The organism is Afipia sp. OHSU_II-C1, assembly GCF_000497575.1.
In the GTDB taxonomy this organism is placed as follows: Bacteria; Pseudomonadota; Alphaproteobacteria; order Rhizobiales; family Xanthobacteraceae; genus Afipia.
Genome location: NZ_APJI01000010.1, coordinates 57672 through 113072 on the forward strand (window position 1 = coordinate 57672; position 55401 = coordinate 113072).

At 61.7% G+C, this 55401-nt stretch carries 58 protein-coding genes and 2 tRNA genes (2 of these 60 running past the window's edge); 32 read left to right on the forward strand and 28 right to left on the reverse strand.

Annotated elements, in window-relative coordinates; all coding sequences use genetic code 11:
- From mdh to I554_RS0109785, 4 genes are all read right to left on the reverse strand, one after another.
- Window positions 1–764, reverse strand: partial view of a malate dehydrogenase gene (gene mdh, locus I554_RS0109770; protein WP_024576687.1) — the 5' portion only. It extends 205 nt beyond the left edge of the window; only the first 764 of its 969 coding nucleotides appear in the window; the start codon lies at window positions 762–764; its stop codon lies off the left edge, out of view.
- Window positions 765–953: 189 nt separating this feature from the next.
- Complete coding sequence (zapE, locus tag I554_RS0109775) at window positions 954–2135, reverse strand: cell division protein ZapE (protein ID WP_024576688.1); 1182 nt, start codon at window positions 2133–2135, stop codon at window positions 954–956.
- A gap of 60 nt (window positions 2136–2195) precedes the next feature.
- Window positions 2196–2732, reverse strand: coding sequence for an RNA 2',3'-cyclic phosphodiesterase (thpR, locus tag I554_RS0109780; protein ID WP_024576689.1), 537 nt, complete (start codon window positions 2730–2732; stop codon window positions 2196–2198).
- Between the two features lie 106 nt (window positions 2733–2838).
- Window positions 2839–3558, reverse strand: coding sequence for an arylesterase (locus I554_RS0109785; protein ID WP_024576690.1), 720 nt, complete (start codon window positions 3556–3558; stop codon window positions 2839–2841).
- On the opposite strand from I554_RS0109785, the gene I554_RS0109790 reads away from it, so the two are divergent.
- The 4 genes from I554_RS0109790 to I554_RS0109805 all read left to right on the forward strand — a co-directional run bounded on the left by I554_RS0109790 (window position 3557) and on the right by I554_RS0109805 (window position 8520).
- Window positions 3557–4303 carry an ABC transporter ATP-binding protein gene (locus I554_RS0109790; RefSeq protein WP_024576691.1) on the forward strand — a complete coding sequence of 249 codons (747 nt, stop codon included), beginning with the start codon at window positions 3557–3559 and terminating at the stop codon, window positions 4301–4303. The two genes, I554_RS0109785 and I554_RS0109790, sit on opposite strands and share 2 nt — an antisense overlap.
- A complete protein-coding gene (locus I554_RS0109795; RefSeq protein ID WP_024576692.1) occupies window positions 4300–6864 on the forward strand; it encodes an FtsX-like permease family protein in 2565 nt (854 codons plus the stop codon). Before I554_RS0109790 ends, I554_RS0109795 begins: the two co-directional genes overlap by 4 nt.
- A 208-nt stretch (window positions 6865–7072) precedes the next feature.
- Window positions 7073–7864, forward strand: a complete 792-nt coding sequence (locus tag I554_RS0109800; protein WP_024576693.1) for a Bax inhibitor-1/YccA family protein — start codon at window positions 7073–7075, stop codon at window positions 7862–7864.
- Between the two features lie 125 nt (window positions 7865–7989).
- Window positions 7990–8520 (forward strand): GNAT family N-acetyltransferase, encoded by a 531-nt coding sequence (locus I554_RS0109805; protein ID WP_024576694.1) that lies wholly within the window; start codon window positions 7990–7992, stop codon window positions 8518–8520.
- Here the strand turns inward: I554_RS0109805 and I554_RS0109810 are convergent, their stop codons facing one another.
- The 3 genes from I554_RS0109810 to acnA form a co-directional block, all read right to left on the reverse strand.
- Window positions 8521–8889 (reverse strand): DUF2794 domain-containing protein, encoded by a 369-nt coding sequence (locus I554_RS0109810; protein WP_006023234.1) that lies wholly within the window; start codon window positions 8887–8889, stop codon window positions 8521–8523.
- Between the two features lie 390 nt (window positions 8890–9279).
- The gene (locus I554_RS0109815; RefSeq protein ID WP_024576695.1) at window positions 9280–10050 is read right to left on the reverse strand and encodes a DUF1223 domain-containing protein; all 771 of its coding nucleotides are present in this window, start codon (window positions 10048–10050) and stop codon (window positions 9280–9282) included.
- Between the two features lie 131 nt (window positions 10051–10181).
- Window positions 10182–12902, reverse strand: a complete 2721-nt coding sequence (acnA, locus tag I554_RS0109820) for an aconitate hydratase AcnA (RefSeq protein ID WP_024576696.1) — start codon at window positions 12900–12902, stop codon at window positions 10182–10184.
- Window positions 12903–13141: 239 nt separating this feature from the next.
- Here acnA and ccmA point away from each other — a divergent pair, with 239 nt between their 5' ends.
- From ccmA to I554_RS0109855, 7 genes are all read left to right on the forward strand, one after another.
- Window positions 13142–13744, forward strand: coding sequence for a heme ABC exporter ATP-binding protein CcmA (ccmA, locus tag I554_RS0109825; RefSeq protein WP_024576697.1), 603 nt, complete (start codon window positions 13142–13144; stop codon window positions 13742–13744).
- Window positions 13741–14409 (forward strand): heme exporter protein CcmB, encoded by a 669-nt coding sequence (gene ccmB / locus I554_RS0109830; protein WP_024576698.1) that lies wholly within the window; start codon window positions 13741–13743, stop codon window positions 14407–14409. Before ccmA ends, ccmB begins: the two co-directional genes overlap by 4 nt.
- Window positions 14410–14503: 94 nt before the next feature.
- The gene (locus I554_RS0109835; protein ID WP_024576699.1) at window positions 14504–15235 is read left to right on the forward strand and encodes a heme ABC transporter permease; all 732 of its coding nucleotides are present in this window, start codon (window positions 14504–14506) and stop codon (window positions 15233–15235) included.
- Between the two features lie 4 nt (window positions 15236–15239).
- On the forward strand, window positions 15240–15419 hold the full coding sequence (ccmD, locus tag I554_RS0109840; RefSeq protein ID WP_024576700.1) for a heme exporter protein CcmD: 180 nt from the start codon (window positions 15240–15242) through the stop codon (window positions 15417–15419).
- On the forward strand, window positions 15416–16006 hold the full coding sequence (locus I554_RS0109845; protein WP_024576701.1) for a DsbE family thiol:disulfide interchange protein: 591 nt from the start codon (window positions 15416–15418) through the stop codon (window positions 16004–16006). The genes ccmD and I554_RS0109845 overlap by 4 nt, the downstream gene beginning before the upstream one ends.
- Before the next feature lie 23 nt (window positions 16007–16029).
- A complete protein-coding gene (locus I554_RS0109850; protein ID WP_024576702.1) occupies window positions 16030–17034 on the forward strand; it encodes an MBL fold metallo-hydrolase in 1005 nt (334 codons plus the stop codon).
- Window positions 17035–17179: 145 nt separating this feature from the next.
- Window positions 17180–17575: a helix-hairpin-helix domain-containing protein gene (locus tag I554_RS0109855; RefSeq protein ID WP_024576703.1), complete on the forward strand. Its 396-nt coding sequence runs from the start codon at window positions 17180–17182 to the stop codon at window positions 17573–17575.
- A 152-nt stretch (window positions 17576–17727) separates the two neighbouring features.
- Here I554_RS0109855 and I554_RS0109860 read toward each other — a convergent pair whose 3' ends face one another.
- A complete protein-coding gene (locus tag I554_RS0109860; RefSeq protein ID WP_024576704.1) occupies window positions 17728–18339 on the reverse strand; it encodes a septation protein A in 612 nt (203 codons plus the stop codon).
- Window positions 18340–18341: 2 nt separating this feature from the next.
- Window positions 18342–19289 (reverse strand): signal recognition particle-docking protein FtsY, encoded by a 948-nt coding sequence (ftsY, locus tag I554_RS0109865; protein WP_024576705.1) that lies wholly within the window; start codon window positions 19287–19289, stop codon window positions 18342–18344.
- A gap of 52 nt (window positions 19290–19341) precedes the next feature.
- Between ftsY and I554_RS0109870 the strand changes: the two genes are divergently transcribed.
- On the forward strand, window positions 19342–20091 hold the full coding sequence (locus I554_RS0109870; RefSeq protein ID WP_024576706.1) for an RNA pseudouridine synthase: 750 nt from the start codon (window positions 19342–19344) through the stop codon (window positions 20089–20091).
- Between the two features lie 244 nt (window positions 20092–20335).
- Here the strand turns inward: I554_RS0109870 and rpsA are convergent, their stop codons facing one another.
- The 3 genes from rpsA to aroA all read right to left on the reverse strand — a co-directional run bounded on the left by rpsA (window position 20336) and on the right by aroA (window position 24261).
- Entirely contained in the window at window positions 20336–22036 is a 1701-nt protein-coding gene (gene rpsA / locus I554_RS0109875; protein WP_024576707.1) for a 30S ribosomal protein S1, read from the reverse strand.
- Window positions 22037–22288: 252 nt separating this feature from the next.
- Window positions 22289–22927 carry a (d)CMP kinase gene (gene cmk / locus I554_RS0109880; protein WP_024576708.1) on the reverse strand — a complete coding sequence of 213 codons (639 nt, stop codon included), beginning with the start codon at window positions 22925–22927 and terminating at the stop codon, window positions 22289–22291.
- On the reverse strand, window positions 22924–24261 hold the full coding sequence (gene aroA / locus I554_RS0109885) for a 3-phosphoshikimate 1-carboxyvinyltransferase (protein ID WP_024576709.1): 1338 nt from the start codon (window positions 24259–24261) through the stop codon (window positions 22924–22926). The genes cmk and aroA overlap by 4 nt, the downstream gene beginning before the upstream one ends.
- 152 nt (window positions 24262–24413) lie before the next feature.
- Here aroA and I554_RS0109890 point away from each other — a divergent pair, with 152 nt between their 5' ends.
- From I554_RS0109890 to I554_RS0109935, 10 genes are all read left to right on the forward strand, one after another.
- On the forward strand, window positions 24414–24830 hold the full coding sequence (locus tag I554_RS0109890) for a TIGR02300 family protein (protein ID WP_024576710.1): 417 nt from the start codon (window positions 24414–24416) through the stop codon (window positions 24828–24830).
- 132 nt (window positions 24831–24962) lie between these two features.
- A tRNA-Ala gene (locus I554_RS0109895) sits at window positions 24963–25038 on the forward strand.
- A 204-nt stretch (window positions 25039–25242) separates the two neighbouring features.
- On the forward strand, window positions 25243–26448 hold the full coding sequence (locus I554_RS0109900; protein ID WP_024576711.1) for a CaiB/BaiF CoA-transferase family protein: 1206 nt from the start codon (window positions 25243–25245) through the stop codon (window positions 26446–26448).
- Between the two features lie 86 nt (window positions 26449–26534).
- Window positions 26535–28097 carry a caspase family protein gene (locus I554_RS25975; RefSeq protein WP_051358589.1) on the forward strand — a complete coding sequence of 521 codons (1563 nt, stop codon included), beginning with the start codon at window positions 26535–26537 and terminating at the stop codon, window positions 28095–28097.
- A 130-nt stretch (window positions 28098–28227) separates the two neighbouring features.
- Complete coding sequence (gene ugpB / locus I554_RS0109910; RefSeq protein WP_024576713.1) at window positions 28228–29541, forward strand: sn-glycerol-3-phosphate ABC transporter substrate-binding protein UgpB; 1314 nt, start codon at window positions 28228–28230, stop codon at window positions 29539–29541.
- A gap of 75 nt (window positions 29542–29616) precedes the next feature.
- Window positions 29617–30498 (forward strand): sn-glycerol-3-phosphate ABC transporter permease UgpA, encoded by an 882-nt coding sequence (gene ugpA / locus I554_RS0109915; RefSeq protein ID WP_024576714.1) that lies wholly within the window; start codon window positions 29617–29619, stop codon window positions 30496–30498.
- Complete coding sequence (gene ugpE, locus I554_RS0109920; protein WP_024576715.1) at window positions 30498–31346, forward strand: sn-glycerol-3-phosphate ABC transporter permease UgpE; 849 nt, start codon at window positions 30498–30500, stop codon at window positions 31344–31346. Before ugpA ends, ugpE begins: the two co-directional genes overlap by 1 nt.
- 10 nt (window positions 31347–31356) lie before the next feature.
- Complete coding sequence (locus I554_RS0109925; RefSeq protein ID WP_024576716.1) at window positions 31357–32454, forward strand: sn-glycerol-3-phosphate import ATP-binding protein UgpC; 1098 nt, start codon at window positions 31357–31359, stop codon at window positions 32452–32454.
- A 157-nt stretch (window positions 32455–32611) separates the two neighbouring features.
- On the forward strand, window positions 32612–33037 hold the full coding sequence (locus tag I554_RS0109930; protein ID WP_024576717.1) for an Hsp20 family protein: 426 nt from the start codon (window positions 32612–32614) through the stop codon (window positions 33035–33037).
- A gap of 50 nt (window positions 33038–33087) precedes the next feature.
- The gene (locus I554_RS0109935) at window positions 33088–33351 is read left to right on the forward strand and encodes a DUF1150 domain-containing protein (RefSeq protein WP_024576718.1); all 264 of its coding nucleotides are present in this window, start codon (window positions 33088–33090) and stop codon (window positions 33349–33351) included.
- 375 nt (window positions 33352–33726) lie between these two features.
- On the opposite strand, the gene I554_RS0109945 is transcribed toward I554_RS0109935, so the two are convergent.
- A complete protein-coding gene (locus I554_RS0109945) occupies window positions 33727–33945 on the reverse strand; it encodes a hypothetical protein (RefSeq protein ID WP_051358588.1) in 219 nt (72 codons plus the stop codon).
- A 102-nt stretch (window positions 33946–34047) separates the two neighbouring features.
- Window positions 34048–34500, reverse strand: coding sequence for an Hsp20 family protein (locus I554_RS0109950; RefSeq protein WP_024576721.1), 453 nt, complete (start codon window positions 34498–34500; stop codon window positions 34048–34050).
- A gap of 239 nt (window positions 34501–34739) precedes the next feature.
- On the opposite strand from I554_RS0109950, the gene I554_RS26325 reads away from it, so the two are divergent.
- Window positions 34740–35069 (forward strand): hypothetical protein, encoded by a 330-nt coding sequence (locus I554_RS26325; RefSeq protein ID WP_034473668.1) that lies wholly within the window; start codon window positions 34740–34742, stop codon window positions 35067–35069.
- 437 nt (window positions 35070–35506) lie between these two features.
- On the opposite strand, the gene I554_RS0109955 is transcribed toward I554_RS26325, so the two are convergent.
- The 8 genes from I554_RS0109955 to I554_RS0109990 all read right to left on the reverse strand — a co-directional run bounded on the left by I554_RS0109955 (window position 35507) and on the right by I554_RS0109990 (window position 44057).
- Window positions 35507–37432 carry a tetratricopeptide repeat protein gene (locus I554_RS0109955; protein ID WP_051373162.1) on the reverse strand — a complete coding sequence of 642 codons (1926 nt, stop codon included), beginning with the start codon at window positions 37430–37432 and terminating at the stop codon, window positions 35507–35509.
- Window positions 37433–37585: 153 nt separating this feature from the next.
- Window positions 37586–38047, reverse strand: coding sequence for a PTS IIA-like nitrogen regulatory protein PtsN (gene ptsN / locus I554_RS0109960; RefSeq protein ID WP_024576723.1), 462 nt, complete (start codon window positions 38045–38047; stop codon window positions 37586–37588).
- A 139-nt stretch (window positions 38048–38186) separates the two neighbouring features.
- The gene (gene raiA / locus I554_RS0109965; RefSeq protein WP_024576724.1) at window positions 38187–38810 is read right to left on the reverse strand and encodes a ribosome-associated translation inhibitor RaiA; all 624 of its coding nucleotides are present in this window, start codon (window positions 38808–38810) and stop codon (window positions 38187–38189) included.
- Window positions 38811–38874: 64 nt separating this feature from the next.
- Window positions 38875–40509, reverse strand: a complete 1635-nt coding sequence (gene rpoN / locus I554_RS0109970; protein ID WP_024576725.1) for an RNA polymerase factor sigma-54 — start codon at window positions 40507–40509, stop codon at window positions 38875–38877.
- 129 nt (window positions 40510–40638) lie between these two features.
- On the reverse strand, window positions 40639–41733 hold the full coding sequence (gene lptB, locus I554_RS0109975) for an LPS export ABC transporter ATP-binding protein (RefSeq protein WP_024576726.1): 1095 nt from the start codon (window positions 41731–41733) through the stop codon (window positions 40639–40641).
- A gap of 109 nt (window positions 41734–41842) precedes the next feature.
- Window positions 41843–42583, reverse strand: coding sequence for an LptA/OstA family protein (locus I554_RS0109980; RefSeq protein WP_024576727.1), 741 nt, complete (start codon window positions 42581–42583; stop codon window positions 41843–41845).
- Window positions 42580–43275 (reverse strand): LPS export ABC transporter periplasmic protein LptC, encoded by a 696-nt coding sequence (gene lptC / locus I554_RS0109985; protein WP_024576728.1) that lies wholly within the window; start codon window positions 43273–43275, stop codon window positions 42580–42582. The genes I554_RS0109980 and lptC overlap by 4 nt, the downstream gene beginning before the upstream one ends.
- A 167-nt stretch (window positions 43276–43442) precedes the next feature.
- The gene (locus tag I554_RS0109990) at window positions 43443–44057 is read right to left on the reverse strand and encodes a ribonuclease D (RefSeq protein ID WP_024576729.1); all 615 of its coding nucleotides are present in this window, start codon (window positions 44055–44057) and stop codon (window positions 43443–43445) included.
- A gap of 253 nt (window positions 44058–44310) precedes the next feature.
- Between I554_RS0109990 and I554_RS0109995 the strand changes: the two genes are divergently transcribed.
- Window positions 44311–44556: a hypothetical protein gene (locus tag I554_RS0109995; RefSeq protein WP_024576730.1), complete on the forward strand. Its 246-nt coding sequence runs from the start codon at window positions 44311–44313 to the stop codon at window positions 44554–44556.
- 42 nt (window positions 44557–44598) lie between these two features.
- On the opposite strand, the gene I554_RS0110000 is transcribed toward I554_RS0109995, so the two are convergent.
- Complete coding sequence (locus I554_RS0110000; RefSeq protein WP_024576731.1) at window positions 44599–44988, reverse strand: DUF930 domain-containing protein; 390 nt, start codon at window positions 44986–44988, stop codon at window positions 44599–44601.
- Between the two features lie 80 nt (window positions 44989–45068).
- A tRNA-Leu gene (locus I554_RS0110005) sits at window positions 45069–45155 on the reverse strand.
- A gap of 188 nt (window positions 45156–45343) precedes the next feature.
- On the opposite strand from I554_RS0110005, the gene I554_RS0110010 reads away from it, so the two are divergent.
- On the forward strand, window positions 45344–46312 hold the full coding sequence (locus I554_RS0110010; protein WP_024576732.1) for a complex I NDUFA9 subunit family protein: 969 nt from the start codon (window positions 45344–45346) through the stop codon (window positions 46310–46312).
- 148 nt (window positions 46313–46460) lie between these two features.
- Here the strand turns inward: I554_RS0110010 and I554_RS0110015 are convergent, their stop codons facing one another.
- On the reverse strand, window positions 46461–47267 hold the full coding sequence (locus tag I554_RS0110015; protein WP_024576733.1) for an undecaprenyl-diphosphate phosphatase: 807 nt from the start codon (window positions 47265–47267) through the stop codon (window positions 46461–46463).
- A gap of 360 nt (window positions 47268–47627) precedes the next feature.
- On the opposite strand from I554_RS0110015, the gene I554_RS0110020 reads away from it, so the two are divergent.
- Window positions 47628–48320, forward strand: coding sequence for a glutathione S-transferase family protein (locus tag I554_RS0110020; protein WP_024576734.1), 693 nt, complete (start codon window positions 47628–47630; stop codon window positions 48318–48320).
- Window positions 48269–49453 carry a tRNA epoxyqueuosine(34) reductase QueG gene (gene queG, locus I554_RS0110025; protein WP_024576735.1) on the forward strand — a complete coding sequence of 395 codons (1185 nt, stop codon included), beginning with the start codon at window positions 48269–48271 and terminating at the stop codon, window positions 49451–49453. Before I554_RS0110020 ends, queG begins: the two co-directional genes overlap by 52 nt.
- Window positions 49454–49461: 8 nt before the next feature.
- On the opposite strand, the gene I554_RS0110030 is transcribed toward queG, so the two are convergent.
- Window positions 49462–50268, reverse strand: coding sequence for an alpha/beta hydrolase (locus tag I554_RS0110030; RefSeq protein WP_024576736.1), 807 nt, complete (start codon window positions 50266–50268; stop codon window positions 49462–49464).
- 279 nt (window positions 50269–50547) lie between these two features.
- Here I554_RS0110030 and infC point away from each other — a divergent pair, with 279 nt between their 5' ends.
- On the forward strand, window positions 50548–51087 hold the full coding sequence (gene infC, locus I554_RS0110035; protein ID WP_192817742.1) for a translation initiation factor IF-3: 540 nt from the start codon (window positions 50548–50550) through the stop codon (window positions 51085–51087).
- Window positions 51088–51218: 131 nt separating this feature from the next.
- Here the strand turns inward: infC and I554_RS0110040 are convergent, their stop codons facing one another.
- Entirely contained in the window at window positions 51219–51641 is a 423-nt protein-coding gene (locus I554_RS0110040; RefSeq protein ID WP_024576738.1) for a hypothetical protein, read from the reverse strand.
- 121 nt (window positions 51642–51762) lie between these two features.
- Window positions 51763–52128, reverse strand: coding sequence for a hypothetical protein (locus I554_RS0110045; RefSeq protein ID WP_024576739.1), 366 nt, complete (start codon window positions 52126–52128; stop codon window positions 51763–51765).
- 279 nt (window positions 52129–52407) lie between these two features.
- Here I554_RS0110045 and rpmI point away from each other — a divergent pair, with 279 nt between their 5' ends.
- The 4 genes from rpmI to pheT form a co-directional block, all read left to right on the forward strand.
- On the forward strand, window positions 52408–52608 hold the full coding sequence (gene rpmI / locus I554_RS0110050; protein ID WP_002713838.1) for a 50S ribosomal protein L35: 201 nt from the start codon (window positions 52408–52410) through the stop codon (window positions 52606–52608).
- A gap of 65 nt (window positions 52609–52673) precedes the next feature.
- Window positions 52674–53033 (forward strand): 50S ribosomal protein L20, encoded by a 360-nt coding sequence (rplT, locus tag I554_RS0110055; protein ID WP_024576740.1) that lies wholly within the window; start codon window positions 52674–52676, stop codon window positions 53031–53033.
- Between the two features lie 123 nt (window positions 53034–53156).
- Window positions 53157–54239, forward strand: coding sequence for a phenylalanine--tRNA ligase subunit alpha (pheS, locus tag I554_RS0110060; protein WP_024576741.1), 1083 nt, complete (start codon window positions 53157–53159; stop codon window positions 54237–54239).
- Window positions 54236–55401, forward strand: the start of a protein-coding gene (gene pheT, locus I554_RS0110065; protein WP_024576742.1) for a phenylalanine--tRNA ligase subunit beta. 1267 nt of this gene lie beyond the right edge of the window; only the first 1166 of its 2433 coding nucleotides appear in the window; the start codon lies at window positions 54236–54238; its stop codon lies off the right edge, out of view. The genes pheS and pheT overlap by 4 nt, the downstream gene beginning before the upstream one ends.

Consider the following 55401-nt stretch of genomic DNA (forward strand, 5'->3'; position numbering starts at 1 on the left):
GGCAGCACACGCTTCTTGTCGCGCAGATAGCTTTCCGCCATCGCGATTGCGGACGCAGCCGGCGCGTAGAACGCCGACCCGGTCTTGAGCAGGTTGACGATCTCCGCGCCGCCGTTGCGGGTGCGGTCGACGATCTCGTCGATACGGGCCTGCGAGGTCCAGCCCATCTTCACGAGATCAGGCAACGGAATGCCGGCGACGGTGGAGTACTTGGTCAGCGGCACCATGGTGTCGCCGTGACCGCCGAGCACGAAGGCGGTGACGTCTTCGACAGAGACGTTGAACTCATCGGCAAGGAAGTAACGGAAGCGCGCGGAGTCCAGCACGCCGGCCATGCCGACAACCTTCTTCTGCGGCAGGCCGCAGGCCTTCTGCAGCGCCCAGACCATCGCGTCGAGCGGGTTGGTGATGCAGATGACGAAAGCGTCGGGGGCATACTTCTTGATGCCGGCGCCGACCTGCTCCATCACCTTGAGATTGATGCTGAGAAGGTCATCGCGGCTCATGCCGGGCTTGCGCGGCACGCCTGCGGTGACGATCACCACGCTGGCGCCTTCGATGGCCTCGTAGGAATTCGCGCCGGTGAAGTTGGCGTCGAAGCCGTCGACCGGCGAGGACTGCGCGATGTCGAGCGACTTGCCCTGCGGAATGCCTTCGGCGATGTCGAACATCACCACGTCGCCCAGCTCTTTCAGCCCGACGAGGTGGGCGAGCGTGCCGCCGATCTGACCTGAACCAATCAAAGCAATCTTGTCACGCGCCATGGGAAATCTGTCCTTTGATGTCGACGAAGAGAGGGTGGGAAAACTCTGGAGGGCTGGTTAGACCTTTCGCGGCACGCGTTCAAGTCGCCGTTCGCTCAATGATGCGGCGGTGCTCACCGTGGAGGCACCGGGCAGCGCTTTCGTATCGGGCTTTCGCCGGGGCCGGAGATGAAACATAAAGCGAACCCGTCAGGTCTCGACCAGGCCGGTCGTCGCGCCGCTCGCGGACGAGTCGCTGCGGCCGTGAGGCAGCGCCAGATAGGATTCCGAGCCCATCTCAATTAGCCGCGACGAGGTACGTTTGAATTCGTTGGCCTCGACCCCCTCGGTCGCGGTGTAAAGCGACAGGGGATCGGTCTCCGCCGACGCCATCAGTTTCACGGCATTGTCGTAAAGCGTGTCGATCAGCGTGATAAAGCGCTTGGCGTAATTGCGCTGCGGGGACTGCATCGCCGGAATCCGGTCGATGATCAGCGTGTGATAATCATGCGCAAGGCGCAGATAATCCGATGCGCCAAGCGGCTTCTCGCACAGGTCGGCGAATGTAAAGCGCGCGACGCCGTGCGCCGAATGCGGAACATGCAGCACATGGCCCTTGATCATGACGTCGCGCGGATGGTCCGCAGCGCCGCCGGTGAGCTTGGTCCACGCCTTGTCGAGCGCGGCATCCGCGCTCGCATCCGCGGGCACCAGCCACATCTTGATGCCGGCGAGTTTTTCCAGGCGGAAATCGGTGCGCGCGTCGAGCCGCAGCACCTCCATCCGATCCGTCAGTTGTCCGATGAACGGCAGAAACAATGCGCGGTTCAATCCGCCCTTGTAGAGATCGCCGGGCGCGACGTTCGACGTTGCCACGACCACAGTCCCCAGTTCGAACAGCCGGCTGAACAGGCGTCCAAGGATCATCGCGTCCGCGATATCGGTGACGTGAAATTCGTCGAAGCATAGCAGCCACGCTTCCTCGAAAATCGATTGCGCGGTCAGCCGCACCGGATCGGTATCGCCAATTTCCTGGCGCGCAATCTTCTGGCGGAAACCGTGAATCCGCTCATGAACGTCGGCCATGAATTCGTGAAAGTGCGCGCGGCGCTTGTGCGCAACCGGACTTTCGTTGAAGAACAGATCCATCAGCATGGTCTTGCCGCGTCCGACCTCGCCGTGGATGTAGAGACCGCGCAGCGGGGCGGCGTCCTTGTCGGCGAACAGGCGTTGCAGCAGTCCGCCGCGGCCGGGACGATAGCCCGCAAGCCTCGTCTCAAGTGCGGAAAAAGCCTCAACAGCCTGCGCCTGTGCGGGATCGGCTTCGATGGTGCCAGCGGCAACCAGAGCCTGGTAGTGCCGACGGAACGAGGCGCGGGACGGAGCGTTCATGGCCCGCTACCCGCCAGAATGACGCGCAAAATGCAAGACTACAAAGGTGCCGAAAGCTCTCTATGCGCTCAGCGCATAGGCGTCTTCGACAACATAGGGCCCACCGCCCACCGACGCCCGCGACGAGAACAGGACGAAGCGGGAGGCCATGAAGCTGCGGGTCGGGAAATAGCCGCGCACCGACAGATAGTCCGCCACATCCTGATTGGAGGCGTCCCGCAACCGCGCGAGCGTGACGTGGGGGATGAATTTGCGGCCCTCCGGATCGAAACCGAACCGCTGCATCAGCCGTTCCAGTTCCGCCTGCAATTCCATCAGGGGACGGCTTGGTACAACCGATGCCACGACCGCCCGCGGTTTCTTGCCGCCAAAGCTGGACAGGCCCTGCAACGCGACTTCGAACGGCTTGCGGTTGATCCGCTCGAGCGTCGAGGCGATTTCACTGGCCGCCGCGCCGTCGATGTCGCCGATGAAGCGCAATGTAACGTGGTAATTTTCGGGGTCGATCCAGCGGGCGCCTGGCAGGCCCCCGCGCAAGTTCGAGAGCGTCTGGCCGATATCCGGGGGAATTTCCAGCCCGGTGAACAAGCGAGGCATCACGAAACTCCTCGATGCTGGAGAGGATCACGAATCACCTGATGTCTTTTGTACCGCAGCACGATGACAGAGCGAAGCGACCATCGCGTGATCGGCCGATAAATCCTTACGGCTTGCCCAGTTGCGATGCACGGTCGCGCAGAAACGCCTCGACCGTCGGCAGAATCCGCTCAACCACAACATCGACGCCGGCCGCCGTCGGGTGCAGCCCATCGGGCTGGGTCAGCTTTGCCTCTGTGGCCACGCCATCGAGAAAGAATGGATAGAGCGGGACTTTGTGGCTCCTGGCGAGTTCGGGATAGATGCTGTTGAACTGCGCCGTGTACTCCGCGCCGTAGTTCGGCGGCGCGTACATGCCGCACAACAGGACCGCAATGTTGCGCGCCTTGAGTTTAGTCAGGATGTCGTCGAGCGCGCCGCGCGCCACTTTCGGATCGACGCCGCGCAGCGCGTCGTTGGCGCCGAGTTCGACGATCACCGCTTCCGTGCCGGGCGGGATCGACCAGTCGAGCCGGGCAAGCCCGCCCGTCGTGGTGTCGCCGGACACGCCCGCATTGTGAATGTCGGTGGCAATGCCCTTCTCGCCCAGGGCTTTCTGCAACCGCACCGGAAACGCCGCCGAGGCCGGAAGGCCGTAGCCTGCGGTCAGGGAATCGCCCAGCACGGCGAGTTTGATCGGCTTCACATCTTTGACATCTGACTGGACAGAAGCCGTTTGAGCCGAGGCCGGCCCCGACATCGCCATCATTGCCCCCGCTGCTGCGACGATGAATGCCCTCAAGAGCCCCTCGACCGCGCGGCCGGAACCCCCATATGAAAGATCCATGGACAGTCTCATTGAACCCTCAAAGCGCGCCGGTCTCGAACCGGACACCATTTCCATTTCCAACGTCAATCTCTCATTAGGCAGCGGGGCCGCACGCGTTCACATCCTTAAGGATGTCGGCTTGCGGGTCGCGCCCGGCGAAGCTGTCGGGCTGATCGGACCGTCGGGATCGGGCAAATCCACGCTCCTCATGGTGATGGCGGGGCTTGAACGTCCTGACAGCGGAGAGGTGGTGGTCAACGGCGTCTCCTTCAATGCCCTTGATGAAGACGGCCTTGCACGATTCCGTGGCCGCCATGTGGGCATCGTGTTCCAGTCGTTTCATCTGATCCCGACCATGACCGCACTTGAGAACGTCGCGGTGCCGCTTGAACTCGCGGGCCGTGCGGATGCGAATGCGCGCGCCGCGCAGGAACTTGCCGGCGTCGGTCTGGGCGAAAGACTGCATCACTATCCTTCGCAGCTCTCGGGCGGCGAGCAGCAGCGCGTCGCATTGGCACGTGCAATGGCGCCCGACCCCGCCATCCTTGTGGCGGATGAACCCACCGGAAATCTCGACGAGTCCACCGGCAAGCAGATTGTCGATCTTCTGTTCGCCAAGCATCTCGAGCGCGGCATGACCCTTGTTCTCGTGACGCACGATGCCGCGCTGGCGCAGCGCTGCGACCGTGTGGTGCGCCTGCGTTCGGGCCGCATCGATGGACCGGCGACAGACCGGCACTGGATCGAGACGGCATCCCGATGAGCGAGATTGCGGACACCTCGCGCCGCGGCACGTCATCCCTTGCGATCCGCTACGCGTTGCGCGAGCTGCGAAGCGGCCTGCGCGGCTTCTACGTTTTCGTGGCCTGCATTGCGCTCGGCGTCATGGCGATTGCCGGCGTTGGATCGGTGGCCGGAAGCCTCAGCGAAGGACTGGACCATCAGGGCCGCACGCTGCTCGGCGGCGACGTATCCTTCGCACTGATCCAGCGCGAGGCCTCGAAGGAAGAGCGCGCTTTCCTTGATGCGCGCGGCAAAATTTCGGTCGCGGCGATCATGCGCGGCATGGCGCGCTCGGCCAAGGGCGAGTTCGCGCTGGTCGACCTGAAAGCGGTCGACGGCAACTATCCGATGCTCGGCGACGTCACCCTCGCACCGAAGCTCCCGATGGCCGAATTGCTGGCGCAGCGTGACGGCGCATTCGGTGCCGGCGCCGACGCCATCATGGCGCGGCTGGGCCTTCAGGTCGGCGACCGGGTGACTGTCGGCAACGCCACGTTCGACATTCGCAGCGTCGTGGAAGCCGAGCCGGACAAACTCTCGGGCGGCGTCGGCCTCGGTCCCCGATTCCTGATCAGCGAAGAGGCGCTACGCGCCACCGGCCTCTTGCAACCCGGCACGCTGGTGCGCTGGACCTATCGCCTGAAGCTCCCGGATACCTCGCTCGACGATCGCGCAACGCAATCCGTGATCGACGAAGCACAGAAGGCCCTGCCGGAAGCCGGCTGGGAGGTGCGCAGCCGCGGCAATGCCTCGCCGCAGCTTGAGCGCAGCATCACGCGTTTCACGCAGTTCCTCACGCTGGTTGGGCTCGCAGCGCTGCTGGTCGGCGGCGTTGGCGTCGCCAATGCGATCAAGAGCCATCTCGATGAGCGGCGCGACGTGATCGCGACCTTCAAAGCCCTCGGCGCTACCGGCCGCGAGGTGTTCACGATTTACCTGACCCAGGTGATGGTGCTGGCGATCCTTGGATCGCTGATCGGCCTCGCCATCGGCGCGACGCTTCCCTTCATCATCGTCGGCGTGTTCGGAAAGATCCTGCCGCTTCCGGTGGAAGCGACATTCCATATCGGCGAACTGGCATTGTCGTTTCTCTACGGCCTCCTGACCGCGCTCGCATTCGGACTATGGCCGCTCGGCCGCGTCCATGACGTACCGGTCGCCGCGCTGTTCCGCGAAGGCGTGACATCGGAATTCCATTGGCCGCGGCGGCGCTATCTCGTGCTGATGGCTGCCGTCATCGCGACACTGGTGTCGGTCGCGATCGGCCTCGCCTACGACAAGCGTGTTGCCACCGTGTTCGTCGTCTCGTCGGTCGCCGTGTTCGCCGTGCTGCGCGTCATCGCCTCGTTGCTGATGGCGCTGGCGAGAAACCTGCCGCGTCCGCGCCTCACCATGCTGCGGCTTGCCATCGCCAACATTCATCGCCCTGGCGCGCTGACACCGTCGGTCGTGATGTCGCTCGGACTTGGCCTCGCCGTGCTGGTCACGATCACCCAGATCGACGGCAACCTGCGACGGCAGTTCATGGCGGCGCTGCCCGAGCACGCGCCCTCGTTCTATTTCATCGACATCCCCACCGCAGAGGCGGCACGGTTTGGCGATTTCCTGAAACAGGCAGCGCCGCAAGCCAACGTGGAAACCGTGCCGATGCTGCGCGGACGCATCGTCGCCGCCAAGGGCATCAAAGCCGAAGACCTCAAGCCCTCGAACGATGCCGCCTGGGTGCTGCAAAGCGATCGCGGCCTGACTTATACGGGCGAAGTTCCGCGCGGCTCGAAAGTCGTCGAGGGCACCTGGTGGGATGCAAACTACAGCGGGCCACCGCTGGTCTCGCTCGAAAAGAAGATCGCCGACGGCCTCGGCATCAAGGTCGGCGACGATATCACCGTGAACGTGCTCGGACGCGATATCACTGCGAAGATCAGCAACCTGCGCACGGTGGACTGGCAGAGCCTCGGCATCAACTTCGTATTGGTTTATTCGCCCAAGGCTTTCGCCGGCGCACCCCATACCGATATCGCAACCCTGACGGAGGCCAGTTCCACAGCCGCAGGCGATGCCAAGCTCATCAAGGAGGTCGCTGCCGCGTTTCCGATGGTGACCAGCGTCCGGGTGCGCGAGGCACTCGATTCAATCGGCAAGGTCGTGACCAATCTCGTGCTGGCGATCCGGGGGGCCAGTTCAGTGACCCTCATCTCGGCCATCCTTGTGCTGGGCGGCGCACTCGCCGCGGGTCACCGGCACCGGGTCTATGATGCCGTGATCCTCAAGACCCTCGGCGCGACCCGGGCGCGGCTGCTGGGCGCCTATGCGCTGGAATATCTGCTGATCGGCCTCGCAACGGCCGTGTTCGGAGTGGCGGCCGGATCGATCGCAGCCTGGCAGATCGTGACCCGGCTGATGACCCTGAGCTTTGTCTGGCAGGCCGGCAGCGCCGCCCTCGTCGTGCTGGCCGCGCTGGCCGTCACGGTCGGGCTCGGGCTGGCGGGAACATTACTCGCGCTTAACCAAAAACCGGCTAGCGTGCTCCGTAACTTATGACAATTTGTAGCAGCGAAATAGCGGGTTTTGCGACATTCAGCCGCGCGCCCCTGCTTGCGTCGAGTGTGTTAGTTTCCCACATACCGAGCGGGTTCAGAATCCGAATTGATACCGTCCAGGGATGGACACTCAATCGGGGTTCTGGGACAAACTTATAGCTGGCGGCGCAGACCCTTCGCTTTCGCCAGACAACCACGGGGTTTCGACCATGTCGGACTTGGACCGCAACTATACGTCACCTTTCGGCCGGGCCGCCGGGCGCGTTGACGCCGCGACCGTCGATGCCGGTCTGCGCTCGTACATGCTTAGGATCTACAACTACATGGCGATCGGCCTGGCCATTACCGGCCTCGCGGCGCTCGGCGTCTACATGGGCGCTGTGACACCTGACGCGTCAGCCGCTGCCGGCCGTATCGGCAAGCAGTATCTGACCTCGTTCGGCGTCGCGATGTTTGTCAGCCCGCTGAAGTGGGTGTTCATCCTCGCACCGCTCGTGATGGTGTTCGCCATTTCGTTCGGCATCAACCGCCTGAAGCCCGCAACCGCCCAGCTTCTGTTCTGGGTGTTTGCAGCGCTGATGGGCATCTCGCTGTCGTCGATCTTCCTGGTGTACACGCACACCTCGATCGTGCGGGTGTTCTTCATCACGGCTGCCTCGTTCGGTGCGTTGAGCCTCTACGGCTACACCACCAAGCGTGACCTGACCGGGATGGGATCGTTCCTGATGATGGGCCTGTTCGGCATCATCCTCGCCAGCCTGGTGAACCTGTTCATCGCTAGCACGATGTTGCAGTTCATTGTCTCGGTGATCGGCGTGCTGGTGTTCGCCGGCCTCACCGCCTGGGACACTCAGCGCCTGAAGAACGATTATATCTACGGCTACGCCAGCCAGGGTGGCGACGTGGCGGAGCGCGCGGCAATCACCGGCGCACTGTCGCTCTACCTCAACTTCATCAACCTGTTCACGCTGCTGCTGCAGCTCCTTGGACAGCGCGACTAGATCTGATCGTGGCTGATCAGTGAACTCTTGAAAGCCCCGGCCAAAAGCCGGGGCTTTTGTTTTGCAGTCCTTCGCTGATAGGACTGCGGGGCTTCACCGCTCCGGCACCATTCTCTGCGATCGACATGCCCCAGCTTCATATCCGGCCCGCTGCCGTCACCGACCTCCCCGCAATCACGGCGATCTATCGGCATGCGGTTCTGCACGGCACCGCGACGTTCGAACTCGACCCGCCTGATCTTGCCGAAATGACACGACGCTACGAAGCACTGGCGGCGGCCGGCTTCCCGTATCTGGTGGCGGTCATGGAAGATATCGCCGTCGGCTATGCCTATGCCGGACCCTACCGGCCCCGTCCGGCCTATCGGTTCACGGTCGAAAACTCCGTGTATCTCGATCCTGCGGCGCAGGGACGTCGCATCGGCACGCGGCTGATGCAGGACCTGATTGCCGCGTGCGAAGATCGCGGCTACCGGCAGATGATCGCCGTGATCGGGGATTCCGCCAACGCCGCCTCGATTGGCGTCCATGCCCGCGCCGGATTCGACATGATCGGCACGCACCCCAGCGTCGGGTTCAAGTTCGGCCGCTGGCTCGACACGGTGATGATGCAGCGCGCCCTGGGCGAGGGCAGCGAGACGACGCCAAAAGACTAATCAAACCAGCGCGAGCTTGCGATCGATCACCAGCAGAACGCGATCAAGCTCATGGCCGCGGCGCAGGATCTGTCCGCTGGCGGCAATCACGCTGTACGCGCCCTGCTTGCGGGCGAGCCGCGGGTCCTTTTCGATCCGGTAGATCGGGACTTCCGACGCGCGGCGAAAAATCGAAAACACCGCGCGGTCTTTCAGAAAATCAATCGCATAGTCGCGCCACTCACCGTCGGCGACCATGCGTCCGTAGAGATTGAGAATGCGATTAAGTTCGACGCGATTGAACGTTACGGTCTGGGGCGGGAGCGGCGCAGTGCTGCGCTCCAGCCCCCTGCTCTCGCTCGGATCGATATCGCCCGACATTGAACTCATCGGCGCCTCCTGTCACGCAGGTGACATGATTGCCCCGTCTGGCCACGCCTGCAAGTCTGATTTCAGGCGTATCCGCTGTCCGTTTCAGGAGCAAAGGCATCACGCGGACGTCAGGCAAAATCATAATGCCGCCCGAATTCGGCCCATCCCCCGCCGTGCTGGGCTGCGATCAAAAGGAAACTGCGTTGACCCGGTCCTTTCGGCACCGGATTCCTCAGCCCCCAGCCCCCCGGGGTCGTCAGGATCGGGTCTAACTCTTCGCAGTAAACTGGATCCCCAATCCTTCGGCCGGCGCGAGCTGGCCGTTTTTGTTTTGGCAATCTCATTGAGAGACGACCGTGCAGCCGCGAGCAATCGCTGCCGACAGCGCATCATCCAAAATTTTTTGAATCAGTTCAGCGACGTAAAGGCCGCACCGAGCATCGGGCCGGGCTTGTCGCGATTGCCGTCCTGAATGTAGACCGCTGCGGCATCGACGCCATCGCGCGTGATGTTTTCGAGCGGCACGGACCAACTGCCCGCCTTGCCGTTCCAGTCACCGACCTTCAGCACGTTACGCACCACGTTGTGATACGTAATCTGCTGACCGCGATTCTCGCCGCGTGAGATGGTGATCGGAACCGCTTTCGACACGGCGCAAATCCAGATCTCGCCGCTCCTGCCGTTACCTTCCGCCACCGATACCTTGATCTGGCCGCCGGACTGCGTCATCGTGACCGGCACCGACATCACGCCGTCGTTGTTCTGCGTCCGCTTCGCCGCGTTCTCGATTCCCGCGCGATCACTGCCAAGAACGTTCGTCGTGCCGTTGACGACGGCCTGCGGTGTGTAGACGCCGCGGTCGCCTCGCGCATGCGAGTACGCCTTCTGACGCGCGCTGAAACGCGAATCCGCCAGCGTGTCCTTCCAGCCGAGATAATCCCAATAGTCGATCGGCAGACTCAGCGCGATCACGGTAGGGTCCTGCGCCAGTTCGCCGAGAACCTTGTCCGCGGGCGGACACGACGAGCAGCCTTGCGATGTGAACAGTTCGACCACGGCGCGCGGATCGGCGCAAACCGGCGTCACCACGGTGAAGATTGCACAGACACCAAGCGTCCGCGACAGGCGCGACACCATCGCGCCGGCTGCCGCCGTTTTCGGTTCTGGCAAATCAGACATGCCGTCAATCCCTCGAATGCATGATGCCCCATCAGCCGGAAGGGCGGCCTATTGATAGGCCGCCCCCTGGATGGTCGCTAGTCACGTCGCGGTGAGCCTGTTCACGGATGCGTTTTCGTGACTGGCACGCGTTAAGCGGCCAGGTTGCGCAGCACGTACTGGAGAATACCGCCATTGCGGTAGTACTCGAGTTCGTCGAGGGTATCGATGCGGCACAGCAACGAGACGTCCCGCTTCGAACCGTCGCTCGAAACGATTTCCGCCGTCAGCTTCTGGCGCGGCTTCAGGTCGCCCTGCAGCCCGCGAATCGTGACCTTCTCGTCGCCCTTGAGGCCGAGCGACTGCCACGATGCACCGTCCTCGAAGGTCAACGGCAGCACGCCCATGCCGACGAGGTTCGAGCGATGAATGCGCTCGAAGCTCTGCGTGACCACTGCACGCACGCCGAGCAAGCGCGTGCCCTTCGCGGCCCAGTCGCGCGACGAGCCGTTGCCGTATTCAGCGCCCGCAAACACCACGAGCGGGACCTGCTCCTGCTGATACTTCATCGCAGCGTCGTAGATCGACATCTGTTCGCCGTCGGGCCAGTGCTTGGTGTTGCCGCCTTCCGGAATGTTGCCGTCGGCGCCCTTGAGCATGAAGTTCTTGATGCGGATGTTGGCGAAGGTGCCGCGCATCATGACTTCGTGGTTGCCGCGGCGCGTGCCGTACTGGTTGAAGTCGGCGGGCCGCACCTGATGCTCGGACAGATACTTGCCCGCAGGCGAGGTTAGCTTGATCGAGCCGGCCGGCGAGATGTGGTCGGTGGTGATCTTGTCGCCAAACAGCGCCAGGATGCGTGCATCCACGATATCGGTCGTGGGCTCCGGCTCCATCTTCATGCCTTCGAAGTACGGCGGATTCTGCACGTAGGTCGAGCTCATGTTCCACTTGTAGGTGTCGCTCGCCACCGTCTTGATCTTGCGCCAGTTGGTGTCGCCCTTGAACACGTCGGCGTACTTTTTCTTGAAAATCGTCGAAGTGACGTACTTTTTGATAAAGGCATTGATCTCAGTGGACGTCGGCCAGATGTCCTTCAGATAGACCGGCTTGCCGTCCTTGCCCGTGCCAATCGGCTCGACGTCAAGATTCTTCGTTACGGTGCCGGCGAGCGCATGCGCGACGACCAGCGGCGGCGAGGCGAGATAATTCGCCTGCACGTCCGGCGAAACGCGGCCCTCGAAGTTGCGGTTGCCCGACAGCACCGCCGCGGCGACGATGCCGTTATCGTTGATCGACTTGGAAATCTCCTCCGGCAGCGGACCGGAATTGCCGATGCAGGTCGTGCAGCCGAAGCCGACGAGGTTAAAACCAACCTTGTCGAGATCCTTCTGCAGGCCGGAATCCGCGAGATACCCGGCAACCACCTGGCTACCCGGCGCGAGCGACGTCTTCACCCACGGTTTCGCCTTCAAACCCTTCGCGGCAGCCTTGCGCGCAAGCAGGCCCGCAGCGATCAGCACGCTTGGATTCGACGTATTGGTGCAGGAGGTGATGGCAGCGATGACCACATCGCCATGACCGAGATCGTCAGAGCGCCCCTCGACCGGGAAACGCGCATTGTGATCGGTCGGTTTCTTGTATTCGGTGGTCAGCGCATCGTCGAACAGGCTGGCAACCGTCGGCAGCGCTACGCGGCCTTCAGGACGCTTCGGACCTGCGAGCGAAGGCACGACGTCCTTCAGATCGAGCAACAGCGTCTCGGTGAAAACCGGATCCTTGCTGAGCGCGGTGCGGAACAGGCCCTGTGCCTTGGCGTATTTTTCAACCAGCGCGACGCGCGGTGCAGCGCGGCCGGAGGTCTTGAGGTAGTCGAGCGCGGACTTGTCGACCGGGAAGAAGCCGCAGGTCGCGCCGTATTCCGGCGCCATATTGGCGATGGTGGCCTTGTCGGCGACCGACAGATGGTCGAGGCCGGGACCATAGAATTCCACGAATTTGCCGACAACGCCGAGCTTGCGCAGCATCTGCGTGACGGTGAGCACGAGATCGGTCGCGGTCACGCCTTCGCGCATCTTACCCTTGAGCTTGAAGCCGACCACGTCGGGCAACAGCATCGATTGCGGCTGGCCGAGCATCGCAGCTTCCGCTTCGATGCCGCCGACACCCCATCCGAGCACAGCGAGGCCGTTGACCATCGTGGTGTGCGAGTCGGTGCCGACCAGCGTATCCGGATAGGCGACTTCATACATCGCCGTCTTTTTGCCGACGGTCATCTTCTCCTTCTTGGTCCAGACGGTCTGGGCTAGATATTCGAGATTGACCTGATGGCAGATGCCGGTGCCGGGCGGCACCACCGAGAAGTTCGTAAACGCCTTCTGGCCCCACTTCAGGAATTCGTAGCGCTCCTGGTTCTGCTTGTACTCTTCCGCGACGTTCTTGCCGAAAGCCTTGTTGTCGCCGAAGAAGTTCACGATCACCGAGTGATCGATCACGAGATCGACAGGCACCAGCGGGTTGATTTTTTCGGCATCGCCGCCGAGCGATTTCATCGCGTTGCGCATGGCGGCGAGATCGACCACCGCAGGCACGCCGGTGAAGTCCTGCATCAGCACGCGCGCAGGGCGAAACGAGATTTCGTGTTCGAGCTTGCGGGTCTTCGCCCACTTCGAGAAGGCGACGATGTCTTCCTTCTTGACGCTGCGGCCATCCTCGTTGCGCAACAGATTTTCGAGCAGCACCTTCATCGAGTAAGGCAGCTTCGAAATGCCCTTGAGGCCGTTCTTTTCAGCGGTAGGCAGGCTGTAATACACGTATGTCTTGGCGCCGACCTTGAGGGTTTTCTGGCATTTGAAGCTGTCGAGCGAGGGCATGTGAACGTTCCCAGTTCAGAAGTTGGAGATACCCGGCAAAAGGTATCGGAACACCGTCAAGAGCGAAGGAATCAGGGCTGAACCGTGCTGTTTCCGGCGGCTGATTGTGTGCTGCACCAAGTTCCGGTTTTATAGAATCTTTCCAGTCTGTCCACCACACCCACTATGGATTGTCGCCTTCTCATGCCTGCCAAGACTGGAACCGGAACACCCCGCAACACGCCGCTGGTAAGGCCATCATGAGGCTTACGGGTCAGGGTCTGGGATGCGTCAGGGGCGGACGAAGCATTTTTTCCGGTCTCGATTTTGAAGTCCCCGCCGGACATGCGCTGGCTGTGACCGGCATCAACGGAGCGGGCAAGTCGTCGCTGCTGCGGATTCTTGCGGGGCTGCTTCCGGCCGCTGGTGGCGCGATCACACTCGATGGCGGCGAAGCGGATCTGACACTCTCCGAACAGGCGCACTATCTCGGCCACCGCGACGCGCTGAAGCCGTCGCTCACGGTGCTGGAAAATCTCGATTTCTGGCGAGGCTTCCTTGGCGGCGAAGTCTTTGATGCAGCCACCAGCCTCGAAAAGGTGGGACTGGGTCATACCGCCCACCTGCCGGCGGCATTTCTCTCGGCAGGCCAGCGCCGCCGGTTGTCGATCGCACGGCTGCTGGCCGTGAAGCGTCCTGTCTGGCTGCTCGACGAGCCGACCTCGGCGCTGGACGTCAGCGGTCAAACGATGATCGCCGGAGTGATGGCCGATCATCTGCGCGGCGGCGGAATCATCCTGGCGGCCACGCATGTTCCGCTTAGCGCCATGACGCAGCAATTGCGGATCGGCGGTGACGCATGACCGCTCTTGCCGCGCTTGTCCGCCGTGACATCGCCGTCGCGCTGCGCGCGGGCGGCGGCGCGCTGATCGGCGTGCTGTTTTTCGTCTCGGTCGTGGTCGTGATGCCGTTCGCTCTCGGCCCCGATCTGGCTTTGCTCAAGCGCATCGGCCCCGCCATTCTCTGGCTCGGCGCCATGCTGGCGAGCCTGCTGACGCTGGATCGCCTGTTCACCGCCGATCTGGACGACGGTTCGCTCGACCTGATCGTGATGGGCCGCACACCGCTTGAACTGAGCTGCGCGGCGAAAGCGCTGGCGCACTGGCTCGCCGCCGGTGTGCCATTGATCGTGGCGACACCCATTGTCGGCATCCTGCTCAATCTCGATGCCGATGCCACATTCGCGGTCGCGCTGACGCTCTTGGCGGGAACGCCGGCGCTGACCCTCACCGGCATGATCGGGGCCGCTCTGGCGGTGACCCTGCGGCGCGGCGGCCTGCTGCTGGCGGTGGTGGTATTGCCGCTGTCGATACCGGTGCTGATTTTCGGCGTCGCTGCCTCGAATGCGGCCATCGCCAAACCCGGCGCATTCGGCACACCGTTCTCAATCCTGTGCGCACTGTCGCTGGTCAGCCTTGTGGTTGGACCATTCGCCGCCGCGGCCAGCCTGCGGCAGGGGCTCGACTGATGCGATATTGCGCCCGATCAACTCTCGCGGAACTGCGCTGCGGTGCCACTCGCGCGCATTGCCTGCCGCGCCTGTCACGACTATCAGGAACGCCATGAGCCTCATCGACCTCGCCAATCCCACACGGTTCCTCGCATTGACCGAGCGCGTGCTGCCCTGGCTGGCCACAGCGACCGCGATCCTGCTCGCAATAGGACTTTATCAATCAGCCATGGCGCCTGACGATTACCAGCAGGGCGCGACGGTGAAGATCATGTTCATCCACGTGCCGAACGCGTGGCTGTCAATGTTCGTCTGGGGCGTCATGAGTGTGGCCGCGCTCGGCACACTCGTCTGGCGGCATCCGCTGGCGGATGTCGCCGCCAAGGCCGCCGCCCCCATCGGCGCGGCATTCACATTCCTCGCGCTTGTCACCGGCTCGCTGTGGGGCCGCCCGATGTGGGGCACCTACTGGGAGTGGGATGCGCGTCTCACCTCGGTGCTGATCCTGTTCCTGATGTATCTCGGAATCATGGCGCTGTGGCGCGCGGTGGAAGATCCCTCGCGCGCAGCGCGCGCGGCTGCGATCCTGACGCTGGTCGGCGCCATCAACATTCCCATCATCAAGTTTTCGGTCGACTGGTGGAACACCCTGCATCAGGGCGCGTCGGTGATCCGCGCCGGCGGCCCGAGCATGGACCGCGCATTCCTCGTTCCACTGCTCATCATGGCTGTCGCTTTCTCATTGCTGTTCCTGACACTGCATCTGGCCGCGATGCGCAACGAGGTGCTGCGGCGGCGGGTGCGCACCCTGCAGATGATGCAAGCCAGCCGGCAGGCCGCGTAATCACATGTCGCTCGGTCCATACGCCTCCTTCATCGTGACGTCCTACGCACTGGTCGCGTTCGTCGTCCTGGCCCTGATCGTCTGGATTGCGCTCGACTTCCGGCGCCAGACGCAGACGTTGCGTAAACTCGAAGCCAGCGGCATCACCCGCCGCTCGGCGCAACCGCCCGGCAAACCATCGTGAGCAATGAGGGCGCAAGACGGCGGCAATCCCGCTCATGGCTGGTGGCGCTCCCGCTCGTCGCATTCGCCGTAATGGCCGGGCTGTTCTGGTTCAGGCTCGGCGCGGGCGATCCTGCGCGCATCCCGTCGGCCCTGATCGGCCGTCCCGCGCCGCAGACAAGTCTCCCTCCGCTCGAAGGGCTGATCGCCGGCGGCGCACAGGTGCCGGGCCTCGACCCCGCGGCGTTCAAGGGACAGGTCAGCGTCGTCAATGTCTGGGCGTCGTGGTGCGTGCCATGCCACGATGAAGCGCCGCTGCTGCTACAGCTCGCGCAGGACAAGCGTATCCGCATGATCGGCATCAACTACAAGGATGCCTCGGACAACGCCCGGCGCTTCCTCGGGCGCTACGGCAATCCGTTCAATGCCGTCGGCGTCGATGCCACCGGCCGGGCCTCGATCGAATGGGGTGTCTATGGCGTGCCGGAGACGTTCGTGATCGGCCGCGACGGGACCATTTCCTACAAGCTGATCGGACCGGTGACGCCGGAAAATTTCGACCGGGTGCTGAAGACCGAGATCGAGAAAGCACTGCGCGCGAAACCCTGAGACACCAGCAGGACGGAGACTTCATGAAATACGTCATCCGAATCGTCGCCGTCCTGCTGCTGCTGCTCGTCGTCGGCGCCGCGGTCTATGTCTTTTACAGCCTGAGCAACCGCCCGGACATCAGCGCTTTCAACTCACTCAAGACACTCACCAAGGCGAGCAACGGTCCGGAACTGCGCGCGACCTTTCTCGGCGTCTCCACCTTGCTGCTCGACGACGGCACGACCGCGATCCTGACGGACGGATTTTTCACGCGGCCCAACTCACGCCAGTTGCTGCTCGAGAAAATCGCGCCGGACACCGCCCTGATCGAGAAGACCCTGCAGCGCGCCGGAATTACCCGGCTGGCCGCCGTCATCGTCAATCACTCCCATTACGATCACGCGATGGATGCGCCGGAAGTCGCGGCGCGAACCGGCGCCATGCTGATCGGATCGGAATCGACCGCGAATGTCGGGCGCGGATGGGGCCTGCCGGAAAGGCAGATCGCGGTTCACCGCGCCGGCGACGTCGTGACGTTCGGGCGCTTCCGGATCACGTTGCTTCAGGGCCGCCACGTGCCGTCGCCCTTTACCGGGGGCGAGATCGCCGGACCGCTCAAGCCGCCGGTGCGCGCCAATGCCTACCTCGAGGGTGGCAGCTTCATGGTTCTCGCCGAGCATGGCGACAAGCGCATCCTGATCAACGCCAGCGCCAGCTTCGTTCCCGATGCCATGCAGGGCCGCAAGGCGGACGTGGTTTTCCTGGGCACCGGACAACTCGGCAAGCGGCCCGCTAGCTATATGGAAGACTATTGGCGGGAGACCGTGGAAAGGCCGGGAGCGCGGCGCGTCATCCCCATTCACTGGGACGACTTCACCCGTCCGCTGGATCAGCCCCTTGTCCCGCTGCCCAGCCTGCTCGATGATTTCGCGGCCTCGATGAAATTCCTCACCGAACGCGGCAAGTCGTCCGGCGTCGACATCAAACTACCGGAGGTCTTTGTCGCCTTCGACCCGTTTGAAAAGCTGCCAGCGGCCAGGAACTAATCCGCATTGTCTCCTGCCGGGGCGGGCTGACCTTAACCAAAAATAATTTCGCGCTTTTATCTGCCGTTCATTTTGGAGCCATGGCGCAGCCACGAATTCGAACATACGCTATGCGTGTTGCAATCACTGTCCTGGAGGGACACCCATGCGTTATGTGAAACTTGCTTCGTTGACTGCCGCGACCCTCGCCGCCACGCTTTCTCTGGGCCTGCTCGCGTCGTCGCCCTCGTTCGCGCAGGCGACCCAGCCGGCCACCGGCGGCAAGATGGCGCCACCGCCGGCCGCCGCGCCAAAGGCCGATTCGAAGATGGCCCCCGCGCCGAAGGCCGAAACCAAGGCTGCTCCGAAGGCCGATCTGCTCGACATCAACTCGGCCAGCGCGGACGAACTGAAAGCGCTGAAAGGAATCGGCGACGCCTACTCCGCCGCGATCATCAAGGGCCGCCCCTACAAGGGCAAGGATGAGCTGGTGCAGAAGAAGATCATCCCGGAGAAGACCTACGCCGAGATCAAGGACAAGATCATCGCGAAGCAGAAGTAATCCTGCTTTTCGTGACATGATCCAGCGAGACGCACCGGCGGCAATGCCGGTGCGTTTTCTTTTTCGTCATTGCGAGCGAAGCGAAGCAATCCACTCTTGGAAACAAAGCTGGATTGCTTCGTCGCTGACGCTCCTCGCAATGACGGATTACACTAACCCTTCGTGATATCGCCGCGTTCGATGTCGCTTGCCTCATCGGTCGCAGGCGCGATGCTGTAGCGCTTGATCAGCGGGGTCTGCGCCATGGCGAAGATCGCGGTGATCGGGATCACGCCGAACGCCTTGAACGACACCCAGAAATCCGTGCTCTGGGTGCGCCAGATGATTTCGTTCAGCACCGCCATGCCTGCGAAGAAAAACATCCAGCGGACGGTGAGAAGCCGCCAGCCGGCGGGCGTCAGATTGAACATCTGGTCAAACATGATGGCGATGAACGAGCGCCCGAGCAGCAGTCCGATCCCGAGCGTGACGGCGAACAACGCATAGATGATGGTCGGCTTGATCTTGATGAAAAGCTCGTCGTGAAAGAACAGCGTCAGCCCGCCGAACACCAGGACGATCACCGCGGTGACGATCGCCATCAGCGGCACGTGGCGCGTCACGATATAGGATGCAGCGATCGCGGCCACGATCGCGACCATGAATGCGCCGGTGGCGACGAACAGCCCGAACTTCGCATTGGCGCCGAAGAAGATCACCAGCGGCCCGAGTTCGGTCGCGAGCTTGAACAGCGGATGCGGCGCGGGCTTTTCCGAAGCGGCCATGGTCAGTTATCCTGTCCTGCAATCGCGCGGGCGAAGTCACGCGCAGTAAACGGCGCAAGATCGTCGATGCCTTCGCCGACGCCGATGAAATGCACCGGCAGCTTGTACTTCTCCGACAGCGCCACGAGGATGCCGCCGCGCGCGGTGCCATCCAGCTTGGTCATCACCAGACCGGTGACGCCCGCCGTCTTGTGAAACGCATCGACCTGCGACAGCGCGTTCTGCCCGACCGTTGCATCAAGCACCAGCAGCACCGCATGCGGCGCAGAGGCATCGACCTTGCCGATCACGCGCCGCACTTTTTCAAGCTCGACCATCAGTTCGGTCTTGTTCTGCAAACGCCCCGCGGTATCGATCAGCAGCACATCGATATTCTGCGCCTTCGCGGCCTCGACCGCTTCGAACGCGAGGCTCGCCGAATCCGAGCCCTGCGTCTTCGCGACGACCGGAACCTTGTTGCGCTCGCCCCATACCTTCAACTGCTCGATGGCGGCGGCACGGAAGGTATCGCCCGCGGCCAGCATCACCTTGCGGCCTTCGGCAGAGAGCTTGGAGGCCAGCTTTCCGATGGTTGTCGTCTTGCCCGAACCGTTGACGCCGACCACCAGAATGACGAACGGCTTATGTGATGAATCGATCTCCAGCGGCTTCGCCACCGGCGACAGCACCTTCTCGACTTCGGTCGCGACAATCGTGGTCACATCCTCCGCCGACACCGACTTGTCGTAACGGCCTTTTCCGACCGCCTCCGCTATACGCGCGGCAACCTCGGTTCCAAGATCGGCGCGCAGCAGCACATCCTCGATGTCATCGAGCATGGCGCGGTCGAGCTTGCGCTTGGTGACGAGATCGGCCACCGCCGTCCCGAGCGAACTCGACGTGCGCTTCAGACCGGCGGAAAGTCGCTTCCACCAGCTTTGTTTGGGTTGGTCTTGTGTACTGTCACTCATTGGGGAGACGTGTTACCCGGTTCAGGCTACAAACGAAAGTCGCTCGATACCAATGGATACGCCGCAACCGACACCGGAAGAAATGCAGGCCCGCGTGCTTCACCGCGACGGTTTGATGCTGGTGATCGACAAGCCGGCCGGGATCGCCGTGCACAAGGGCCCGAAAGGCGGCCCCAATCTCGAAGCCTCTTTCGACGCGCTGCGTTACGGCCTGCCGCGGCCTCCGGTGCTGGCCCACCGGCTCGACCGCGACACTTCCGGCTGTCTCGTGCTGGGACGCCACCGCAAGGCCACCGCCTCGCTCGGCCTGCTGTTCAAGCACGGCAAGATCGACAAGACCTACTGGGCCGTGGTCGAAGGCGGTCCCGAGACGAGTGAAGGCGAGATCGATATTCCGCTGGGGCGTTTGGACGCAGAACGCGGCTGGTGGCAGAAGCCTGATCCGAATGGTTTGCCGTCGAAAACAACATGGAAGGTCATGGGTCGCGGCACCGATCAAAATGGAGCCAAGCTGACTTGGCTTGCCATGGAACCGATCACCGGCCGCACACATCAGCTTCGTGTGCATTGTTCGGCAAGCGGCTGGCCCATCGTCGGCGACAACATCTATGGCAACGGCCCGCGCTTCGGCGAACCGTCACTGCATCTGCACGCGCGCGAGATCGTAATTCCGCTGTCGAAGAACAAGCCGCCGGTGCGCGTGATCGCGCCTGCGCCTGCGCACCTGCATGAGCGATTGAAAGCGTGCGGATGGAACGGCGAGGAAGCGGCTGTTCCCGAGATCGCAACAGCCGCGGTCTGAAGTACAACAGCGGTGTCGTCCCCGCGAAGGCGGGGACCCATAACCATCGCACGCTGTAACGAAGCAGAGACGATCGCTCCACTCTCCATTCCACAACTCAGGGAGTATGGGTCCCCGCTTTCGCGGGGACGACGTGGAGAGAGAGATGACGCTCCTCGCAATGACGGACCGTATTCCGGCAACCACGCCAAACAAAAAGGGCCCCGGAAAATCCGGAGCCCTAGTGATTTAAGCGGCGAGGCGCTTACTTCTCGCGCTTCTTGAGCGCGTTGCCGAGAATGTCGCCCAGCGTCGCACCCGAATCCGAAGATCCGTACTGCGCGATGGCTTCCTTCTCTTCAGCGACTTCAAGCGCCTTGATCGAGACCTGCACCTTGCGCGCCTTCTTGTCGAACTGGATGACGCGGGCGTCAACCTTTTCGCCAACTGCGAAGCGCTCGGCGCGCTGGTCGCCGCGATCGCGGGCGAGTTCAGAACGCTTGATGAAGGTGGTGAAGTCGGTGCCGGTGATCTGAACTTCGATACCGGCTTCCTTCACCTCGATGATCTCGCAGGTCACGACGGCGCCCTTCTTGACGTCGCCTGGTTCTGCGAACGGGTCGCCCTCAAGCTGCTTCACGCCGAGAGAAATGCGCTCCTTCTCGACATCCACGTCGAGCACCACGGCCTTGACCATGTCGCCCTTCTTGAAGTTGTCGATGACCTGCTCGCCCGGCTGTTTCCAGTCGAGGTCGGACAGATGGACCATGCCGTCCACTTCGCCGTCGAGGCCGAGGAACAGACCGAACTCGGTCTTGTTCTTGACTTCGCCTTCCACGGTCGAGCCGACCGGGAACTTCTCGACGAACACTTCCCACGGATTGCGCATGGTCTGCTTGAGACCGAGCGAGATGCGGCGCTTGGCCGAATCCACTTCGAGAACCTGCACTTCGACTTCCTGCGAGGTCGAAACGATCTTGCCGGGGTGCATGTTCTTCTTGGTCCACGACATTTCGGAAACGTGGATCAGGCCTTCGATGCCCGGCTCCAGTTCGACGAATGCGCCGTAGTCGGTGATGTTGGTGACGCGTCCGGTGAAGCGCGAGTTCAGCGGATACTTCGCCTCGATGCCCTGCCATGGATCGTCCAGCAGCTGCTTCATGCCGAGCGAGATGCGGTGGGTCTCGTGGTTGATCTTGATGATCTTCACCTTGACCGTCTGGCCGATGGCAAGCACCTCGGTCGGATGGTTGACGCGGCGCCATGCGATGTCGGTGACATGCAGCAGACCGTCGATGCCGCCGAGATCAACGAACGCACCGTAGTCGGTGATATTCTTGACGACACCGTCGATGACCTGACCTTCTTCGAGGTTCTGCACCAGTTCCTGACGCTGTTCGGCGCGGGTCTCTTCGAGAACCGTGCGGCGCGACACCACGATGTTGCCGCGGCGGCGATCCATCTTGAGGATCTGGAACGGCTGCGAGTTGTTCATCAGCGGTGCGACGTCGCGGATCGGACGAATGTCCACCTGCGAACGCGGCAGGAAGGCGACAGCGCCGTCGAGATCGACAGTAAAGCCACCCTTGACCTGATTGAAGATAACGCCGTGAACCTTCTCGTTGTTGTTGAAGGCCTTCTCGAGCTTGCCCCAGCTTTCTTCGCGGCGCGCCTTGTCGCGCGACAGCACGGCTTCGCCGAGTGCGTTTTCGATCCGGTCGAGGAACACCTCGACTTCGTCGCCGACCTTGAGGTCGCTCTCACGGCCGGGGCCGTTGAATTCGCGGAGAGCCACGCGGCCCTCGGTCTTCAGGCCGACGTCGATGACGGCCATGTCTTTCTCAATTGCAACAACCTTGCCCTTGATGACGGAGCTTTCCTGCAGGTTGCCGCCTGCAAAGGACTCGTCGAGCATCGCCGCGAAATCATCGCGGGAAGGATTATATGAAGTAGCAGTCGAAGCCATTTGTTCTCCAAATGCGGAATGCCGGCAGCGGGGTTAAGGGCGTATCGCGCATCCAGTGCCAAAGGTCCGCAACCTTTGACGACCGCTTCCGCAAAGAGGAATTGCGACAGCGGGCCGGCGTGTGCCTGCACGAACGATACGGTGCAAAATTGGATTGCCGCGCCTGGAAAGCGCGCGGTCTGCTGTCCGGAGCTGAGACGAAGATCGACCTCAGAAAACCGGGAGCGGGCATTCCTCCAATGACGGCAGGGACTAAGCCCTCGGCCGGCCCGCTCGAACGGCCTCGACAATGTCGATGGCAGCCCGGACGCCGCTCTCTATATCCAACTGAGAGTTATCCAGCAAGTATGCATCCGGAGCCGCTTTTAAAGGCGCTGTGGCCCGGTTCTGGTCGCGCTCATCCCGCTTCAGGATATCCGCCAGCACCGCCGCCTCGTCCGCTGCCTCACCCCGGGCGCGGGCCTCCAGAGTGCGGCGGCGGGCCCGGACATGGGGGTCCGCGATGACAAAGATTTTCACATCGGCATCCGGGCAGATCACGGTTCCAATGTCGCGGCCATCCAGCACAGCGCCGGGCGGGTCCGCTGCAAACTGCCGCTGGAAGTTGATAAGTACTTCTCTTACCTTGGGAATTGCCGATACCACCGAAGCCGCATCGCCCACTTTCTGGGTTTTCAGCACCGGATTGCCGAACTTCTCCGGGTCGAGTTCCAAAGCGGCGGCAACCGCGAGGGCCTCGTTTGTCAGATCGGACCCCGTCTCCAGCAGGGCGTAGGCCACGGCACGATAAATCACGCCGGTATCGAGATGGCGGTAGCCATAATGGTGAGCCAGGCGCTTGCCGAGCGTACCCTTTCCGGACGCTGCCGGACCGTCGATGGCAATGATCATGAGAAATCCGCCCCCAGGCCGCGCATCATCGGGATGAAATCAGGGAAACTGGTTGCAATGAATCCGGTGTCGTCGATCTTCACCGGCGCATCCGACGCCGCGCCCATCACCAGCGCTGACATCGCGATACGATGGTCCATGTGGGTTGCGACAAGACCACCGCCCGGTACGTGACCCTTGCCCACGACGACCATGTCGTCGCCGGAAATCTCCACCTCGACGCCGTTGACGCGCAGCATGTCCGCTGTCGCTTCGAGCCGATCGGATTCCTTGACGCGCAGCTCCTGCAAGCCGCGCATGGTGGTGACGCCTTCCGCATAGGCGGCGGCAACCGCAAGCACGAGATACTCGTCGATCATCGATGGCGCGCGTTCCGCGGGCACGGTCACGCCGCGAAGCTGCGACGCGCGCACACGGAATTGCGCCATCGGCTCGCCGGCATCGCCCCGCTGATGGCTCTCCTCGATCGACGCGCCCATTTCACGCAATGTCGTGAAAAGCCCTGTCCGCAAGGGGTTTGTCATGATGTCGGTCAGCGTGACGTCGGAGTCCGGCACGATCAGCGCGGCGACAATCGGAAACGCTGCGGATGACGGATCGGCCGGCACGACCACGTCGGCGCCGCGCAATTCAGGCTGCCCCGTGAGTGCGATCTTGCGGCCGTGCGCGCCCTCCTTCGTCGTCACCACATGCGCGCCGAAATGAGTCAGCATCAGTTCGGTATGATCGCGGCTGGCTTCCTGTTCGATCACGGTGGTGATGCCGGGCGCGGACAATCCGGCCAGCAACACCGCCGACTTGATCTGCGCCGAAGCGACCGGCGTGCGGTAGGTCACCGGTATCGGATCGCGCGCGCCCTGCAGCGTCATTGGCAGCCGCCCGCCATCCGCGCTCGACGTGACGCGTGTGCCCATCAGTTCCAGCGGATCGAGAATCCGGCGCATCGGCCGTTTGCGCAGGCTGGCATCGCCATCGAATGTCGCCGCGACCGGACATCCGGCCACCGCGCCCATGGCAAGACGGCACCCGGTTCCGCTGTTGCCGAAATCGAGCGGCGCATCCGGCACCTTGAAGCCGCCGACCCCGACGCCGCGGACCGACCAAGCCCCCTCGCCGGTGCGTTCCACCCGCGCTCCCAGCGCAGCCATGGCCTTGGCGGTGTTGAGGACGTCCTCGCCTTCCAAAAGCCCCGAAATCCGGGTTTCACCCACGGCCAGCGCCCCCAGAATCAGGGCCCTGTGGGAGATCGATTTGTCGCCCGGAACACGGACACGGCCGCTGAGAGCGCCTGCGGCCCGCGATTCGAGCGGCGTCGGGTGGTTGGAATGGGTCAAGATGGCATTTCCTTTGAACAAGCGGGCTCCTACCACGGGGTTTACAGGACGTCACGAGCCGGTCATTTATCCCTCAAAGCGCTATTGACAGCGGCGGCGCAACTAGCCAAGTGAAGCACCGCTTTTTCAAGACATTCTCAGGACTATAAACCGTGGCCAAAGCCGATCTCGGAACCAAGCGCATTTGCCCGACCACGGGCAAAAAGTTCTATGACCTCAACAAGAACCCGGTGATTTCGCCGTACACCGGTGAGATCGTGCCGATTGCGCCGGTGCCGCCGCCACGCACGCGCGCCGACGCGGCTGCACGCGCCGCCGCCGCAAATGCGGCCAGCATTGTGCCGGAGCCCGCCGAGTCCGAAGAATTGGTCTCGCTGGAAGAGGCCGACGCCGAGGAGAGCAGCGGCAAGGTCAAGGCCGTGATGCCGGAGTCCGAGGACGATATCGAAGTCGATGAAACCCTGACCGACGACGACGATGATGATTCGACCTTCATCGCCGAGGACGAGGAAGACGACGAAGACGTCACCGATATCATCGGCGATGTCTCGGGTGATGAAGAGACTTGAGATAAGTTCTCAAGTGTGATTTTTGGCGCATATTCGCGAAGCGGACATCCGCTTCGCGCTCAAGCCGGACAGGTTTGATAGGCGTATCTGAGACGCAAGACGCCGCACTCCCCAAAGTGCGGTGAGGTGTTCGGGGCCATAGCTCAGCTGGGAGAGCGCTTGCATGGCATGCAAGAGGTCGGCGGTTCGATCCCGCCTGGCTCCACCAACCTCCTCTCCGGATTTCACTCAGCAAAACTGAACCTCGGCACGTGCCGTTCGCTCACTGAACAGAGCGGCGGCGCAGCATGCGCGCGCGCATGGATGCCAATCGGTCGCGATATTGACGACGCGTTGCGAATTCTTTCAATGTGACGGCACGCGGCATTGCTGCGGTATCATCTTTATTCTCCGCTGATCGAAGGTTGATTCAATGACATCCCAAATCGCGACCGGGGCAATGGCCGGACTACGCGTGGTCGATCTGACGCGCGTGCTCGGCGGTCCCTACTGCACGCAGATTCTCGCAGACCACGGCGCGGATGTCGTGAAGGTCGAACCGCCGGCCGGTGACGAGACCCGTGACTGGGGCCCTCCGTTCCACGATGACGACGCGGCCTATTTCATCGGCACCAACCGCAACAAGCGCTCGATCGCGCTCGACCTCGCATCGGAAGGCGGCCGCGCGGTGCTGATGAAAATGCTCGAGACCGCCGACGTCCTCACCGAAAATTTCAAGCCGGGAACGCTCGACAAATGGGGGATCGGAAATGATTTCCTGCGCGAGAAATTCCCGCGACTGATCCACTGCCGCATTTCCGGATTCGGCGCGGACGGACCGCATGGCGGACACCCCGGCTACGACGCGATCATTCAGTCCATGGTTGGCCTGATGGCTTCGACCGGATCGCCGCAGAGCGGTCCGACCCGCATCGGCGTCGCACTCGTCGACATGACGACAGGACTTTATGCCGCTGTCGGCATTCTGATGGCGCTGGCGGAACGCGCCAAGTCCGGCAAGGGTCAGTTCCTCGAGACCACGCTTTATGAAACCGGCCTCGCGATCATGCATCCGCACACCGCCAACTATTTCCTCCATGGCAAGCCTCCGGCGCTCACCGGCAACGAGCACCCGAACCTCGTTCCGTACGCGGTGTTTCCGGCGCGCGACGGCGACATCTTCATGGGGGTCGGCAATGACGGCACTTTCCGCAAGCTGATGAAGGAGCTCGGCAAGCCCGAACTCGGCACCGATCCGCGCTTCGCGCGCAATCGCGACCGCATCGCGCATCGCGACGAGCTGCGCGCCGTGCTCGTCGATATCCTGAAGGACGAGGACAGCGAGCCGCTGTGCCGCCGTCTGCTCGCGGCGGGCCTTCCGGCCGGTCCCGTGCAATCGATCGACAAGGCGCTGGCCAACGAGCACACCAAGCATCGCGGCGATGTCATCGAAAAAGACTGGTACAAGGGCGTCGCCTCGCCGATCCGCTTCGATCGCACCAAGGCTTCGCTGCGTCATGTACCGCCAAAGTTCAGCGAACACACCGACACTGTGCTGGCCGAATTCGGCTACTCGGCGAAAGAGATCGCCGAGATGCGCGCTGCGGGCGTTGTGGCGGGCCCCGAACGCAAGCGTTGATACCGGGACCGGGCGCGCGGACTTCCGCGCGCCCTCGAACTATGGCACCTTGATACCAGCCCACCCTGGTTGACAGGTCCGAGGAAATGGCCGGCTCGTTTCATCTGCGTAGAACTGCGGCGGTCGCAGCTGCGTTGATTGCCTTGCTGCTTCTTGCCGGCGCAAACCCGGCCCTTGCTGACAAGCGCGTGGCGCTGGTGATCGGCAATTCCGCTTACAAGAGCGTCGCCCCGCTTCCCAATCCCGCCAAGGATGCCGCCGCGATCGGCGCGATGCTGACCAAGGCAGGTTTCGAGGTTGTCGACGCCCGGGAAGATCTGCCGGTTGCCGACATGAAGCGCATGATCCGCGACTTCTCCGACAAGGTTCGCGATGCCGATATCGCCGTCGTTTTCTATGCCGGTCATGGCATCGAGGTGGACGGGACGAACTACTTGATCCCCGTGGATGCCCGGCTTGAACGTGACATCGACGTGGAAGATGAGACGGTGTCGCTCGATCGCATTGTGCGAATTCTCGATCCCGCCAAGAAACTGCGGCTCGTGATTCTGGATGCGTGCCGCGACAATCCCTTCGATCGCAGTATGAAGCGCAGCCTTTCCTCGCGCGCGGTCGAGCGAGGTCTCGCGAAGGTCGAACCGTCCAATCCGAACACCCTGATTGCCTATGCGGCCAAGGCCGGCTCCACAGCCTCGGACGGCGCAGGGAGCAACAGTCCGTTCACCACCGCTCTCCTTAAACAGCTTACCGTGCCGGGGCAGGATCTACGAAAATCGCTGGGTTACGTCCGCGACGACGTGATGAAGACCACCGGCAACAAGCAGGAGCCGTTCGTCTATGGCTCATTGGGCGGCGACGATGTGGTGCTGGTGCCGCCGTCGCCGACCAAGGCCGCCGTTCCGGCGCAGGTCGCGGCGCTCGATCCCAACTCGCAGTTGCGGCGCGACTACGAGCTCGCCGCGGCGATCAACACCAAACCCGCGTGGGACGCCTTCATCGGCAATTATCCGAAAGGGTTCTACGCCGACCTCGCGCGCGCCGCGCGCGCCAAACTCGATGCAACTCCGGCCAGCACGGTTGTCGCGAGCAGGCCGGCGGAAACACGCAATCCGCAACAGTCCCGCGACACCGCAACGATGTCGGGCTTTGACAATTACACCGGCCGCTCGTTCACACTGAAATTCCTCGAGGGCCAGCAGGAAGTCTCGCCCAATCCCGGCTTCAAGCATGCTCAGCGGGAAATCGTGGCCTATGTGAAGTCGCCCGAGGAAATCGCCAGCAGCGCCGCCTATGTCCGCAAGAATCCGATGTTCAAGCCTCGGTTCGCTTTCGGCGCGCTCGGTGAGTTCAATCGCGGAATTCAGGTGACGTACAATCAAGGCCAGCTCAAGCAGCTCATTCTGGCGGGATCGCACCGGGTCATGACATCGATCACATCATTGGGGAGCACCTGCCAGGCCAGCGTGGCTTATGAGTTGATGCCGGGGAGGGACCATTTCGAGTTACGGAACGTCCGGAACGAGCCGGTCAACATCTCCGCGCTGACGTCCGAGGCCGTTTCCTGCAAGGTCACCAAGGGAGACGCCGTGGGGGCTCCGCCGACTGCCGATGCATCGCCCGCCGCCAGGGACGACTCCCGCGCCAGATAGCGTGTCGAAAGTTCAAGCCATTTAGGGCTTCCCTCCGGCGGCCCTCCCCGACTACCATTCTGCGTCACGTGCACGTCATCCGGCGCTGTTACCGCGCAACGATGATGACGGCTTCAGGGAGAAAATATCGATGACAATCCGCCAGATGGGCTTTGGCCTGGCTGCTTCGACTCTTCTTGCTTTTGCAACGCCTGCGCAGGCAGTCACCGAGCTTCAGTGGTGGCACGCCATGACCGGCGGCAACAACGACATCGTCAACAAGCTCGCAGCGGATTTCAACGCTTCGCAGAGCGACTACAAGGTGATCCCCTCCTTCAAGGGCAGCTATCCCGACACCATGAATGCGGGCATTGCCGCGTTCCGCGCCGGAAACGCGCCCCATATCATTCAGGTGTTCGAGGTCGGCACCGCGACCATGATGAGCGCCACCGGCGCAATCAAGCCGGTCTACCAGCTCATGAAGGACGCGGGCGAGCCGTTCGATCCGAAAGCCTACCTGCCGGCGATTACCGGTTACTACTCGACAGCGAAGGGGGACATGCTGTCGTTTCCCTTCAACTCGTCGTCGATGGTGATGTGGGTCAATCTCGACGCGCTGAAAAAAGCCAACATTTCCGAAATCCCGAAAACCTGGCCTCAGGTGTTCGACGCAGCAAAGAAACTGAAAGCCGCCGGATACACCACCTGCGGATTTTCCAATGCGTGGGCGTCCTGGGCCCATATCGAGCAGTTTTCCGCCTGGCACAATGTTGCGATCGGCACCAAGGCGAATGGCCTCGACGGTTTCGACACCGTGCTCAAGTTCAACTCACCCCTGCACATCAAGCATCTGCAGAACCTGATCGATCTCCAAAAAGACAAGACCTACGACTATTCCGGCCGCGCCAATGCGAGCGAGAGCCGCTTCGGGTCCGGCGAATGTCCCCTCTTCCTGACGTCGTCGGGATACTACGCAACCGCCAAGGGCACTGCGAAGTTCGAGTTCACCTCGGCGCCGATGCCGTATTATCCGGATGTCGCCGGCGCGCCGCAGAACTCGATCATCGGCGGTGCATCGCTGTGGGTCATGGGCGGCAAGAAGCCCGACGAATACAAAGGCGTCGCCAAGTTCTTCGCCTTCCTGTCGGACACCAACCGTCAGGCGAAGCTGCATCAAGAGTCCGGCTATCTGCCGATCACCAAGGCTGCTTATGAAAAGACCAAGGCGGATGGCTTCTATGAGAAGAACCCGACGCTGCAGACGCCGCTGAAGGAGCTCACCAACAAGGAGCCGACGGAGAATTCGCGCGGCCTCCGCTTCGGCAATATGGTGCAGATGCGCGACATCTGGGCGGAAGAACTTGAGGCCGCGCTCGCCGGCCAGAAGACCGCCAAGGATGCGCTCGATTCCGCCGTGAGCCGCGGCAACGCCATGCTGCGAACGTTCGAAAAAACCGCGAAGTAACTCTCCGTGCTCGTCCCAGCCTCAATGTCCAACCCCTTCCCGCCGCACAAGCGGGGGAAGGGGAGAGTCTCATGAATGGAAAAATCGGTCACCTTCAACAACAAGCTACTGCCATATCTGCTGCTGACGCCGCAGCTCATCATTACTTTCGTATTCTTCTACTGGCCCGCCAGCCAGGCCGTTCTGCAGTCGTTCAAGCGCGAAGACGCGTTCGGCCTGTCCTCGGAATTTGTCGGCCTTGAGAACTACGAGACGCTGTTCGCACAGCCTGAATATTACAAGGCGATGTGGACGACCGCGGTGTTCTCGACCCTCGTCACCCTGCTGTCGCTCAGCATCGCTCTCTTGTTTGCAACCCAGGCCGACAAGAACCTGAAAGCAGCGCCGGCTTTCAAGACCCTTTTGATCTGGCCCTACGCCGTGGCGCCGGCGATCGCAGGCGTGCTCTGGATCTTCATGTTCCATCCTTCGCTCGGCACGCTGGCGCGTCCGCTGCGCGCTTTCGGCTTTGACTGGAATCCGCTGCTGAACGGCAACCACGCCATGACACTCGTCGTGATGGCCGCAGTCTGGAAGCAGATTTCCTACAACTTCCTGTTCTTCCTTGCCGGGCTTCAGGCGATTCCGAAAAGCGTGCTGGAAGCCGCTGCCATCGACGGCTCCGGCCCGCTGCGCCGGTTCTGGACCATCGTGTTTCCCTTGCTGTCGCCGACCATGTTCTTTTTGCTGGTCGTGAATGTCGTCTACGTCTTCTTCGACACGTTCGGCATCATTGATGCGGTCACGGTCGGCGGCCCGGCAGGGGCGACCACAACCATGGTCTACAAGGTCTATGCGGACGGACGGCTGGGCGGCGACCTTGGCGGATCGGCGGCGCAATCCGTGATTCTGATGGTGATCGTCATCGCGCTGACCGCCGTTCAGTTCCGCTACGTCGAGCGCAAGGTGCAGTACTGATGGTCGAGCATCGTCCGCTGCGCGATTTCATCGCCTATGCCATCCTCACCTTCGGCATCTTCATTGTCGTATTCCCCGTCTATCTCGCGGTGATCGCCTCGACCCACGACGCAGCCACGGTGGTCAACGGGAACATGCCGATGTCCCCCGGCAGCCATACGCTGGAAAACTACTACCGCGCAATCTTTGTCGGCGGCTCGCGCACCAGCCGCGAGCCGGTCGGCCACATGCTGATGAATTCGTTCATCTCGGCGATCGGCATCGCCATCGGCAAGATCTGCATTTCGATCCTGTCCGCCTTCGCGGTGGTGTACTTCCGCTTTCCATTCCGCAAGACAGCGTTCTGGATCATCTTCGTCACCCTGATGCTGCCGGTCGAAGTCCGCATCTATCCGACCTACAAGGTAGTTGCCGACCTGCAGATGCTCGACACCTATGCCGGTCTGATCCTGCCGCTGATCGCGTCGGCCACCGGCACGCTGCTGTTCCGGCAATTCTTCATGACGATTCCCGAAGAGCTTCTGGAGGCGTCGAAGATCGACGGCGCGGGTCCGTTCCGCTTCTTCAAGGATACGCTGCTGCCGCTGTCGATCACCACCATCGCCGCGCTGTTCGTGATCCAGTTCATCTATGGCTGGAATCAATATCTGTGGCCGCTGCTGATCACCACGCAGGACTCGATGCAGACCATTGTTACCGGCATCAAGAAAATGCTGACGACCACCGACGAACTCGCCGAGTGGCAACTGGCGATGGCGACCGCGGTATTGGCAATGCTGCCGCCGGTAGCTGTGGTGATTCTGATGCAGAGACTGTTCGTGCGCGGTCTGGTCGAGACCGAGAAATAGGAATCGAGAGATGGCCAACGTCGTTCTGAACGATGTCCGGAAGACCTATCCCGGCGGAGTCGACGCCATCAAGGGCATCAACTTCGAGGTCGGCGACGGACAGTTCTGCGTGCTGGTCGGCCCCAGCGGATGCGGCAAGTCCACGCTGCTGCGCATGGTGGCGGGACTGGAGACCATCACCGGCGGCACCATCGACATCGGCGGCCGCGTGGTCAACGAGATCGAGCCGGCCGATCGCGACATCGCCATGGTGTTCCAGAACTACGCGCTCTATCCGCACATGACCGTCTACAACAACATGGCCTATGGTCTGCGTAATCGCGGCATGCCGAAACCCGAGATCGACACCCGCGTCCGCGAGGCTGCGCAGATTCTCGAAATCACGCCGATGCTCGACCGTAAGCCGCGGCAGTTGTCGGGCGGCCAGCGCCAGCGCGTCGCCATGGGCCGCGCCATCGTGCGGCAGCCGAAGGTATTCTTGTTCGACGAGCCGCTGTCGAATCTCGACGCCAAACTGCGTATCGCGATGCGGGTCGAAATCCGCAAGCTGCAACGCCGCCTCAAGACCACATCGATCTACGTCACCCACGATCAGCTCGAGGCGATGACGCTCGCCGATATTCTGGTGGTGATGAACGGCGGCGTGGTCGAACAGATCGGCAAGCCGCTCGACATCTACCGCAAGCCCGCCACCACCTTTGTCGCCTCCTTCATCGGCGCGCCGCCGATGAACCTGTTGCCCGTGAACACAAACAACCTTGGCGGGCTGCTTGATGCATTGCAGATCAAGATCCCCGGTGACGCCATTCTCGGCGTGCGCCCGGAAGATTTCGCCATCGCCGGCGCGGCGCAGGGAGGGCTGGCGCTTGAACTCATGGTGGACGCCATCGAACGGGTCGGTGCGGAAACGTTCGTCTACGGCACGAGGGCCCACGACCACGGTGGCTCAACCGTCAGCGCCAGGCCGGGCGAGCTGCCACCCGGGGAAATCATTGTCCGGCTGCCCGGAGAAGCTGCCCCCGCCATCGGCGAGCGAATCAAGGTTTCCGCAGCGCGGGACAAGCTGCACCTGTTCAGCGCCGACGGCCGCAGTCGGCTGCCCGGCTAGCCGGATTTCTCCCTGTTTACGGGGAGTTAGAGGTTCTTGAACAACGCAGGCGACATCGCCATATTTGTTTCAACCGGCAGGCCGCAAGGCTGCCGGGAACCCAGGAAGGGGTGCCGCAAGGGCTCCGACCCAAAGTCGCTTCGAGAGGACTTTGTGAATGTCTCGTGTTCCTTCGCTATCGAGTCCGTTCCTTTTGGGATTCGACGAGATTGAGCGTGCGCTCGATCGCGTCGTGAAAGGCGCAGACGGTTATCCTCCTTACAACATCGAGCGGTGCGGCCGTGAAGAAGGCCAGCCCGAACGCTTGCGGATCACGCTGGCGGTCGCAGGATTTACCCGCGATCAACTTGATGTAACCACTGAGGAAAACCAGCTCGTGATCCGGGGCCGCCAGCAGGACGACAAGACCCGGCAATACATCCATCGCGGCATCGCCGCGCGTCATTTCCAGCGCACCTTCGTGCTGGCCGACGGGATGTATGTCATCGGCGCAGACCTGAAGAACGGCCTGCTGTCGATCGATCTGGCTCGTCCCGAGCCTGAACGGGTCGTTAAGACGATAGCCATCAATGAGCACGAATAATGGAACGAGTAGCGGACTCGACCGCTTAACAACTGCAAGGAGTCGAGACCATGACTGAAGGTAATGTTATCTTCGAACCCACCGTCTCTCTGGAGGCGCTGGCTACTTTGGGCGAAGGCCATATCGCCTACGTCAAACAGATTCGCTCGGAAGACGTGCCGGGACTTTTCCCGCAGGCGCCGCAGATCGCGCCCGGCCTGAAGCTGTTCGCGCTTCACGCCGCTGACGGCACGCCGATCATGTTGACCGACAGCCGCGAAGCGGCAATCGCGAATGCATGGAGCAACGAATTGGAGACCGTCAGCCTTCACTGAACCGGCGCAAGCCGCGCAGTGACGCGACGATCGGAAACGAAGCGGCAGCGCGGCGAGCGCTGCCGTTTTTGTTTGTTGCTACACGCCCTTTGTCGGACCGAGCTGCCATCGTCACGAAACCGGACAATCTCGCAGGTCTGCTGCGTAACACCGCCGTGGCAACAGCTCCCTTTTTAGCCTGCTTGATGACCGGTTTTCCAGACCGACTCGATCAGTGCCCCCAGCTCCTCTTCTTCCTTTGCTAACCGAGATTGTAATAGCTCCCTTTCGGAGGGTGAAAGGCTTCGCGACCTGAGCAAGAATTTGTAGTGGCCGATGACCTTTTGATGGCCTCGCACCAAGTAGTCGTGGACGCTGCCGGCCATAGCCCACCAATTAAAGGGAAGCCGCGATAGTTTTCTCTGATCTCGAAGGTCCGATGGGCAGAGGAAATGTCTCGTCGGTCAGTTTCGCCAACGCATCCTGCTCTTCGGATAATCGCTTCAGCACAAAGCAACGCTCTATCTCGGTGAGCTCTGTCTTCAGCAAGCGACGATATCGCTGAACGTTGCTGGCCCGCGCTCGTATGCGGGCAAGTTTTTCATCAACCATCATCGTCGACACGACGGTCCTCCATCTTTCCTTTCGTTTGAGAGAAGCGGACCCCGCCAGTTCAAACCAGCGGGGACCACATCGGACTAAAAGAGCGGCCCGGAGTTATGCGGCGGCCTTTGAGTCGAGTTGTTGAATATTTGAAATGCCGTTGATGGCGATCCGCCGAGGCTTCATCGCTTCCGGGATCTCCCGGACCAGTTCAATGCGCAGAAGCCCGTTGTCGAAGGACGCGTTTCTTACCTGCACGTAGTCTGCGAGGTTGAACTGTCGGCGGAAATGGCGCTCGGAAATCCCTTGGTAGAGATACTCGCGCTTTTCGTCCGTTTTCCGTCCTTCAATGGTGAGCACATTCTGCTCGGCTGTCACATTGATCTCGTCGGGGCGGAAACCCGCCAACGCCAAGGAGATCTGGTACTGATCATCGCCCAGTCTCTCAATGTTATACGGCGGGTAATGAGCCTCAGCCTGCTGCTGCGCAGCATCGACGAGGTCAAACAGACGATCGAAGCCGATAGATGATCGCCAGAACGGGGTGAAGTCGTAAGAAGTTCTCATAGCCAAATCCTCCACTGAGCAAGTTGGATATAAGCGAGCACCGAACACCTCTGATGCCCGTCTCCTCCGGACCCCCGAAGGGCACCCGGGCCGATAAACGGCGAAGAAAAAACTAGAAAATATCCGATAGGTTTCAAGACCCCCTCGAAAAATTCTTTGAACGCCGCCTTGAAAGGCTTGTCGGTCGCTCTAAATTCTTCGGCGCCGTCTTAAACAGAAAGGAGCAATAGGAGGCGACCATGAACGTTCGTGAAACCGGTTTCGACATTCATGCAAATTCACTTCTGGCCGCAACTTTCAGTCATCCGTCGGAGGTCCTTAAGAGCCCTGTTCTCTCGCCTGCGGAGAAGCGCTGCGTCCTCGCCGCATGGGCCTCGGATGCATTCGCCGTCAGGGATAACCCCTGGCTCCGCCAGTTACCCGGCTCCCCTGACACGATCCCGTTGAAAGACATCCTTGGCGCTCTGCGCCGGCTTGACGACGAAGACGACCGACCGCCTCCGATCCATGGAGGGGCAGCTTTGTGCCCACCGCGGGTCGAACAGATGGCTGAAGCCGTGGGATTTTGACAACGGGTTTGCCGTGCGCGCATTGGGGCCGCCTGGACCGAAGCTCTGTTTCTCAGGCGGCCGTTGCCGGCGGTAGCGCCAGCGCCATGCTGCGCTGCGATTTGTAAGCTGGGGACCGTACTTCCGGGGGAGGATGGAGGAGCGACTCGGCCCCTGATCCGGCCGACTTTCGCCTGTCTTCATTCGCCACCGCGTCTAGCCGCGAACGGCAGAGCCACGTAGTTGGCCCGGACGGTGACCCCAGCCTCCCGAACGGCGTGTGTGCGAGACACGCGTGCAGGCGCCGCATCCTGTTCCGCTTCAAAAGCGCCATCGAGAAGCGCCCCTCACGAACAGGAAACGCCGATAAGGGAGGTCCGGAACTCGGGGATTGCTGTGCCCATCACGAAATGGTGCAAGCTGCGCTCACTCGATACTATCCGGCGCCATTCCGGAGGCTACGGCTTTAACCGCTTCAATTCGGCAACAGCCGCTTTGGCTTCGATCAAATCTTTAGGACAAGACTGGGCAGCAGCGTCCAGAGCTCTAAGCCCATCTTCCATGCTCCCGTTAAGCACGTACCACTCGCCGACATAGAATTGTGTTTGGCAGCGCATGTTATTTGTCGTTTCTGCTGCCATCAATTGAGCGGCAGAACGCTTTCCGAGATAAAGCTCTGCCAGAGCGTAGGGCCAAATCTTGACCCGAAGCAATTTTGTATTTGCCTCCAGCTCTGTTTCCGCCACCTCTCCCGCACGCTTGCGCGCCAAGTAAAGGAATAGCGTCACGTAGATATCATTCCTCAATTCGAGAGCGCGCGCGAGGTCTTTCGAAGCGCCCATGTAATCCCCGGTCAAGAACTTCATCAATCCCAGCGATCTGGCGTATGTAAAATTTTTTGGATCGAGTTCCGTTACTCGCGCGTAATCGGCAACCGCCGCCTGGTAATCTCCCTTGCGTTCGTAGGTGCTTGCGCGATTGCGGTAGGCGTTTGTGGAATTCGAGTCCATTTCAATCAACTTGGTGTAATCGACAATTGCCCGATCATAGTCACCCTTGCGTAGATAGGCACTGCCGCGACCATCGTAGGCACGGGCGTCCTTCGGATTGATTTCAATCATTTTAGCATAATCAGCAATCGCCTGATCGTAGTTGCCTTTATGCGCATAAGCGCTCCCCCTATTGCCATAGACATTGGGAAAGTTCGGATCGATCTCAATCGCCTTTGAGGCGTCGGTGATGGCCCGATCATAATCACCCTTGCGCGCATACGCATTGCCACGACCATCGTACGCACGGGAATCGCTGGGGCTAATTTCAATCACCTTGGTGTAGTCGGCGATCGCCCTGTCATAATCCCCCTTGTGCGCGTAAGCACTGCCTCGGTCGCCGTAGGCAGCGGAAAGCTTTGGGTTGATCTCAATCGCCTTGGTGATGTCCGCAATAGCGGAATCGTAGTCACCTTTGCGCAAATGGGCATAGCCGCGACCATGGTAGGCATGGGGGTCGCCTGGACTAATTTCAATGACCCTCGTGTAGTCCGCGATCGCCCTATCATAATCTCCCTTACGCGCGTAAGCACTGCCTCGGTCGCCGTAGGCAATGGGAAGCTTTGGGTTGATCTCAATCGCCTTGGTGATGTCCGCAATAGCGGAATCGTAGTCACCTTTACGCAAATAGGCATAGCCGCGACCATTGTAGGCACGCGCCTCTTTCGGGTTGATCTCAATTTGTTTGGTGTAATCGGCAACTGCCTGATCATACTCACCTTTACGCAACAAAGCGTTGCCGCGACCACCGTAAGCATTAAGAAGTTTTGGATCGATCTCAATCGCTTTTGTGAAGTTGGCGACTGCCCGATCCATGTCGCCCTTTTGAGCGTAAACACCTCCGCGCGCGAGATAGACGCGAGAATCTTTTGGGCTGATCGCTACCGCCTCTTCGACATCGGCCATAGCTTGATCAAAATTGCCTTTTCGGGCGTACGCCAATCCGCGATTTGCATAAGGCCTGAAATCTTTTGGATCGAGCGCGATGGCCTGGGTGGCATCCGCGATCGCACGATCATGATCGCCTTTTCCGCCATATGAGCCACCACGCCTCACATAGGCCGGCGCGTACCGGGCATCGGTCTCTATGGCTTTGTCGGCGTCTGCAATCGCCTGATTGAAATCAGCCTTGCGCCAGTAAGCCGTCGCGCGATTGGTCAAGACAACGGCGCGGCCCTTATCGTCGAGCTTGCCGGTTTCGAGCAGGCGCGTGCACGCCGGGATTGCTGCGTCGGCGTCTTCAGCCTCGCACAATTTCCTGTCTTGATCGGTTTGGGCCAGAACAGCGAAAGGGACGAGTATCCAGACCAGCGCGATCAAGAACTGCTTCACCACGCCCTGCTCCCGCGGCTTTGCGCGTGAGCGACCATGGAATTCAGCGGTCAACCTGAGCGCGCGTTAGAATCTTATACGCGGCCAAGTTTTAAGCAAACGGGATTTGGGGAACGTGCGGCTCTCGTTGGGCCGCCTCGACCGAAGCTCTGTTTCTCAGGCGGCCGTTGCCGGCGGTAGCGCCAGCACCGAATAAAGCGCCTGCGCATCCTTCGATGCGCGCAGCTTCTTGGCGATGTCCTGATCGCGCAGCAGCCGCGCAATCCGCGCCAGCGCCTTCAGGTGATCCGCGCCGGCGCCTTCGGGGGCCAGCAGCAGAAACACCAGGTCGACCGGCTGACCATCCATGGCCTCGAAATCGATCGGACGCTCCAGCCGCGCGAACAGGCCCGAGAGCTTGTCGAGTTTCGGCAGCTTGCCGTGAGGGATCGCCACGCCATAGCCGACAGCGGTGGTCCCCAGCTTTTCGCGCTGGAGGAGCACCTCGAAGATCGAGCGTTCGTTCTGTCCGGTCAGGACAGCGGCGCGTGCCGCAAGCTCCTGAAGGGCCTGCTTCTTGCTGTTGACTTTCAAAGCAGGAAGAATCGCCTCCGGTGCGACCAGATCGGTAATCGTCATGGAGCGTTCCGAGGATAAGTTAAGCCGTTGGTGTTCTTACTAAATCGGTCTTTGACCGGGCAGCGTCAAGGGCCCTTGGGACCAGCCATGGCCCGCGTCCCTGAAAGGCGGCGGACCATAGTTAGGCTTATTCAAGGCGTCAATGGCGAACCGGCTCGGCGACTGCGGGAGGGTCTACCCAGCCGACGTTGCCGTCCGGGCGCCGATATATCACGTTCACCCGGCCGCTGCCGCCGTGCTGGAAAACCATCACCGCCGCGCCCGTCAGATCGAGTTCCATGACCGCCTCGCTCACCGAAAAACGCTTCAGGGACGTCACCGCCTCGGCGATGATGACGGGATTGAATTCGGTGACGTCGTCATCGGACGGCGCTTCGATCACATAGCTCGGCGCGTCGAGACCCGGTCCGCCATATCCCGCACCATTCAGATCGGACAGCGCTGCGGTGGCTGCATGCGCCTTGCGCGCGGAGCGATCCTTCAGGCGGCTCTTGTAACGGCGCAAGCGCTTCTCGATCAGCAGCAGCGCCTGGTCCGCGCTTGCATAAGCGTCGGCGGCCATGGAATCCGCCTCCAGCGTAATTCCCGAATCCAGATGAAGCGAACAATCGGTACGAAAGCCGAAACCGTCCTTGCTGAGCGTGATGTGGCCTGAGTAGTTGCCGTCGAAATATTTCCGGAGCACTTCCTCGGTTCGCTCGCTGACGCGATCACGCAGAGCTTCGCCGACGCTGATGCTTTTTCCAGAGACCCGGAGTGTCATGACGTTACCTCACTTTCGGACTGGCAGTTCGGATGTCTCAGCGTTCCGCTTCTTGGTGACGCAGTCAAGCGGTTGCTGTGTCGCGGGACCTGTCCACGGCCGGGGAGGCCGACGTTAATGCTGTGCCGAGCATGCTCTGCTTGTCGCGGCGTCGCTGCACGGACGAAGGAATACGCATGGCTTCACGATACTTCGCGACCGTGCGCCGGGCTATATCAATGCCGTCGCCGTGCAAACGTTCCACGATGGTGTCATCCGAAAGAATAGCGGTCGGGTTTTCCGCATCGATCAGTTGTTTGATGCGGTGCCGCACGGCCTCGGCGGAATGAGCATCTCCGCCGTCGGCCGATGCAATCGAGGCGGTGAAGAAATACTTCAGCTCGAACGTGCCGCGGTTGGTTGCCATGTATTTGTTCGCCGTCACCCGCGAAACGGTCGATTCGTGCATCTGGATGGCGTCCGCCACGGCTTTCAGATTGAGCGGACGCAAATGCGCGACGCCCTGCGTGAAGAATCCGTCCTGCTGGCGAACGATTTCGGTGGCGACCTTCAGAATCGTCCGCGCCCGCTGGTCGAGCGCGCGCACCAGCCACGTCGCGTTCTGCAGGCAATCCGTGAAATAGGACTTGTCGCCATCCTTGCGGATGGTTTTCGACAATTGCGAATAGTAGGTCTGGTTGACCAGCACCTTCGGCAAGGTGTCGCTGTTGAGTTCGACATGCCAGCCGCCGTCCGGTCCCGGACGAACATAAACATCCGGCACGACGCTCTGGGCCTTGGTCGATCCGAACTTCAGGCCGGGCTTGGGGTCGAGATGGCGAATCTCGCCGATCATGTCGGCGATGTCTTCGTCATCGACGCCGCAGATTTTCCGTAACGACGCGATGTCCCGCTTCGCCAGCAGATCGAGATTCTCCACAAGCGCCTGCATCGCGGGATCGTAGCGGTCGCGCTCGCGCAACTGGATCGCGAGGCATTCGCTCAGGTTGCGCGCACACACGCCGGGCGGATCGAATTTTTGCAGAACCGCAAGCACCGTCTCGACTGCTTCCAGCGAGGTGCCGAGTTTTTCGTGTGCCTCGCCGAGATCGGGCGGCAGATAGCCCGCGTCATCGACAAGATCGATCAGATACTGCCCGATCATGCGGCTCGCAGGATCGGGGAATGCAACCGCCAACTGCTCGGCGAGATGCCCGCCCAGCGTCGTTTCGGCTGCAACGAATGCCTCGAGATTGTAGTCGTCGTCATTGGAGGCGCCACCGCCCCATTCGGTGTAAGCCGTCGGCGCAGCGTCCTGCGCGTTGCGGGCCGCCGCGTCCGCAGGCTCTTCGGGAAAGACGTTCTCCATACCGGTGTCGAGGGTCTGCTCGATCTCAGTGCGGGTCCCGAGATCCGGCGCCATCCACTCCTCAGTGCCCGCCTCAAAGCCGTCCGACGACCGTTCGCCGTCCGTCCCCGAGGCTCCACCGTCGGAAAAATCCCCACCATCCGCTTCTGCGTGGCCGGTGGCAGGCTCGCCGTGATCCGGAGCGCCATCCTGGTTCGCGCGCTCGAGCAGCGGATTGCGTTCCAGTTCGTCCTCGACGAACGCCACGAGATCGAGATTCGACAGTTGCAGCAGCTTGATCGCCTGCATCAGCTGCGGCGTCATCACCAGCGACTGCGACTGGCGGAACTCTAGTCTCTGCGTCAGGGCCATAAAAACGAGATCCGGTCCAAAAGTTGGTCCGTTTCTTGCTTATACTTTTCCTGCAAGCTTGTACACGGCTTGACGTTTTGAAAATTTGGGAGATCGGCCCAACTCATCCGATCCGGGATTTAAGGTAAATCAGAGCCGGAATTCCTCGCCCAGGTAGAGGCGCCGAACGTCCGGATCGTTGACGATCTCGTCCGGACTGCCCTCGGTCAGAACCGCCCCGGCGTAGACGATATAGGCGCGGTCGGTCAGGCCCAGCGTCTCGCGCACATTGTGGTCGGTGATCAGAACGCCGATGCCGCGCGCCGTGAGATGTCTCACCAGCTGCTGGATGTCTCCAACCGCAATCGGATCGATGCCCGCGAACGGCTCGTCGAGCAGCATGTAGCTCGGACGCGAAGCCAGCGCGCGGGCGATTTCCACGCGCCGGCGCTCACCGCCCGACAGGGCGATGGAGGGCGATTTCCGCAGCCGCGTGATGTTGAATTCCTCGAGCAGCGAATCCAGCTCGCGTTCGCGCTTGCGCTTGTCCGGTTCGACCACTTCGAGCACCGCCCGAATATTGTTCTCAACCGAGAGGCCACGGAAGATCGATGCTTCCTGCGGCAGATAACCGATGCCGAGCCGCGCACGCTGATACATCGGCAACTGCGTCACATCGTGACCGTCGAGTTCGACGCGCCCGCGATCCGGCTTGATGAGGCCGGTAATCATGTAGAAGCAGGTGGTCTTGCCCGCGCCGTTCGGACCGAGAATGCCGACCGCTTCGCCGCGACGGACATAGATGCTCACGCCGTGTACGATCTTGCGCGTGCCGAAACTTTTTTCGACGCCATGAATCGCCAGATAACCGGCATGCTGCGCACGCGGCGCGGTTCCGTTCGCGGCTGCGCGGCTGCGCGGCGCATTCTCGCGCGGCTGCTCTCTTGAAACATCCCGCGGCAAATTGCGCGGAATGGGTGGCGCGTCATGGGTAAATGCGGACGCCTCCTGAGGTGCAAGCGTCGGAGGATCGCGCTGAACTGCGGCAGCGACAGCTTCGCGCCTGACCGGCGCGCTCTCGCGGTTCGCCAAGGGTTTCTCACCCGCAGCCGGCCTGAAGATGTCGCCCATTCGCGCAGCCAGCGATGTGATGTCCTGACGCAGGCCGTCCTGCTGCGAGCGGGCAAAGCCCTGCCGTCCACGCGCCGGGCCTCGACGACGAAAGATGCGCAGGAAGTCCACCATGCCCGCTTAAATCAGCCTTTGGGTTGTTGCCTGAGCATGATGGACCGGAGCCGTATTGCCCATCCCCAAATGTTCAGGGGCTGCGTGATACAGGCTTGCCGTCTCCGGTTCAACTGTTGCGCTTTCGGGGAGTGGCCAAGTCATTGAGTTTAAGCGGCTTTCCGGGAGCACTCGGCGCCGTTGAAGGTTGCGCGCCGCCGGAATTACCGCCTGCCGGCGACCCGGCGGGAGCGGCCTGGAAAACGCCCTGCACGCGTCCGCTGTTCGATTCGACCCGCGAGACACCGGTCGTGAGATCGACAACGAGACGGTCGCCGCGCAGCACGTTCTTGTCCTTGGTCAGCAGCACATTGCCATGCATCGTGACGGTGTTGGCGCGCATATCGAAGACACCCTTGTCGCCTGTGACCGTCGAGTCCTTCTGGGTGACGATGACGCCGCCTTGCGCCTCCAGCCGCTTGATGGACGAACTGCCGCTCGGTCCGGGTGTCGCCGATTTCATCGCAGTCTTCTTGGCGCCGGACGCCTCGTTGCTATCGTAGAACACGACCAGCGTCTTACAAAGCATGGTGGTGTCGCCCTGCACGACCTTCACATTGCCGCTGAACGTCGCAGCCTTGTCCTTGTCGCGCATTTCCAGCGACGCGGCATCGATCTGAATCGGCTTGTCGCGATTCTGCGAAAAGCCCTGCATTGCGTTCGGCACGCCCGTTGCAGAACTCTGCGCATGCGCATCGAGCGGCGCGCACAGGGCGGCGGCGACCACTCCGACAGACAGTGCGCGCGCAACCGCGCGCATGACACCGATGGTCTCGGAACCGTTGTAAATCTTCATCATCCCAAAAATCATTTTGCAGCAGCATCCCGCGCGGGAGCCTGATTACCGGCCGCCGTATCCTTCGGCTCCTCCGGGATCAGGATCATCGAGACGCCGCCTTCGAAGCGCACCAGCGCGCCATTTTCGGTTATTCTGAGACGCCTGGCGTCAAGCGTCCCGTTCAACAACTTCACCGCCACCGGCTCATCGGAGGACACCATACCGCCGCCGATATCGACGGTGGCCTGCGTCAGCCGCGCCTCGTAACCAGTGGAAGATTGCAGGAAGATGTTTTCCTTCAACTCCAGCAACTGGGTTTTTGTATCAAACAGGCCGGTGCGCGCATCCATGGTGATGCCCGTCTTGTCTTCCATCTGAACTTTCGCGCGCAATTCGTTCAGCTCGACATTGTTCGGTTTGGTCACATCCTGGATCGCCGACTTTGCCCAAAGCTCATAGGGACGGTTGTCCGGCGTAAAGCCCGCAAGATGGGGCGAGTCCATCGTGATCTTGGTGCCCGAGACTCCGAGCTTGCCAATGTCGATCGGCAGCTTTGAAAGAATCCTGAACGGGTTGAAAAGCGAAATGCCGATGATCGTCAGCATCGCGGCAGCCACCATGACCGGCACGGCCACTCGCATCTGGCGCACACGTCGGCTATGGCGCCTCGCCTTCGCGTAGCGCGCATCCGCTCCAGCCTGATAGCTGTGGCCCTGAACCGACAAAACATGCTCCGAAGCGCCGGGATAGCGCCGTCATTCTACGCAATGACGCGCCGTTTTGCAGCCCGGCATTTGTCCCGCCTTACCAAGCACTTGGCAAAGAGCAAAAAAGTGACCGAAACCGGGCAAACTTCGCTGCAAATGGCGCGATCGGCTGCAAACGGCAGAAATTATGAATGCGCGAAGATGTCGTCGTTTTCCCAGCCCTGAAGGTCGAGCTTCGCGCGGGTGGGCAGGAACTGGAAGCAGGCGGCGGCAAGCGCCTCGCGATTCTCACGCGCCAGCATCGCATCGAGCTTTTCGCGCAGCGCATGAAGGTGCAGCACGTCGGAGGCCGCATACGCGAGCTGCGCGTCGGTCAATGATGCCGCACCCCAGTCGCTCGACTGCTGCTGCTTCGACAGATCGACGCCGAGCACCTCGCGCACCAGATCCTTCAGCCCATGGCGGTCGGTGTAGGTGCGGACCAGACGCGAGACGATCTTGGTGCAGTAGACCGGCTCCGGCATCACGCCGAACGCATGAAACAGCACCGCGAGATCGAACCGCGCGAAATGGAAAATCTTGGTGACCTTCGGATCGCCGAGCAGCTTTTTCAGATTCGGCGCATCGGTATGGCCGGCGGGAATCTGCACCACATCCGCGGTGCCGTCGCCGTTCGACAGCTGGATCACGCACAGCCGGTCGCGATGCGGATTGAGCCCCAGCGTCTCGGTGTCGATCGCCACCGACTGCGTGTAGCGCGAGAGATCCGGCAAGTCGCCGCGGTGCAGGCGGATGGTCATGGTCTGTCAGAACCTTTGCAGATGGGTCGAATCGACGGGCCTAAACTACCGTCCAAAATCCCTGCCGACGAGGGGGAATGAGGCCTGATACCTCCGTCCCGACACTCTTGTGCCGACACTGCTCCGATCCACCAAGCCGGTTGTCCCCGCGTGCTGCCGTTTATTCCGATCATGCTGGACAGCCCCCTATGAGCTTTACCGGGGCAGCCGAAGCACCATCTGATCGAAGGGGCGAGCCGATTGGAGAAATACAATGCGTTCCGGCCTGGCAATATGCTTTTTGATCGTTCTCTGCATTCCTGGCAACGCCGCCACACGCGCGCATCACGCCAAATCCAAACACGTCATCAGCCGCAGCCAGGGGGCGGTACCAGCCTTCGTCACCCCAAGCGGAGCGCACCTCTATCGCGACGACTCCGTTCCGGGCGGTTATCGCATCGGCCCGGGCGAAGCGCCTGTGTCCTACGATGATCCGTCCAAGTATGGCGGGTCTCCATAGCGGACGCCGCGCGGGCCCGCCTGCGCCATCACGGCAACCTCGTCAGCGCCACAGGCCCAGCGATGCCCATCTGGATTCGGGAATCAGGTCGCCGATCTTGTAGCTGAACGACAGCACCTTCATGTGGTCCGGCGATCCCTTGCACGCGAAGGAAAACGAATACCATCGTCCCTTGCTGCGGAAGGCGCCGCCCTTGCCCGCGACCGTGTCGCCCGCATGCTGCGGATGGGACAGCACGTCGGTCTTGGCGCGGTCGGGGTGATAGGGATTGGCGTCGCGGTCGATCCGGCTCATGGCTTCGAGGTCGCAGACCTGCTCCAGCCGTGTCTGCGGATCGAGCTTCTTCAGGCTCGCTGCGAACCGGGCATTCATCGCAACGCAGGGAGCGACCGACAACAGGGCCGCGATCAGGACAACGGCGGTATTTTTCACAAAAGCACCACCGAAACCTGGAATGAGGGTGCACCGTTTCGGAAAACCTGACCCCCGGGAGGAGACCGTTTTCGAATCTGTGGTGCCCAGGAAAGGACTCGAACCTTCACGGCCGTTAAGCCACTGGCACCTGAAGCCAGCGCGTCTACCAATTCCGCCACCTGGGCATTGGGTGCGGTTACTAAGGACAGGGCGTGCGCTTGTCAAATTGACCGAGCATCCTGATTCCGGAGTTTCTACGATTTTTTGCAGCAACGGTGGCGCCGGAATGGCCTATACAGCGCAAGGATGATGGCGTATCGCGGAAACAGGCGGCGCCGCCGTCCCGTTTTGTCCATTTGTGCAGGAACCACCCATGTCAGCCCGCATCGATACGCTTGTCACGGTCTTCGGAGGTTCGGGTTTTCTGGGCCGGCACGTGGTCCGGGCGCTCGCCAAGCGGGACTATCGCATCAGGGTCGGGGTCCGGCGGCCTGAATTGGCCGGTCACCTGCAGCCGCTGGGCCGGGTCGGCCAAATTCACGCCGTGCAGGCCAATCTGCGTTACCCGGCCTCGGTGCAGGCCGCGGCGCGCGGCGCAAGCGTGATTGTCAACCTGGTTGGCATCCTGTCCGAGAGCGGCGCGCAGAGCTTCGACGCGGTTCAGGCCAAGGGCGCGGAGACTGTCGCACGCGCCGCGAGCGAGATCGGTGCGCGCGTGGTGCATGTGTCGGCGCTCGGCGCGGATGCGAATTCAGCCTCGCGCTATGCGCGCGCCAAGGCCGCGGGCGAAGCCGCAGTCCTTGCGGCTGCGCCGTCCGCAACGATCATGCGGCCCTCCGTGGTGTTCGGCCCCGAAGATCAGTTCACCAACCGTTTCGCGGCCCTCGCCCGCATTTCGCCGGTGCTGCCGCTGATCGGCGGCGGACTGACGAAATTGCAGCCGGTCTATGTCGGTGACGTCGCCAATGCCGTCGCCGATGCGGTCGACGGCAAGACCAGGCCGGGCGCGACCTACGAACTCGGCGGCCCCGAAGTGATGACGATGCGCGAGATCATCGAGGACATTGTGAAGATCACGTACCGGGACACCATGCTGGTGTCGCTGCCGTTCGCGCTCGCGAAGTTTCAGGCGTACTTCCTGCAGTTCGCGCCGGGCGACATGAAGCTGACGCCGGATCAGGTTGAGCTGCTGCGCAGCGACAACGTGGTGTCGGAAGCAGCGAATGCGGCGGGGCTGACGCTGGAAGGCCTCGGCGTCACACCAGATTCGCTCGAAGCAGTGGCACCGTCCTATCTCTGGCGCTACCGCAAGACCGGACAGTTTGCGCACAAGGACGCGTGAGACGTTTTCGTCATCCCGGCAAGCGAAGCGCATGCCGGAACCGATAAACGTCGCACTCCCCGTTCTGGAAAGCTGCCGGAAGATTCTCTCCGCAACGAGCGTTGACAGGGGTGATGGGTCCCGGCCTGCGCCGGGACGACGCCTGTTGTTACTTCCCGAGCGCCAGCGCGATCAGGCCGAGCGAGCCGACGATGACGCGCCACCATGCGAACAACGCGAAGCCGTGGCGGGTGACGTAACCTAGGAACGTCTTCACCACGATGATCGCGGTGATGAACGACACCACGAAACCGACTGCGATGATCAACCCGTGGTCCATCGTCATGTCAGCGCGGTTCTTGTAAAAATCATACGCGAACGCGCCGACCATGGTCGGGATTGCGAGAAAGAACGAGAACTCCGCGGCCGCACGCTTGTCCGCGCCGAACAGCATCGCCGCGACGATCGACGCGCCTGAGCGCGACACGCCGGGAATCATCGCCGCGCATTGCGCGATGCCGATGCCGAGATACATCGGCAGCGAGAACGCCATGGCGTCGTGGTAGCGCGGCTTGAAATCCTGCTGATCGACCCAGAGCAGTACCGCGCCGCCGGCAATCAGCGTGAAGCAGACCACCCAGGGATTGAACAGCACGCTCTTGATGAAGCTTCCGAAGATCAGCCCGAGAACGACCGCGGGAAAGAACGCCAGCAAGACGCCGATCACGAACCGCCGCGCCGCCGGATCGGAAAACATGCCGAGCGCGACGCGCCACAATCGGCCGAAGTAGATCACCAGAATGGCGAGGATCGCGCCGAGCTGGATCATCACCGCGAAGGTCTTCCAGAAATTATCCCGATCCAGATCCATGAACCGTTCCACAAGCAGCAAATGCCCCGTGGACGACACCGGAAGGAATTCGGTCACGCCCTCGACGATTCCGAGAACGAGGGCCTTCAAAAGATCAGCTAACATCTGGGGATAATCCGAAGCGCAAGTGGTCCGATTCTAACATTCGCACTCCATTGCAGCAGGCATTCTTGCGAATGTTAGAAGCGAGGGACCACTAGCAAATGTTAAGTTGTTGGTGGAGTTTTGGATTTGACATTCGCTTGCCTCATTCGTTGGGAGACGGGTAGCGAATGTCAAATCCACTCCACCAGTGGGTTCCTCAACCCGCGTTCTTGTCGCCCATTCGCCGTGTTGCCGCAACGGCAAATCCATGAAATTGAGGATTGGCAAATGGCCTATTGCCTGCTTATCAGGCTCAACGTGTAACGCGTTAACCGCGCTTCGAGACCCTTTGTTAAACCTAACCGGACTATCAAAAGCTGCATGTTCACGCTGTTCCATCATCCGTTTTGTCCCCGATCACGTTTCGTGCGCCTTGCGCTCGGTGAGCATGGTCTCGACATGCGGCTTGTGGAGGAACTGGTCTGGGATCGCCGCGAGGCCTTTCTCGCGCTCAATCCGGCGGGCGACACGCCGGTTCTGATTGCCGAAGGCACGCCCGCAATGCCGGGGCCGGGGGTGGCCGCTGAATTCCTCGACGAGATCCATGGCGCGCCGCTGGGAGAACACCGCCTGCTGCCACGAGCGATGAACGATCGCATCGAAGTGCGGCGCCTGATGTCGTGGTTCAACGACAAGTTTTTCGAGGAGGCCAGCGGTCCGCTGGTGACGGAGCGCGTCTACAAGCGGTTCATGAAGCCGGAACATGGCGGCGGCGCGCCATCGACCGATGTTCTGCGCGCGGCAAAGGCAAATGTGCGCTATCATCTGGCCTATATCGGCTGGCTGGCGCGGACCCGGAATTTTCTCGCCGGAGATCAACTGACTTTTGCCGACCTTGCCGCCGCCGCGCATTTGTCGGCGATCGACTATCTGGGCGATGTGCCATGGAACGAGGACGACGCAGCCAAGGCGTGGTACGTGCGGATCAAGTCCCGCCCGTCGTTCCGCCCGTTGCTGAACGAGTGGATGGCGGGGGTCCCGGCCTCGGCGCACTACATCGATCTCGACTTCTGAGACCGGCGCAAGCTGTCGACGCCGCCGCCATCAAGGCCGCGCTGACCGAACAAGCCCGCATCATCGGTTTCGGCACCATCGGCATCACCGATCCCGACGCCATCGCAGGTGCGCGCGAGCGGTTGCAGTTCTTTCTCGATGCCGGATCTCACGGCGACATGGACTGGCTCGCGAATGAGCCCACGCGCCGCGCCAGCCCCAAGGTGCTGTGGAGCGATGTGCGCTCGGTCATCATGCTGGGGATGAATTACGGGCCGGATGAAAATCCGCTGGCGCTGCTCGAGCAGAAAACACGTGGCGCGATTTCGGTCTATGCGCGCGGCGACGACTATCACGACCTGATCAAGAAGCGCCTCAAGACGCTGGCGCGCTGGCTGATCGCTCATGCCGGCGGCGACGTGAAGGTGTTCGTCGATACCGCCGCGGTGATGGAAAAGCCGCTGGCGCAGGCCGCCGGTCTCGGCTGGCAGGGCAAGCACACCAACCTCGTGTCGCGCGAATACGGCTCGTGGCTGTTTCTCGGCGCCATCTTCACCACGCTCGATCTGCCGCGTGACACCGCTGACATCGATCACTGCGGATCGTGCCAGGCATGTCTCGACATCTGCCCGACCAACGCGTTTCCCGCGCCGTATCGTCTCGATGCGCGCAAATGCATTTCGTATCTCACCATCGAGCACAAGGGCGCGATCCCGCGCGAGCACCGCGAGGCGATCGGCAACCGCATCTATGGCTGCGACGATTGTCTGAGTGTGTGCCCATGGAACAAGTTCGCGCAGGAAGGCCATGAGGCAAAACTCGCAGCGCGCGATGCGCTGCGCGCGCCAGCGCTCGCCGAACTGGCGAAACTTGACGACCCGGCGTTCCGTGCACTGTTCGCCAAATCGCCCGTGAAGCGAATTGGCCGAGACCGCTTCATTCGCAATGTACTCACTGCCATCGGCAACAGCGGCGATGCGACGCTAGAGACCGAAGCCCGCCGTCTGCTTGATGACGAGAGTCCGCTGGTGCGCGGCGCGGCGGTGTGGGCGCTGTCGCGCCTGCTGCCGCGCGAGGAGTTTTCCGAACTCGCCGCGCGGTCACATGATGCCGATGAGAATGTGCGGAGCGAATGGACAGCGGGGCTGGCCTGACGGCGCGCCTAACCGTTCGATAGCTCACTGACCGCGCTTAGCATGCGCGCGATATCCTGAGGACGGGACAGCCGATGATCGCCGTCCTGAACCAGTGTGAGCACCACGTCATCGCTGGGCAGGCAATGCGTCAGCGCGAAAGCGTGCCGCCACGGCACGTCCGGGTCCTGCGCTCCTTGCAGAATGCGAACCGGACATCCAACATCGATGGTGCCCCCGAGCAAAAGATGATTGCGGCCTTCTTCGATCAGGTTGCGGGTGATCGGATACGGCTCGCCATAGTCGGAAGGCCGGTGCCACACGCCCTTGGTCATGATCTCGTCGCGGATCTCCTGCGAGAAACCTTTCCACATCAGATCTTCAGTGAAGTCCGGCGCCGGCGCGATCAGCACCAGCCCCGCGAGCGTCGCGCGTGAAGCCGTTCCCCGGCGCTTGGCCAGCGCGCGCGCCAGCAGCAGCGCCATCCAGCCGCCCATGGACGAGCCGACCACGATCTGCGGGCCCTCGCAAAAGGCGTCAAACACTTTGAGGCTCTCTTCGTGCCATCGCCCGATGGTACCCTCCGCAAAGGTGCCGCCGGATTCGCCGTGCCCGGAATAGTCGAACCGCACGCAGGCGCGGCCGTACTCGGCAGCCCATTCATCGAGCGCCTGTGCCTTGGTTCCCTTCATGTCGGAGTTGAAGCCGCCGAGCCAGAACACCCCCGGCAGCGCGCCAGCGCGCCGGCGGACCGCGATGCGCCGCATCGCGCCGGCATCGCCCACGTCGATGAAGCTGAGCTCCGGCACGGCGGAACCGTTGGATGTCTGCGTCATGAAATATTGCCCCGTCGGGCCTGTTATGGAGGCCCACAGCGCAGTCCGTCAACGCGCAGGTGTCTGAGCGCGCTTGCGAACCGGACGCCATACCTCTATGTGAAGCGGGCTGCGGAGAGCGCCGGGCCGGATATTTGTCAGGCATTTTACGGTTTTATGGCTTATCCCGATGTCCTGCGGCAGCGCCCGGAAAATGCGCCCCGCGGCGTTGTCGTGCTTGCCCGGCAGGCCCTAATCCTTCAAACTGATTGCCTCGTTCACAACACTGGAGATTTACCCATTCGCCGTCCCAACAGAGCCCCGCCCGTTGCCGCAAAAGACGGGCCGCGCACCAACGATGAAATCCGCAATCTCACCATTCAGCTGATCGACCAGACGGGCGTCAACCACGGTACCGTCGAGACGGCGGTCGCGGTGAAGATGGCGATGGAAGCGGGCATGGATCTCGTCGAGATTTCGCCGAACAACAATCCCCCAGTCTGCAAGATCATGGACTACGGGAAGTACAAGTATTCCGCGCAGAAGAAAGCCGCCGAAGCCCGCAAGAAGCAGAAGGTCGTCGAGATCAAGGAGATCAAGCTCCGCCCGATGATCGACGACCACGACTACGACGTGAAGATGCGTGCGATGCTGCGGTTCTTCGAGGAAGGCGACAAGGTCAAGATCACGCTGCGTTATCGCGGCCGTGAAATGGCGCATCAGGAAATCGGCACCAAGCTGCTGGACAAGGTGAAGGCCGCCGTCGCTGACGTCGCGAAGGTCGAACAGGACGCCCGTTTCGAAGGACGTCAGGTCGTCATGGTGCTGGCGCCGCGCTGAGGTCAATTGCGGGGCAACGAAACAAGCTGGATTGCTTCGTCGCTCACGCCCCTCGCAATGACGGACGAGACAAACAAAAAAGCGCCGCTCTCCGCGGCGCTTTTTCGTTTCAGCGAATGCCGCTGAGCGAATTACGAAGCCCGCGTGGCTTCCCAGCGGCCCGAGCACGTCATGCTGGAGGATTTGCCGCTCCACTGCCCCGAGCCGGAATTGGCCGAGAGCTTGCCGCTGCCGCTGGCCTTCTGGTCACCGCGCGCAATGGTGACATTGACCGCGCCGGCATCGCCGACATGGCCGGAAATATCGAAGTCAGCGCTGCCCGAATAACTGACGCGGCCACCCTCGACCTTCACGGGATAGCTGTAGGCCGGATCGCAATTGCCCGACTGGGTGATGATGGTGACCTTCCACGATCCATCAAACGAGGAACCGGCCTTGGCCGAGGTCGCCAGCACGACAGCCGCCGTCAGCGCTGCGGCGGCAAAGGCCGCAAGGGCGAACAGCCGGGCGGCTGGGGTCGAGGACAAAGCAATCGTCTTGGCGCGCGCGGCCATCTGGGTATCCCTCGCGTTGGGTGGATGCTGGGAGGGATATAGTCACAATGTGGCAAGACTTCTAGCGCGGTGCAGCAATCGCGGCGCACTTTTGAAAATATCTAATAATTCCAATATTATATTACCGATGCGCCTCCCAGCGCCCACTGCATCTGGCACCGTTCAGGACGCCGCTCCAGCGGCCCGATCCGGAATAGCCGGACAGCCGCCCGCTGGCCCTGCCGGAGGAGCCGCCGCTGGAAATCGCGACATTGACCCCGCCGCCACCGCCGATCCGCCCGTTGATGGTGGTGCCGCCGGTCGAGACGATACGGCCGCCGCTGACTTGCAGCGGAAAGCTGTAGGCGGCATCGCAGTTGCCGGCCTGGGTGACAATGATCACGGTCCAGGGACCGTCGAACGAGGCGGCTTGGCTCGGAGAGGAGGCAAGCAGAGCCGCCGCGGCAAAAGCGAAGGTGGTCGAGCGCTTCAGAACGCTGATATTCATGGGGCTGGCCTTCCAGTGCGAGGGGTGCCGGGGGTCTTCCAAAATAGACGCTGAAAGGGCTCCTTTCGTTCAAGAGACGCCGTTAATCGTTGCCAATTCCACGATCCTCTGCCATAAGCCCAACCTTCGTCGCCCGGCTGATTAAGGGCTGCCGTGGCGATGCCAATGCCGACTTTCTCCACACGGGATTAAGTTGAGCATTTTCAACGCTCTAACGAGCATTTCAGCCGCCAGATCGCCTTTCGGGGCGGTTTTTTGTTGCGGCAACAGGAGAGCCAAATGCCCAAGCTGAAGACCAAGTCGGGCGCCAAAAAGCGCTTCAAAGTAACCGGGACCGGAAAAGTGGTGTCCGCCCATGCAGGCAAGCGCCACGGCATGATCAAGCGGACCAAGAAGCAGATTCGCCAGCTCCGCGGCACGCGGATTCTGTTCAAGACCGACGGCGACAACGTCAAGAAGTACTTCTTGCCGAACGCCTAAAGCGGTTCACCGGGCCGCATTTGCGCGGCCACCTGTTTCACTTTTCCAGTTGAAGGACATGCATCATGTCTCGCGTTAAACGCGGCGTCACATCTCACGCCAAGCACAAGAAAGTCTACAAGGCCGCCAAGGGTTTTTCCGGCCGCCGCAAGAACACCATCCGCGCCGCCAAGGCCGCCGTAGACAAGGCAGGCCAGTACGCCTTCCGCGCCCGCAAGCTGAAGAAGCGCACCTTCCGCGCGCTCTGGATTCAGCGCCTCAACGCGGCCGTGCGCCCGTTCGGCATGACCTACAGCGTGTTTATCAACGGCCTCGCCAAGTCGGGCGTCGTTGTGGACCGCAAGGTGCTGTCGGATCTCGCGATCCACGAACCGGCGGCGTTCCAGGCGATTGCTGAAAAGGCCAAAGCCGCTCTCGCGGCGTAAGCTTTGCCCCTCTTGCACGAGGCCGACACGACCGGGGCGTGACACGCCCCGCTCCGTTCGGCTGGGTGACATGATCCCCCGCCGGACGGTTGAGATGAAACCGTTCCGATGGGGCTTTCTGCAATGTCCGACCTTGCCAAACTCGAAACCGAAATCCTGAGCGCAATCGCAGCCGCTTCCGATGAGGCTGCGCTTGAGGCCGTGCGCGTCGGCGCGCTCGGCAAGAAGGGTTCGATCTCCGCCCTGCTTGCGACACTCGGCAAGATGTCGCCGGACGAGCGCAAGACCGAAGGCGCGAAAATCAATCTCGCCAAGGACAAGGTGACCGAGGCGCTGACCGCGCGCCGCGACATTCTCAAGAACGCCGCGCTCGACGCACGGCTGGCATCGGAAACCATCGACGTCACGCTGCCCACGCGGGAGGCGCCCGCCGAGCAGGGCCGCATTCATCCACTCTCCCAGGTGATGGACGAACTCACCGCGATCTTCGCCGACATGGGTTTCTCCATCGCTGAAGGTCCGGACATCGAGACCGACGACTACAACTTCACCAAGCTGAATTTCCCCGAAGGCCATCCGGCGCGGGAAATGCACGACACATTCTTCTTCAATCGCAAGGAAGACGGCTCGCGCCCGCTGCTGCGCACGCATACTTCGCCGGTGCAGGTCCGTACCATGCTGACCCAGAAGCCGCCGATCCGCGTGATCTGCCCGGGCCGCACCTATCGCATCGACAGTGACGCGACCCACACGCCGCAATTCCATCAGGTCGAAGGCCTTGTGATCGACAAGGGTTCGCATCTCGGCCACCTGAAATGGATTCTCGCGGAATTCTGCAAGGCGTTCTTCGAGGTCGACAACGTCAACATGAAGTTCCGTCCGTCGTTCTTCCCGTTCACCGAGCCATCGCTGGAAGTCGATATCCAGTGCCGCCGCGACAAGGGCGAAATCCGCTTCGGTGAGGGCGAGGACTGGCTGGAGATTCTGGGCTGCGGCATGGTGCATCCGAACGTGCTGCGCGCCTGCGGCATCGATCCCGACGTCTATCAGGGCTTCGCCTGGGGCATGGGTATCGACCGCATCGCGATGCTGAAATACGGCATCAATGATCTGCGGCAGATGTTCGAGAGCGATACGCGCTGGATCAATCATTACGGCTTCAAGCCGCTGGATGTCCCGACGCTGGCGGGAGGGTTGTCGTCGTGAAATTCACCTTCTCCTGGCTGAAAGAGCATCTCGACACCGACGAGCCGCTCGAGAAAATCGCCGACAAACTCACGATGATCGGGCTCGAGGTCGAGCACATCGACGATAAGGCGAAGGCGCTGGCGCCGTTCGTCATCGCGAAGGTCATTTCCGCCGAGCAGCACCCCAATGCCGATCGGCTGCGCGTCTGCATGGTCGATTACGGCCAGATCGCGAACGGCGACAAGCCGCTACAGGTCGTCTGCGGCGCGCCGAACGCGCGCACGGGCTTGATCAGCGTGTTCTCGCCGCCCGGCACCTACATCCCCGGCAAAAACATCACGCTGAGCGTGGGCAACATTCGCGGCGTTGAGAGCCACGGCATGTTGTGTTCGGCGGCCGAGCTTGAACTTTCCGAAGATCATGACGGCATTATCGAGCTTCCGGCCGATGCGCCGGTTGGGAAATCTTATGCGGAGTGGGCCGGTCTCGGCGACCCGGTGATCGAGATCAATCTGACGCCGAACCGTCAGGATTGCACCGGCGTCCACGGCATCGCACGCGATCTCGCAGCCGCCGACATGGGCAAGTTCAAGGACAACGCCCCGAAGCAGATCAAGGGTGAATTCCCCTGCCCCGTGCAGGTGAAGATCGAAGACGAGAAACTGTGTCCGGGATTTGCGCTGCGGCTGGTGCGCGGCGTCAAGAACGGCCCCTCGCCTGAGTGGCTGCAGAAGAGACTCACGTCCATCGGGCTTCGCCCGATTAATGCGCTGGTCGACATCACCAACTTCATGACCTTCGATCGCGCGCGGCCACTGCATGTGTTCGACGCCAGGAAGGTGACGGGCAACCTCACCGTGCGCCACGCCAGAAACGGCGAAACCATTCTGGCGCTCGACGGCAAGACCTACACCCTCGACGACACGATGTGCGTGATCGCCGATGAGCACGGTGTCGAATCGCTCGCCGGCATCATGGGCGGCGAAGCTTCCGGCTGCGACGCGAATACGACCGACGTGCTGATCGAATCGGCGCTGTGGAATGAAATCAACATCGCGCAGACCGGCCGCAAGCTCGGCATCAACTCCGACGCCCGTTATCGCTTTGAGCGCGGCGTCGATCCGGCCTTCATGGTGCCGGGCCTCGAGATGGCGACCAAGCTGGTCATGGACCTGTGCGG

Excerpts from the sequence above, each read along its gene's own strand:
- zapE (WP_024576688.1), bottom strand. The coding sequence starts at position 2,135 with ATGAACGCTCCGTCCCGCGCCTCGTTCCGTCGGCACTACCAGGCTCTG.
- thpR (WP_024576689.1), bottom strand. The coding sequence starts at position 2,732 with ATGCCTCGCTTGTTCACCGGGCTGGAAATTCCCCCGGATATCGGCCAG.
- I554_RS0109790 (WP_024576691.1), top strand. The coding sequence starts at position 3,557 with ATGGACAGTCTCATTGAACCCTCAAAGCGCGCCGGTCTCGAACCGGAC.
- I554_RS0109785 (WP_024576690.1), bottom strand. The coding sequence starts at position 3,558 with ATGGATCTTTCATATGGGGGTTCCGGCCGCGCGGTCGAGGGGCTCTTG.
- I554_RS0109795 (WP_024576692.1), top strand. The coding sequence starts at position 4,300 with ATGAGCGAGATTGCGGACACCTCGCGCCGCGGCACGTCATCCCTTGCG.
- I554_RS0109800 (WP_024576693.1), top strand. The coding sequence starts at position 7,073 with ATGTCGGACTTGGACCGCAACTATACGTCACCTTTCGGCCGGGCCGCC.
- I554_RS0109805 (WP_024576694.1), top strand. The coding sequence starts at position 7,990 with ATGCCCCAGCTTCATATCCGGCCCGCTGCCGTCACCGACCTCCCCGCA.
- I554_RS0109810 (WP_006023234.1), bottom strand. The coding sequence starts at position 8,889 with ATGAGTTCAATGTCGGGCGATATCGATCCGAGCGAGAGCAGGGGGCTG.
- I554_RS0109815 (WP_024576695.1), bottom strand. The coding sequence starts at position 10,050 with ATGTCTGATTTGCCAGAACCGAAAACGGCGGCAGCCGGCGCGATGGTG.
- acnA (WP_024576696.1), bottom strand. The coding sequence starts at position 12,902 with ATGCCCTCGCTCGACAGCTTCAAATGCCAGAAAACCCTCAAGGTCGGC.
- ccmA (WP_024576697.1), top strand. The coding sequence starts at position 13,142 with ATGAGGCTTACGGGTCAGGGTCTGGGATGCGTCAGGGGCGGACGAAGC.
- ccmB (WP_024576698.1), top strand. The coding sequence starts at position 13,741 with ATGACCGCTCTTGCCGCGCTTGTCCGCCGTGACATCGCCGTCGCGCTG.
- I554_RS0109835 (WP_024576699.1), top strand. The coding sequence starts at position 14,504 with ATGAGCCTCATCGACCTCGCCAATCCCACACGGTTCCTCGCATTGACC.
- ccmD (WP_024576700.1), top strand. The coding sequence starts at position 15,240 with ATGTCGCTCGGTCCATACGCCTCCTTCATCGTGACGTCCTACGCACTG.
- I554_RS0109850 (WP_024576702.1), top strand. The coding sequence starts at position 16,030 with ATGAAATACGTCATCCGAATCGTCGCCGTCCTGCTGCTGCTGCTCGTC.
- I554_RS0109855 (WP_024576703.1), top strand. The coding sequence starts at position 17,180 with ATGCGTTATGTGAAACTTGCTTCGTTGACTGCCGCGACCCTCGCCGCC.
- I554_RS0109860 (WP_024576704.1), bottom strand. The coding sequence starts at position 18,339 with ATGGCCGCTTCGGAAAAGCCCGCGCCGCATCCGCTGTTCAAGCTCGCG.
- ftsY (WP_024576705.1), bottom strand. The coding sequence starts at position 19,289 with ATGAGTGACAGTACACAAGACCAACCCAAACAAAGCTGGTGGAAGCGA.
- I554_RS0109870 (WP_024576706.1), top strand. The coding sequence starts at position 19,342 with ATGGATACGCCGCAACCGACACCGGAAGAAATGCAGGCCCGCGTGCTT.
- rpsA (WP_024576707.1), bottom strand. The coding sequence starts at position 22,036 with ATGGCTTCGACTGCTACTTCATATAATCCTTCCCGCGATGATTTCGCG.
- cmk (WP_024576708.1), bottom strand. The coding sequence starts at position 22,927 with ATGATCATTGCCATCGACGGTCCGGCAGCGTCCGGAAAGGGTACGCTC.
- I554_RS0109900 (WP_024576711.1), top strand. The coding sequence starts at position 25,243 with ATGACATCCCAAATCGCGACCGGGGCAATGGCCGGACTACGCGTGGTC.
- I554_RS25975 (WP_051358589.1), top strand. The coding sequence starts at position 26,535 with ATGGCCGGCTCGTTTCATCTGCGTAGAACTGCGGCGGTCGCAGCTGCG.
- ugpB (WP_024576713.1), top strand. The coding sequence starts at position 28,228 with ATGACAATCCGCCAGATGGGCTTTGGCCTGGCTGCTTCGACTCTTCTT.
- ugpA (WP_024576714.1), top strand. The coding sequence starts at position 29,617 with ATGGAAAAATCGGTCACCTTCAACAACAAGCTACTGCCATATCTGCTG.
- ugpE (WP_024576715.1), top strand. The coding sequence starts at position 30,498 with ATGGTCGAGCATCGTCCGCTGCGCGATTTCATCGCCTATGCCATCCTC.
- I554_RS0109925 (WP_024576716.1), top strand. The coding sequence starts at position 31,357 with ATGGCCAACGTCGTTCTGAACGATGTCCGGAAGACCTATCCCGGCGGA.
- I554_RS0109930 (WP_024576717.1), top strand. The coding sequence starts at position 32,612 with ATGTCTCGTGTTCCTTCGCTATCGAGTCCGTTCCTTTTGGGATTCGAC.
- I554_RS0109935 (WP_024576718.1), top strand. The coding sequence starts at position 33,088 with ATGACTGAAGGTAATGTTATCTTCGAACCCACCGTCTCTCTGGAGGCG.
- I554_RS0109945 (WP_051358588.1), bottom strand. The coding sequence starts at position 33,945 with ATGATGGTTGATGAAAAACTTGCCCGCATACGAGCGCGGGCCAGCAAC.
- I554_RS0109950 (WP_024576721.1), bottom strand. The coding sequence starts at position 34,500 with ATGAGAACTTCTTACGACTTCACCCCGTTCTGGCGATCATCTATCGGC.
- I554_RS26325 (WP_034473668.1), top strand. The coding sequence starts at position 34,740 with ATGAACGTTCGTGAAACCGGTTTCGACATTCATGCAAATTCACTTCTG.
- ptsN (WP_024576723.1), bottom strand. The coding sequence starts at position 38,047 with ATGACGATTACCGATCTGGTCGCACCGGAGGCGATTCTTCCTGCTTTG.
- raiA (WP_024576724.1), bottom strand. The coding sequence starts at position 38,810 with ATGACACTCCGGGTCTCTGGAAAAAGCATCAGCGTCGGCGAAGCTCTG.
- rpoN (WP_024576725.1), bottom strand. The coding sequence starts at position 40,509 with ATGGCCCTGACGCAGAGACTAGAGTTCCGCCAGTCGCAGTCGCTGGTG.
- lptB (WP_024576726.1), bottom strand. The coding sequence starts at position 41,733 with ATGGTGGACTTCCTGCGCATCTTTCGTCGTCGAGGCCCGGCGCGTGGA.
- I554_RS0109980 (WP_024576727.1), bottom strand. The coding sequence starts at position 42,583 with ATGATTTTTGGGATGATGAAGATTTACAACGGTTCCGAGACCATCGGT.
- I554_RS0109990 (WP_024576729.1), bottom strand. The coding sequence starts at position 44,057 with ATGACCATCCGCCTGCACCGCGGCGACTTGCCGGATCTCTCGCGCTAC.
- I554_RS0109995 (WP_024576730.1), top strand. The coding sequence starts at position 44,311 with ATGCGTTCCGGCCTGGCAATATGCTTTTTGATCGTTCTCTGCATTCCT.
- I554_RS0110010 (WP_024576732.1), top strand. The coding sequence starts at position 45,344 with ATGTCAGCCCGCATCGATACGCTTGTCACGGTCTTCGGAGGTTCGGGT.
- I554_RS0110015 (WP_024576733.1), bottom strand. The coding sequence starts at position 47,267 with ATGTTAGCTGATCTTTTGAAGGCCCTCGTTCTCGGAATCGTCGAGGGC.
- I554_RS0110020 (WP_024576734.1), top strand. The coding sequence starts at position 47,628 with ATGTTCACGCTGTTCCATCATCCGTTTTGTCCCCGATCACGTTTCGTG.
- I554_RS0110030 (WP_024576736.1), bottom strand. The coding sequence starts at position 50,268 with ATGACGCAGACATCCAACGGTTCCGCCGTGCCGGAGCTCAGCTTCATC.
- I554_RS0110040 (WP_024576738.1), bottom strand. The coding sequence starts at position 51,641 with ATGGCCGCGCGCGCCAAGACGATTGCTTTGTCCTCGACCCCAGCCGCC.
- I554_RS0110045 (WP_024576739.1), bottom strand. The coding sequence starts at position 52,128 with ATGAATATCAGCGTTCTGAAGCGCTCGACCACCTTCGCTTTTGCCGCG.
- rpmI (WP_002713838.1), top strand. The coding sequence starts at position 52,408 with ATGCCCAAGCTGAAGACCAAGTCGGGCGCCAAAAAGCGCTTCAAAGTA.
- rplT (WP_024576740.1), top strand. The coding sequence starts at position 52,674 with ATGTCTCGCGTTAAACGCGGCGTCACATCTCACGCCAAGCACAAGAAA.
- pheS (WP_024576741.1), top strand. The coding sequence starts at position 53,157 with ATGTCCGACCTTGCCAAACTCGAAACCGAAATCCTGAGCGCAATCGCA.